The sequence below is a fragment of the Ensifer canadensis genome, assembly GCF_017488845.2.
GTDB lineage: Bacteria > Pseudomonadota > Alphaproteobacteria > Rhizobiales > Rhizobiaceae > Ensifer > Ensifer canadensis.
The window spans coordinates 114,119-170,046 of sequence record NZ_CP083370.1 but is presented as its reverse complement, the minus strand read 5'-3'; the positions used below and the strand labels follow the sequence as shown (position 1 = coordinate 170,046).

Genomic DNA, 55,928 nt, shown 5'->3' with positions numbered 1-55,928 from the left:
CTACATCGCGACATAAGGTGCCGCAGAAGCGACCCTCGCCAATTTGTCACCACAATTCCTCATAGAGATCGCGCCAGTCCGGATTCATGCGCTCGATCAGGTCGAGTTTCCATTGGCGATACCAGCGCTTCAGAGATTTCTCACGCTGGATTGCAGAGCCGATCTGAAGGTGCTCTTCGTACCAAACCAACCGGGCGCACCCGTATTTTGAAGTGAACCCGGGCATCAAGCCTTCGCGATGCTCATAGATCCGGCGCGCAAGATCGGATGTTACGCCGATGTAGAGCGTCCCTTTCTTCTGATTGGTCACGATGTAGACATAGCCCGCCATGCGCGCGAATAGTGATGGCCGCTGCTCGTTCTGGTCAAGTCCAGATCGGAGTGGCGAGATGCATTGGTGATGCGGGAAAACAACCGGGATAAGAGAGGACCAATGATCCTCGCAATACACCCTTGCGTTATTGCTCGGGCGCATGGATCCTCGGGTCAAGCCCGAGGATGACTGTCGGAGGACGAGCCGATTTCCTTTTGATCCGAGAATAGGTGCGTCTTCTACTCTGGCAGGCTTCCCTTGGTGCCTGTCCGCGTCGCGAACGCTGGCGCAGAGAAACGTCTTCCCGTCGGGGAAAATGAAGCGTTCCGGCACCGCGACATGGGGCACTGAACGCACTTTGAGCATCACTTCGGTAGCATTTGTCTTCAGCCGGCCCTCCACCCGTCATCCTCGGGCTTGACCCGAGGATCCAGACCCGTTCGCGGCGCTAACCGATCGGTCCTTGCGTCAAGCCCGAGGAGCGCGGAGGAGAGAACGTTGCCGCGCGCCGGCAATCTTCTGCGCAGTCACTGCTGCCGTCGGGCGCTACCAAAGCACCGGCGCATCGGCGCGATTGGCCGGATCGGCCCAGTAAAGCGACGTCAGGACTTTGGCGAGGTGGCCGAATTCGGTGTAGCAATGCTGGAGCAGACCGGGCCGATGGCATCATGCCAGCTGGACAATCGAGCTACCGCTGCTTGAGGCGGGCTAAACCTCGGCAACCACCCGCCGATGGGCCAAGCGCTCGCCGACAATGATCGTCAGTCCGGCGACGAAGATAAGGCCGGCGCCGGCAAAGACGTTGCTCGCCGGAATATCGCCCCAGATCAGGAAGCCGAGGCCGAAGGCCCAGACGAGTGAGGTATATTCGAACGGTGCGATCACCGAGATCGGCGCCCGGCGCATGCCCTCGAACAGCGCATATTGCGCGATGCCGGCGATCACCCCCGTGCCCGCCATCAGCGCGAGATCGAACAGCGCCGGCGGCGTCCAGTAGAAGCCGACGGCAAGCCCGGTCATTGCGATGAAGAAGACGTTGGAGATCGTCATCTGCGTCAGTGTCGTCTCCTGGAGCGCGGTCTTGCGCAGCATCACCGTACCGATCGCCCAGAACACGGCGGCCATCAGCGCCAGGAAAACCGGCAGCGAGAGCCTCATGCCCGTTCCAAGCGGATCGCAGGCGATCAGCACGCCGATGAAGCCGAGCAGCACCGCGAACCAGCGGATTGGTGGCACGTCTTCCTTGAGGATCGGGACGGCCAGCAGCGTCACCACGATCGGCGCGGCGTAATAAAGCGTGGTCATTTCGGCAAGGGCGAGATCGCGGGCCGCATTGAAATAGGAAAGCCAGGCGGCCAGCAGCAACAGGTTGCGCACGAACAGCGGCTTGACGACGGGCGACGAGATCGCGCGGCGCACGAGCCTGCCCCGGCCGATCACCAGACACAGGAGGAGAATGGTGATGCTGCGGGTAAACAGGATCTGCCAGACCGAATAGCCGACCACCAGCCATTTGACCGACGCATCCTGCAGCGAGAACAGCAAATAGGAAAACGTCGTCATCACGATGCCGGAAAGCACTGTCTTGTTCATGGAAAGCCCCGATGGCAGCCGGGAGAAAAGGCGGCAGCGCCCGTCTGATAGCGCGCCGCCGCTCAAGGCGGAAGAGGTGGCGGCAGCCTGCGCTGTGGCGAAATCTTGGAGTGTGTTCGTACTTTCGCTTGATGGAGATCAAGGCCCCGGACCGGCCTCTTCGCTACGCATGAAGCAACCAGGTCGGGGTCGGTCCCGGGAGTTATGCAGAAAGTCTCAGTGCGGCGGCAACAGGAGCGTATCCAGATTGATGCGCGATGCTGTACATGACCGCAATATCGCCGCGAAACCGGATCCTCGATGATGCAACCGCTCGCCTTCACCCTTTCCGCCCTCGTCCTCTTGGCGACGCCGGGCCCGACGAACACCTTGCTCTGGCTCTCCGGCGCCGCGGTCGGTTTTCGGCGCTCGGCGCAGCTGCTCCTAGGCGAACTCGGCGGTTATCTCGCGGTGATCATTCCAGCCGTGGCGCTGCTTGCGCCATTTCTCGCGGCGCATCCGCAGATCGGGCTCGCGCTCCGGATCGTGGCTGCCTTCTGGGTCCTTTTCCTCGCCTATGCACTGTGGACCACCGGTGACGACAACCGGGCTTCGCCCGAGATCACCACCCAACGGGTGTTCGTTACGACGCTTCTCAATCCCAAGGCCCTGATCGTAGCCCTGGTGCTTTTGCCGCAGACCGGACTGGTGGCGACGATACCGTGGATCACAGGGTTTTCGCTGCTCGTCGTTGTCGCCGGCTCGTTCTGGATCGGCGCCGGCGCCATGCTCATCCGGCTGTCGCGCGGCGCGCACATGTCCAATCTGCCGCGCCGCATTGCCGCCGTCTGTCTCGCGGTGTTCTCCTTCGGCATCGCCGGCAGCGCGCTGGCAACGATGCTTTAATGCCGCAGATCCGCAGCGATGGCAGATCAGGCGGCTTCCGCCGTCTCGCCGAGTTCGGTGCCAAGCGCGGCGATCAACTCTTCCCAGCCCTCACGCCGATAGGCGACCTGGTCGAGCCCATCAAGAAAGGCCGCCTGCTCGGTGAAGACGATACGCGTGCCGGCGCCGTGCGGCTGGATATCGACGGTTGCCACCGAAGCGGAAATCCGCCGCTCGTTCTCAGCCATCGTATAGGCCGAGATGATGCGCCGGTTCTCGACGATATCGAGGTAAACAGTGTCGTTGTGATAGAAGGTCTTGCCGTCCTTGCTGAAGCGGCCGCTCTCGCGCCCGCCGACGCGGAAGTCGTGGCTATATTCGGCGACCGGCCACCCGTCCGCCTTGACGAACCAACGGTCGTGCGCCGCCGGATCGGCGAAGGCGCGAAAGACCTGTTCGGGCGTCGCCTTGAAAACCCGTTCGATGGTGAAGCTCGCATGTTCCACGGAATTGGCACTCATGATCTTCTCCTCTTCGATCCATTTGCGCAGACGCACCAGCGCTTCCGCGCGCAGCCAGATAACTGATTTCATTTTGAAAGCAGTTGCAAGATAATTCCACTGATGCAATAATGCAAGCAGTTTTGAAAGGACCCCAATGAAAGACGATCATCGCTCCGGCTGCCCGATCAATCTCTCGCTCGAGGTCTTTGGCGACAAATGGAGCCTGCTGATCGTCCGCGACATGATCTTCGGGGGCAAAAGGCACTTCCGCGAACTGCTGCGATCGCAGGAGGGCATCTCGTCGAACATTCTTGCTGATCGGCTGAAGATGCTTGTCGAGCAGGGAATGCTGACCAAGACGGATGACCCGACGCACAAGCAGAAGGCCATCTACAGCCTCACAGAAATGACCATCGCGCTGGTGCCGATCATGGCGCATCTCGGCGCCTGGGGGCGGCGCTACCTGCCCGTCAGCGAAGAGCTCAGCATCCGGGCCGAACTGATGGAAACCGGCGGGTCTGAGCTCTGGAACCGCTTCATGGACGAGCTTCGCTACGAGCATCTCGGACTGGCCCTCGATGGTCCGCCGCGCGTGCGCGCGACATTGCAGGCAGCCTTTGAGGATGTCGTCGCCCGCAAGACCAGGGAAAACGCGGTCGCTTGAGGACTACAAACCGATAGCCGAAAGCATGACGAAGGTGGAAAACAGCACGAAATGCGTCATGCCCTCGATGGCATTGGTTTGACCGTCGTTGAGATTGATCGCTGCAACGATCAGCGTGATCGCCACCATCACCGTCTGCACCGGCGACATCGCCATGATGAAAGGCTGGCCGGTGTAAAGCGCAATCGCCTCCATCACCGGCACGGTCAGGATCACGGTCGACAGCGATGCTCCGAGCGCGATGTTGACGACCGCCTGCATGCGATTGGCAAGTGCTGCACGCATCGCCGTCATGATCTCGGGCGACGCCGAGATTGCGGCGACGACGATGGCGGCGACGGCCGGCGGCGCGCCGCTCCCCTTGAGGCCTGAGGTCAGCAGCCCCGACATGATTTCGGCAAGCGCGCCGATCAGCACCACGCCAATGAGCAGGATCACGATCGACGGCAGCACCGGCTCGTCGGGTTCACCGGCATCATCAATCCCGTCGCTCCTCGCCCGGGGGTAGCTGTAGCTGAAGAAGTAGCTGTGCACCCCCACCTGCATGCGCAGGAACAGCGTGTAGAGCATGATCATCGCGCCGATGGTGAAGGCGGAATAGAAGTGCCACCTCGCGGCCGGCACGAATTCGGGCACGACCATCGAAATGCCCATCGCCGTCAGGATCATGACGCTGTAGGTGCGCGCGGAATTGTCGTTGTAGGGTTGCTCTCCGTGTTTCAGCCCGCCAAGCAGCGCGGCAAGACCGAGAATGCCGTTGATATCGAGCATCACGGCGGAATAGATCGTGTCGCGCACCAGCGTCGGCGAACTCTCGCCGGTCATCATGATCGCCAGAATGATCACTTCCACCAGCACGGCGGACAGCGTCAGGATCATCGTGCCATAGGGGTCGCCGACCTTGGCCGCGAGGACTTCGGCGTGATGGGCGACCCGCATCGACGCCAGCACGATCGCACCCACCAATGCGGCCGCCCCAACGAGCGAAGCTACCTGCCCCATTTCGAGCAAGGGGTGCTCCAGCACAAAACCGGCAATCGCGGCAACCAAGGCGGCGAACAGCAGACGTTCGGATTTCAGCACCGCCAACAAATGAGCCCCCTCGCCGGCTAAACTCAAGCAACGACAAGGACTATAGAAGCGGGCCACTCTATTTCAATCGGAACGACCAAGGATTATTTTCCTCCCTGTTCTTTACCACCCTGGCCGGCTTGGTTAATCTACTGTCGAATAAGGACGTGCGGCCGTCGCCGCCCTGCCGCGGAACAGACATTCATGCTGTCACACGACACCATCTGGCACGCCATCGATGCGTTGGCCGAGCGCCACCAGCTCTCGCCGTCCGGGCTTGCGCGCCGCGCCGGGCTCGACCCGACGTCCTTCAACAAATCCAAGCGCCAGTCCGCCGATGGCCGCGAGCGCTGGCCGTCGACGGAATCGATCGCCAAGGTGCTGGATGCGACCGGTGCGACCATCGACCAGTTCATGGCGCTGATGCGCCCTGACGCCGCCCGAACCGAGCCGTATAAACCCGCCATACCGCTGATCGGTTTTGCCCAGGCTGGCGCTGGCGGCTTCTTCGACGATGGCGGGTTTCCGGCCGGCCAGGGCTGGGACGTCGTCGATTTCCCGGCGGCGGCCGAGCGACGCGCCGGCATCTATGCGCTCGAGATCCAGGGCGAAAGCATGCTGCCGCTCTATCGCGACGGCGACGTTCTGATCGTCGACCCGGGCGCGCAGGTCCGGCGCGGCGACCGTGTCGTGGTCAAGACCCGCGAAGGCGAGGTTATGGCGAAAATCCTGGTGCGGCATACTCCACGCAATATCGAACTGCTATCGCTCAATCCGGAACATCCCAACCGGAGTTTCGAGATGAGCGAAGTCGAATGGATTGCCCGGATCATCTGGGCCAGCCAATAGGACATCTTTCCTGATGCGGCAGCAACTGGTCACCCTGGCAGGCGGGATTGCCGCCATAGCGCTCTATACCGGCATCCTCTATGCCGGCGCCACGACGATCCGCGACCGGGAAAGTGGCGCCACGCCGGACTTCGTGCTCGAAACGCCCGACATGGGGGAAACGCAGCCTGAGGTCGGCGCCGAAGACGTGCCGTTCGACATGACGGCCCCTGAACAGAACGACACGGTGCCTGATGGTGGCCAGAGCGAAAGCAGCTCCCACTCGACCGAGACCACTGCCCGCGCCATCGAACCGCAACAGTTTGGTCTGCCCGACGAAGTCACGACGAAGCCACTCGAACGCATAGAACCGCGAACGCCGCTGTCGGATACCGACAGGGACAAGCCGAAGGCGCCGACGGTCCTCCAACAGCCGATGGCGCTCGCCGCCGGGCTCATCCGCTTCGGCAAGATAACACTGCAACTCGACGGCATCGAGCCGGAAGCGGCGGAACGGACCTGCGAAAGCGCCGGCAAAAGCTGGCCCTGCGGCATGGTCGCCCGGACCGCCTTCCGCAACTTCCTGCGTGCCCGTGCGGTCAACTGCGACATCCCCGGAGACGGAACGGGCGAGACCGTCACCGCCCGGTGCACCGTCGGCGGCCAGGATCCTGCCGCCTGGCTGGTTGCCAATGGCTGGGCGACACCGTTGCCGGGCTCGGTGCTTGAAGAGCAGGCCGAAGCGGCACGCAAGTCAAGGCTTGGCTTCTACGGCGATGACCCGCGCGATTTTCGCCAAACGCCGATGCCGTTCGACGATCCGAGCGCCGCTGCAACGATGGACGAAGCGGCACCGGACTTGTAAGGAACGGCGGAACACACCAGTTCTTCCTACAGCGCCGCGCGTCTTATTAGACGCGCAGACGTCGCTGCAGCAGACACTTTGCGGAAAGCCTCCATGCCACCCAACCTCAGCCAGCACGAAGCCCTTGTCTATGTCATGGTGATGATGTCGGCGGTCGACCGGGAGATGAGCGACGACGAGTTCGCGCGCATCGGCAGGCTCGTGCAGTTTCTTCCCGCCTTCGAAGGCTTCGACGAGGACCAGCTTGTGCTCGTCGGCCACGAATGCTCAGCCCAGCTTGCCGCCCCTGAAGGCCTCGACATCGTGCTTGAGATCGTTCGCGAGGCGCTGCCGGAGAGGCTTTACGAGACGGCTTATGCGCTCGCCGTCGAGATTGCGGCCGCCGACCAGCGCATCCGCAACGAGGAGATCCGCCTTTTGCAGTTGCTGCGTGATCGCCTCGGCCTCGACAAGCTTACCTGCGCTGCAATCGAACGCGGCGCGCTCGCCCGCTTCCGCAGGTAACGGCGGGCCGATCCGGCCGGTTCACGTCAACGTGTCTTGGCGCTCTCCTGCCGAAGCGTGATATCGCTTCACCGAAAAACGGCAGCGAGGCCTGAGGGATGCAGCTTTTCGGCGTGACCGAACCCATGTGGCGCCTTTTGGCCTTTCTCTCGGTCTTTGCCGCCATGGCGGCGCTCGAGCTTCTGCACCCGAGGCTGGAGCGGCCGGAACTGCAAAAGGCGCTGAAGGCGCGCCGCTGGTTTACCAACCTCTCTATCCTGGTTCTGTCCTCGCTTTCGCTGCGGCTGATCTTCCCGGCCGCTGCCACGGGCGCGGCACTCTGGGCTGAAGCGCGGGGATACGGCCTGCTGCCGGCATTGGGCGTTCCTCCGCTCGTGGCCGGCGCAATCGCCTTCGTCTTGCTCGACTTCGCCGTCTGGCTGGAACATGTCGCCTTTCACAAGGTCCCCGCCCTATGGCGAATGCACCGGGTTCATCACGCCGACCCGGGCGTCGACCTGACCACGGCGCTGCGCTTTCATCCGCTGGAGATCGTCGTCTCGATGATCTGGAAGATTGCCGTCGTCGTCGCGCTCGGCGCACCTGCCGTCGCCGTGCTGATGTTCGAGATCGTGCTGAATGCCGCTGCCATGTTCAACCATGCCAATCTGCGGCTGCCACCCCGCCTCGACCGGGCGCTGCGGCCGCTGATCGTCACGCCCGACATGCACCGCATCCACCACTCGACCGAGCGCTCGGAAACGGATTCGAACTACGGCTTCAACCTGGCGATCTGGGACCGGCTGTTCTCGACCTATACGGATCGGCCGCGACGGGGCGACGATGCGATCGAAACGGGGTTGACCGCCTATGGCCGCAGCGAGCCGACCAAGCTTTTGTGGTCGTTACTCCTGCCCTTCCGTCGCAGTTGATTTGGAGCATGTCCGCGCAAAGTGTGCGGCGGTTTGGCGACATAAACTGCAGAGCGTTTCTGTCTCAGAGGAGCCGCTGAAACGCTCCTAGTAAATTCCGTTCGGGAAATAGCGCAGGTAGATCTCGTCGAGCCGCCCACTGCGCGAAAGCGCCAGCAAGGCGTGATCGATCGCCTGCGTCAGCGCCGGCTCGGCCTTGCGGTTCATGATCGTCAGGCCCTCGCCAAGAAAGCGTTGCGAGAAATAGGCGCCGTCGACAAGCGCGCAGCATCCGGCGGCAGCGCTGCCGGACACCCAGAAGGAAAGCTGCATGCCGTCGGAAAAGACGGCTGCGACCTCGCCCTTCTGCAGAGCGGCGAGCATGGCATCGCGATCGGGAAAGATCCTGGCTTCAAGCTTGGGGAAAAAGGCCCTGAACATCACCTCATGCGTGGTGCCGGAAACGACGCCCACCGCCTTGCCCTTCAGGCCCGACGGATCGGAGACGGCGCCGGCTGCCTTGGTGTTGACGGCGAAGCGCGCAGGAAGCCGTATGAACGGCCTGGAGAAGCCGAAGCGCTGACGCAGTTCCGGACTGACGGAGATGCCGGCGGCGACCGCCTCGCCCTGTCCCTCTTCCAGCGCCGGGAGCAGCTCGGCATAGGTGACCGCCTGGATCTGGCATTTGGCTTCGATATCGAGTTCGCGGCAGATCTCGCGCACCAGGTCGACATGGAAGCCCGAAAGCTTGCCCGATTGGTCGATGAAGTTGAACGGCGGGAAATCCACCGTGGTCAGGAACCGTAGGCGCGCAAGGCCGGTCAGATCCGGCTTGGCAATGCGCTCGCGCGCATCGAACAGATTGGGCAGATCCCTGGGCTGGGCGGCAAGCGAACCGGCCATCAGATACACGCACAGAGCCAGCAGTCGGTGGATTTTCATGGGCAATGGCCAGCGCGTCTCTTGGTGGTACCGCACGGCCAGCGCGGCCGCAGATGATTCATGGGTGATGACAAGATTAGCCGGATGGAACCGGGCTGGCTACTGGCTTCGGCGTCCGACGGTTCGGGCCGTCGCACGCAGGAGTGCCGGCTCAAAGCGCGATGGGCTGACATTGAAGAAAAAAGTGGAGCGGGTGATCGGGATCGAACCGACGACATCAAGCTTGGGAAGCTGGCGTTCTACCACTGAACTACACCCGCAGCGCTTCGGAAACTTCCTCAACCGCATGCATCTGTCAAGGACCGTTGCGCCGCGTTGCCGCGCAACGGCACTTTTTCTGTTACTCCGCGTGGAAATGCTTGGAGAGCTTGAGACCCTGAGCCTGATAGTTGGAGCCAAGACCGAGGCCGTAAAGTCCCTCCGGGCGTTCCAGCATATGTTCATAGACCAGCCGGCCGACGATCTGGCCATGCTCGAGGATGAAGGGAACCTCGTGGCTGCGGACTTCGAGCACCGCTCGGCTGCCGCTGCCGCCGGCAGAGGCATGGCCGAAGCCCGGATCGAAGAAGCCGGCATAATGCACGCGGAATTCACCGACCAATGGATCGAACGGCGTCATCTCGGCAGCGTAGAGCGGCGGAACATGCACAGCTTCGCGCGAAACGAGGATGTAGAATTCGTCGGGATCGAGGATCAGCTCGTCGCGGCCACGGCTATAGAGCGGCTCCCAGAAGTCGAACACGGCATGCTGCGCCTTCTTGTCGACATCGACGACCGCGGTGTGATGCTTGCCGCGGTAGCCGATCAGTCCGTCCGGGCCCGTACCCTTGAGATCGATCGAGAGCGCGATCCCGCCGCCGCTGACATTGGGCTTGTCGCTCGCAACCAGCATATCGCTTTCATGCAGCGCCAGCAGTTCCTGCTCGGAGAGCAGCGACTGGCCGGTGCGGAAGCGGATCTGCGACAGGCGCGAACCGCGCCGCACGACGATCGGGAAGGTGCGCGGGCTGATTTCGAGGTAAAGCGGTCCGCGATATCCAGCCGGGATCTTGTCGAACTCCTGGGCGCGATCGGTGATGACGCGGGTGAAGATGTCGAGGCGACCGGTCGAGCTCTTCGGATTTGCCGAAGCCGACATGGTCTCCGGCAGATCGAGGCTTTCCATCAGCGGCACGATATAAACGCAGCCGGTTTCCAGCACGGCGCCGTCGGAGAGATCGACGACATGCAGTTTCAGCCGGTCGAGCTTGTCGGCAACGAGATGCGCCGGCCCCGGCATGAAGCTCGCGCGCACGCGAAATGCCTTGGCGCCGAGGCGCAGGTCGAGGCTTGCCGGCTGGATCTGATCGGTATCCAGCGCCTTTTCGCTTTTCAAGCGTCCGGTCGCAAACAGCGCGGCGATCGCGCGGTCGGCCAAAATCCCAGTCTCGCGGCCCATTTCGATCCTCTTTTCAGTTGCGAGACAAAACCAAACTCCAGGAATTGACGCAAGCGCACCCAAGCAGTATTGGAGCTTTATCCCGTGGTGATTTGGCCGGTCGGCTTGCAGCCACGTTAAACAAGTAGCTAAAAAGGCCGGGTTTCAAACCGGCCCTTCACGCGGCCGGTTTTTTTGTTTTTGAAGGTGATCGTCACATGAGCAAAAACTGGCGCCCGGCAACCCAACTCGTCCACGGCGGAACGACCCGCTCCCAGCACGGCGAGACGTCCGAGGCGATCTTCCTCACCCAGGGCTTCGTCTACGAGACATCCGAGGCGGCGGAAGCACGCTTCAAGGGCGAGACCGAAGGCTTCATCTATGCCCGTTACGGCAGCCCTACCAACGACATGTTTGAAAAGCGCATGTGCATGCTGGAAGGCGCCGAAGACGCGCGCGCCACGGCATCAGGCATGGCTGCCGTCACTGCCGCCATTTTATGCCAGCTGAAGGCCGGCGACCACATCGTTGCCGCCCGCGCCCTCTTCGGCTCCTGCCGCTGGGTGGTCGAGACGCTGGCCCCGAAATACGGCATCGAATGCACGCTGGTCGACGGACGCGATCTCGCGAACTGGGAAAAGGCGATCCAGAAGAACACCAAGGTCTTCTTCCTGGAAAGCCCGACCAACCCGACGCTGGAAGTGATCGACATTTCAGGCGTTTCTCGGCTCGCCAACCAGATCGGCGCCAAGGTCGTGGTCGACAACGTCTTCGCCACGCCGCTGTTCCAGAAGCCGCTGGAACTCGGCGCGCATATCGTCGTCTATTCCGCCACCAAGCATATCGACGGCCAGGGCCGGTGCCTCGGTGGCGTGGTTCTGTCCGACAAGGACTGGATCAACGAGCATCTGCATGACTACTTCCGCCACACCGGCCCGGCGATGTCGCCGTTCAACGCCTGGACGTTGCTGAAGGGCATCGAGACGCTGCCGCTGCGCGTCAAGCAGCAGACCGAAAACGCCCGTCGCGTCGCCGACTTCCTCGCCGAGCAGCCGCAGATCGCCAAGGTGATCTACCCCGGCCGCGCGGACCATCCGCAGGCCGACATCATCGCCAAGCAGATGACCGGCGGTTCGACCCTTGTCGCCTTCGAACTCAAGGGCGGCAAGGATGCGGCCTTCGCACTGCAGAACGCACTGCAGATCGCCCGCATCTCCAATAATCTTGGCGATTCCAAAAGCCTGATCACCCATCCGGCGACGACGACGCACAAGAACCTGACGGACGAAGCTCGCGACGAGCTCGGCATTTCCGCCGGCACCGTTCGTTTCTCCGCCGGTATCGAGGACAGCGACGACATCGTCGAGGACTTCGCCCGCGCGCTGAAGACCGTCAAGGCCTGATACCCACGAACAAGACGGCCGCCCCGAGATCGGCGGCGGCCGCTACTCGACGTCGCGAAAACGCGTTCGCGCGAGCACAATGCGCGATAGCGCGGTGTAGAGGCAGACGACCGCAAACAGCGCCGCCAGCAGCGGAAACCACGTCGGGAACAGGCAGAAGGCCAGGAAGGCGGCGATCGTCTCCGTCGCCTCGGCAAGCCCGGTGGTGAAGTAGAGCGATTTTGCCCCCCGCACATCCGTCGTCATCGCTCGCTTTTCGGCCATAATGGCATAGGCGAGAAAACTCGATCCGTTGACGTAGAACGAGAAGAGCAGCAGACCGCCGACAAGACCGTTGGCCTGCGGATCGGCGCCGATGAAGCCGAGCGGGATGGCACCGTAGAAGGCGAAGTCGAGCACGATGTCGAGGAAACCACCGAAATCGGTTTTGCGCGTGGCGCGTGCCACCGCACCATCAAGTCCATCGCAAAGCCGGCTAACGACGATAACAATGGCGGCGGCAAGGTAGTATTGTCCGGCAATGAGGACAGCGGCAACGAGGCCGAGCGCGAGGCCGGTGATCGTGACCGCATTGGCACCGACACCCCCGCGGGCAAGTGCTGCACCGAGCCGATCCAGTATCGGATCCAGATGTTTTCTCACCGCGCCATCAAGCATCGGCCTCGCCTTTCCGCAGACTTGCCGCCGACGCATGCAATCCTGCCGTTATTCTTGACGAAACCATCTTGCTGTAGAATACCCTGAAAGACTTGAAACAAGGTGTTGCTCATGTATCGCGCGCTCACTCGCGACATAGAAGTTACGGTGGAGCCTTATTATCTGGAAGAGCAATCTGATCCGGATGACAGCCGCTATGTCTGGGGCTACCGCATCGTCATCGCCAACCATTCGGCCGAGTCGGTTCGGCTGATGACACGCTACTGGCATATTACCGACGAGAACGGCCAGGTGGACGAAGTCAGCGGGCCCGGTGTCATCGGAGAGCAACCGTTGCTGAACCCCGGCGATACCTACGAATATTCCTCCGGATGCCCGCTCGATACGCCGTCCGGCGTCATGTTCGGCCACTACAGCATGGAATCGGAAGGCGGAGAACACTTCAACGTGGCAATCCCCGCCTTCTCGCTTGATTCACCAGGGCTCGTTCGAACCCTGAATTGAGGCATCCTACTGCTGGCGGACCTCGCTTGCCTCGAAGCGATAGGTGGTCGAGCAGAACTCGCACGTCACCTTGATCAAGCCGTCCTCGATGGTGCTCTCGATATCGTCGGCGTGCAGTCCGGTGAGCACCGAGCGGATCTTTTCGCGCGAACAGCTGCAGCGATCATAGACCGCCTGCGGCTCGTAGACGCGAACGCCGCGCTCGTGGAACAGCCGATAGAGCAGACGTTCCGTGCCGACCATCGGGTCGGTCAGTTCGTCGGCATCGATCGTCTCGACCATGACCTTGGCTTCCGCCCAGAGATCGTCCTCGTCGAAGAGATCCTCGTTGTCGTCGCCGTCACCCCCCGAAAGATCCGGTTGGCGCATGCGCTCCGGCGCATCCGGCAGGAACTGCGCGACCATGCCGCCGGCGCGCCAGCGATGGCGCGGCTTGCCGTTCTCGTCGCGGTCGAGCAGTTCGGCAACGCCGAGGCGCACCTTGGTCGGGATCTGCTCCGACTGGCGGAAGTAGACGCCGGCAATCTCCTCGAGCGTGGCGCCATCGAGCGCAACGATGCCCTGATAGCGCTGGGTATGGGCACCCTGATCGATGGTGAAGGCGAGAACGCCCTTGCCCAGCAGCTCATGCGACTGGGTGCGTCCGTCCTTCAGAGCTTCCTCCAGCGCTTCCTCGTTGAAACGGGCATAGGCGCGCACCCGATCGGGCGTGGCAAAATCGGCGACGACAAGATCGACCGGGCCGTCGCTCTTCGTCTGGACGATAAGCTTGCCGTCGAACTTCAGCGACGTTCCGAGCAGCACGGTCAGCACCACGGTCTCGGCAACCAGCCGCGCGACCGGAAGCGGATAGTTGTGGCGCTCGAGGATCGCATCGAGCATCGGGCCGAGCTGAACGGCGCGGCCACGCACATCGAGGCCCTCCACCTGGAAGGGCACGACATGATCGTCACCGGCAAAGTCGAATTCGCCAAGTCCTGGTGCCATCTCAGTCATCTGCTGCTCCTTACGTCACTAAAGCGCGTCGCGATCGCCAGGATTCGCTGACTGCGCTTCAAGTTTTTGTTCTTGTGCATATCGTTATCGCAAAACCGCTGCGCACTTTTCCGCGACATGCTTGGGAGAGGGCCGCGCAGAGAACATAAACATCCTCCGGTGCAGCCTGCCCGTTATCCTATTCGATCCCGCCATAAACGGATTTGTCTAGCAGGCATGTGCCGTTTTGCCGGCCGATCATGCGCTGCCTGTCGTCAGGTAACGTCCGTTGTTTCCACCCCGGAACGTCCCGCATTCGGCCTAAATCGTGTCGCATGCGGGAAATTTCAATAGGCAGACGCGCCGATCAGACGAGCCCCATGCACCAGGCGATGATCGACTTCTGTGCGTGCAGCCTGTTTTCCGCCTCGTCGAATACCACCGACTGCGGCCCGTCGATGACCTCGTCGGTCACTTCCTCGCCGCGATGCGCCGGCAGGCAGTGCATGAACAGTGCGTCCGGCGAGGCGTGCCTCATCAGCGCGTCGTTGACCTGGAAGGGCTGGAAGACGTTGTGGCCGCGAGCGCGATGCTCCTGGTTCATGGAAATCCAGGTGTCGGTAACGACGCAATGCGCGCCGGCAACGGCCTGCTCGGCCTCATGGCAAAGCAGGATCTCGCCGCCATTGTTGCGCGCCCAGTTGAGGATCTTGTCGTGCGGCTCGGAACCGAGCGGCACCGCCATGTTCATGCGGTAGCCGAAACGGGCCGAGCCCTCGATCAGCGAGTGAAGCACGTTGTTTCCGTCGCCGGTCCAGGCGATGGTCTTGCCCTTCACCGGGCCGCGATGCTCCTCGAAGGTCATGATATCGGCCATGATCTGGCAGGGATGGGTGTCGTCGGTCAGGCCGTTGATGACGGGCACCGTGGCGTGCTCGGCAAGCTCGAGAAGACGGCGATGATCGGTGGTGCGGATCATGATCGCATCGACGTAGCGTGACAGCACCTTGGCAGTGTCGCCGATGGTCTCGGCGCGGCCGAGCTGCATTTCGGTGCCCGAGAGAAACAGGGTTTCGCCGCCGAGCTGGCGCATGCCGACGTCAAAGGAGACGCGCGTGCGGGTCGAAGGCTTTTCGAAGATCATCGCCAACATCTTGCCGGCGAGCGGCTTTTCGGCGGTTCCGGCCTTCGTCGCCGTCTTTCGCACGCGTGCGTCATCGATGATCGTGCGCAGATCGGCTGCCGTCATGGCCGAAAGATCGATGAAATGTCTTGTGCCTGCCATCGTAGTCAATTCCTGTCTCAGAATGGCCCGTGGAGCGCGACCGGTGTCGAAGAGCCAAAAGAACGCTCGACACCTTGGGCTCGCGCATGGACCCTTGGGAAAATCGCTGCCGATCTCCGGGTTCACAAATTAGGCTGCGGCGGTACCGCTGCTGCTTCTCACGGCTTCGGCCGCGCGCTCGATCCGCGCCAGGCCTTCGCGCGCTTCCGCGGCGGTCACCGTCAGCGGCGGCAACAGGCGCAGGACGTTTTCGCCGGCCGGAACAGCCAGCAGCTTCTCCGCGCGGATCGCCTTCAGGAGATCGGCCGAAGGGCCTTTCGCCTTGATGCCGAGCATCAGGCCGTCGCCGCGGATATCCTCGATCACATCGGGGAAACGGTCCTTCAACGACGCGAGGCCCTGGCGGAAGACCAGGGCCACGTCGCGGACATGCTCCAGGAAACCGTCGGCCAGGATGACGTCGAGCACGGCGTTGCCGACAGCCATGGCAAGCGGGTTGCCGCCATAGGTCGAACCGTGCGTACCGGCGACCATGCCGGCAGCCGCCTCTTCGGTCGCAAGGCAGGCACCGAGCGGGAAGCCGCCGCCGATGCCCTTGGCGACAGCCATGATATCCGGACGGATGCCAGCCCATTCATAGGCGAAAAGCTTGCCGGTGCGGCCGACGCCGGACTGGACCTCGTCGAGGATCAGCAGCAGACCGAACTCGTCGCAAAGCGCGCGCAGCTCCTGCATGAATTCCTTGGTGACCGGGCGGATGCCGCCCTCGCCCTGGATCGGCTCGATCAGGATCGCCGCCGTCTCGTCGGTGATCGCATCCTTGAGCGCCGTGATATCGCCGAAGGGAACCTGATAGAAACCCGGGGCCTTCGGGCCAAAGCCCTCGATGTACTTCTGCTGACCACCCGCCGCGATGGTCGCGATCGTGCGTCCGTGGAAGGCACCCTCGAAGGTGATGATGTGGAACTTCTCCGGATTGCCCTTGGCATAGTGGTAGCGACGCGCAGTCTTGATCGCGCATTCGAGCGCCTCGGCACCCGAGTTGGTGAAGAAGACACGATCGGCGAAGGTGACGGCCGTCAGCCGGCGTGCAAGGCTCTCCTGGCCGGGGACCTCATAAAGGTTGGACAGGTGCCAGACCTTCTCGGCCTGCGCCTTCAACGCCTCGACCAGATGCGGATGCGCATGGCCAAGCGAGTTGACGGCGACGCCGGCGGCGAAGTCGAGATAGCGCGAGCCGTCTTCGGCGATCAACCAGACGCCCTCTCCTCGCTCGAAACGCAACGGCGCACGCATGTAGGTGTCGTAAAGCGGCGTGGTTGCAGTCATGGCGAGCCTCTCCTTCATTGCTATCGGCATCGATCCGAGCCCCTGTTGAGCGCGGCAAAAAATTAAAAATGCCGCCTTGCGGCGGCGCAGGCACTATTCCTATTTCGCAGCGCAATGTCAACAAAACCAAGCTTTGCAGTGCGGTCGGACAGGTCTGATCCATGCGACGAAAAAATCACGCGACGGGGCTTGCAAAAATGCAACGCCCACCGAGCAAGTTGGGGAAAACCAAGAAATCGATTCGGCGCGATTCGCGGGACTCTTGCCACGGAGTCCGCCGGTCAGTAGGTTAATGTTCAATTACTAGACGCATGCGGCGGGCCTAGTCACCAAAAGTGTTATCGCGTTGCAGCTCCGGAGCCTGTCCGGAGCGTGGTGAGAGATTCTGTCATCGCCAACGCTGAGAACGGAGAGTGCAGAAATGAACTGGACTGACGAGCGGGTGGAAAAACTGAAGAAGCTTTGGTCCGAGGGCCTGAGCGCGAGCCAGATCGCGGCACAGCTCGGCGGCGTCAGCCGCAATGCGGTCATCGGCAAGGTTCACCGGCTGAGCCTGCCCGGCAGGGCCAAGGCTGGCGGAACCACCGCCGCGACCCGGCCGAAGCAGCGCCCGACTTCGGCGCCGCGCGCTCCGAACTACGCTTCGCGCGTCACGACACGGACGGTTACCCGTGCGGCCGGCGCGACCGTGCTCAAGGAAGAGGTCGAAGTCGATCTCGTCGCCGAACAGGATTTCCGCATCCAGACGGATGTGGTCGTGCCAATGTCGCGCCGCCTGGAGCTGACGCAGTTGACCGAGCGCACCTGCAAATGGCCGATCGGCGACCCGCTCAAGGAAGAATTCCACTTCTGCGGCAACGATTCCCCGGAAGCTTCGCCCTATTGCACATTCCATGCGCGGCTTGCCTATCAGCCGACCTCCGAGCGCCGTCGCGCTCGCTGAGACGACCGAAAACCACATGCAGAAAAGGGGCCGCACGGCCCCTTTTTTATTGGCTGCTGCATGTTTCCCTGGTTCGTATTCGCTTCAAGGAAACATGCCGCAATTCAAGATGCAACAGCGACCTTTGCGCGTCCATTAAGATGCGCGGCGCTGCAGTGGCCGGCTGGCTCAGCTTTCGAGCGAGTAGCCGGCACCGCGAACGGTGCGGATGACATCAGGCATGCTCGAGAAATTCAGTGCCTTGCGCAAGCGACCGACATGCACGTCGACGGTGCGCTCGTCGACATAGATATCGTGGCCCCAGACGCCATCAAGGAGTTGCGAGCGCGAGAACACCCGGCCCGGCGACGACATCAGGAATTCGAGCAGGCGGAATTCCGTCGGACCAAGGCGGACCTCGCGGGTGCGGCGATGCACGCGATGGGTCTCGCGATCGAGCTCGATGTCGCCGCAGCGAAGCAGCGTCGAGAGGACCTCGGGCTTGGCGCGCCGCAGCATCGCCTTGACACGGGCCATCAGCTCCGGGGTCGAGAACGGCTTGACGACATAATCGTCGGCGCCGGTGGCAAGGCCACGAACCCGCTCGCTCTCCTCGCCGCGCGCCGTCAGCATGATGATCGGCAGGCGCTCGGTTTCCGGACGTTGGCGCAGCCGGCGGCAAAGCTCGATGCCGGAAACGCCCGGCAGCATCCAGTCGAGGATCAGGAGATCCGGGAGGCGCTCCTGTAGGCGGATCTCCGCCTCGTCTCCGCGCAGGATCGTATCAACATCGAACCCTTCGGCTTCGAGGTTATAACGCAGCAGGACACTCAGCGCCTCTTCGTCTTCGACAACGGCGATTTTCGGCAACATCAGGCAACGTCTCCTTACCCAGAGCGTCTCGCGTTCGATCGAACGCAAAGAGATGCTCGAACATATAGAATCTGGAGCACTCCGCGCGTTTTCATAGGCACGCGCGAAAACGTATAGCTTCAGACGCAGTAGAGCAGGGCCGCAACCAGGGCTGCGACCGGAGCAGGTTCATAAGCAGGCACTCGAACGTATCCGGGTCTTAAAGCGCGTCGCGATCTCTAAGATGCGCTTGTTGTGCTTTAAGTTCTTGTTTTTGCACATGTCGTTATCGCAAAACCGCTGCGCACTTTTGCGCGACATGCGTTAGTCCTTCACGGCACCCAGCGTCGACGTATTGTCGTCCTTCGGACGCTCGCCTTCCGGCTGCGCGCCCGTCGCCATGTAGTAGATCGTCTCGGCGATATTGGTGGCGTGGTCGCCGATACGCTCGATGTTCTTGGCACAGAAGAGAAGATGCGTGCAGGGCGTGATGTTGCGCGGATCTTCCATCATGTAGGTGAGCAGCTCGCGGAACAGCGAGGTGTAGATCGCGTCGATCTCCTCGTCGCGCTCGCGGATGCTGTTGGCCTTCTCCGGCGAGCGGGAAGCGTAGACGTCGAGGACTTCCTTGAGCTGCACCAGCGCAAGCTCTGCCAGGTGTTCGAGACCGCGCGCCAGCTTGCGCGGGATGCCGGAGCCGGCAACCGCGATGACACGCTTGGCGTTGTTCTTGCCGAGGTCGCCGACGCGCTCCAGATCGGACGCGATGCGGATCGATCCCATGATCTCGCGCAGGTCGGCAGCAACGGGCTGGCGCTTGGCGATGGTGACGATTGCCTTTTCGCCGATCTGGCGTTCGGCTTCATCGAGGATGGTGTCGTCGGAGATCACCTTCTGCGCCAAGGCGAGGTCAGAATTGACAAGCGCACGAACGGATTCGCCCACCATCTGCTCGGCAAGCCCGCCCATCTCGGAGATGCGGCGCGTGAGATATTTCAGTTCTTCGTCGTAGGCGGACATTATGTGCATGGACATAGTCTTCGATCCTTGCGGGCGCGTTCAGGAAACGGGGTGAAGAGGAGCTTCGGCCATCAACCGAACCGGCCCATGATGTAGTCCTGGGTACGCTGGTCATCCGGATTGGTGAACATCTTGTCGGTGTCGTTCTCCTCGACAAGATTGCCGAGGTGGAACATGGCAGTGCGCTGCGAAACACGCGCCGCCTGCTGCATCGAGTGGGTGACGATGACGATCGTGAAGTTGGTACGCAGCTCGTGGATCAGTTCCTCGACCTTGGCCGTCGCGATCGGATCGAGCGCCGAACAGGGCTCGTCCATCAGGATCACTTCAGGGCTGACGGCAACGGCGCGCGCGATGCACAGACGCTGCTGCTGGCCGCCCGAAAGACCGGTGCCCGGCTCCTGCAGGCGATCCTTCACCTCGTTCCACAAACCAGCCTTCTGCAGGCTGGTCTCGACGACTTCGTCGAACTCAGACTTGGTGCGGGCAAGCCCGTGGATGCGCGGGCCGTAGGCGACGTTGTCGTAGATCGACTTCGGGAACGGGTTCGGCTTCTGGAACACCATGCCGACGCGGGCTCGCAGTTCCACGACGTCGATCGTCGGGTCGTAGATGTCGTCTTCATCGAGCGTGATCTTGCCGGTGACGCGGCAGTTCTCGATGGTGTCGTTCATGCGGTTCAGCGTGCGCAGGAAGGTCGACTTGCCGCAGCCCGAAGGGCCGATCAGCGCTGTCACCGTGTTCTCGCGGATATTGAGATTGACGTCGAAAAGCGCACGCTTCTCGCCGTAGTAGACCGACACATCCTTGCCGATCATCTTGTAGGGCACGGTGTTCATTTTCTGATCCAAGGCTTTTTCGACTGCTGCTTCTGACATGATGTTCATAGTAATTACCTCACTACCAACGGCGCTCAAAGCGACGTCGCAACAGAATGGCGCCAAGGTTCATGACGACGAGGAAGATGAGAAGAATGATGATCGCGCCGGATGTGCGCTCGACGAAGGCGCGTTCCGCCTCGTTGGCCCACATGTAGATCTGCACCGGCAGCGCGGTCGACGGCTCCATCGGCGAGCCGGGATAATCGACGACGAAGGCGACCATGCCGATCAACAGCAGCGGCGCGGTTTCGCCAAGTGCATGGGCGAGACCGATGATCGTGCCGGTCAGGATGCCCGGCATCGCCAGCGGCAGGACGTGGTGGAAGATGGTCTGCATCTTCGACGCACCGAGACCGAGCGCTGCCGAGCGGATCGACGGCGGGACCGCCTTCAACGCTGCACGGGTGGCGATGATGATCGTCGGCAGGGTCATCAGCGTCAGCACCAGGCCGCCGACGAGGGCGGCCGAGCGCGGCATGCCGGCGAAGTTGATGAATACGGCCAACCCCAAGAGACCGTAGACGATCGACGGAACGGCGGCGAGATTGTTGATGTTGACCTCGATGAGATCGGTCAGCCGGTTCTTCGGCGCAAACTCTTCGAGATAGATCGAGGCGGCAACGCCGATCGGCAGCGACAGCACGAGCACGATCAGCATCATGAACAGCGAACCGAGGGCGGCAACGCCGACGCCTGCCGCTTCCGGACGGCTCGAGGCACCGAAGGTGAAGATGCCGGTGTTGAAGCTCTTCTTCAGGACGCCGGCGCTTGCAAGCTCGTTCATCCAGGTGACCTGCTGGTCCTTGACCTTGCGCTTGCTCTCATCGACCTTCAGGTCGATCTGCCCCTTGAAGGCGGAGTCGACATTGGCTTCGGCGAGCAGTGTCACCGGTATGGTCTTGCCGATAACCGACGGGTCGGCGACGACGATGTCGCGCAACAGCGTGCGGGAGCTTGCAGACACCATGTCGGTGGCCCGCTTGACCAGCGGACGATTGCTCGGATCGATGCCGAGCTGCTTGATCAGCGCATCGCGGACCAGCAGCGGATAGTTGGCCGCCACCAGCACCTTGCCGTCGGTCGCGCGCTCACCCTTGGGATCGATGACCTTTTCGGTGAATTCGATCGGCAGCGTGATCGTCGTCTGCTGGAACGCGGTGTAGCCGTTGGAGATCACCGTCCACAGCAGCAGAGCGAGGAAGAACAGGCCAAGACTGATGGCGCTGATGCCATAGGCACGGAACCGACGCTCGGCCGCGTAGCGACGCTTGATGCCGATATCACGCTTGGCGGATGCGGGGCGGACGGAGATCCGGACGGCCGGGGAAGCGATGTCGGTCATTCGTACTGTTCCCGATATTTGCGCACGATGTAGAGCGCGTAAATGTTGAGGCCGAGCGTGATAACGAAGAGCGTGATGCCGAGTGCGAAGGCAACCAGCGTCTGCGGCGAGGTGAACTCAAGGTCACCCGTCAGCTGGTTGACGATCTTCACCGTCACCGTGGTCATCGGCTCGAAAGGATTGATTTGCATGCGGGCCGCGACACCGGCGGCAAGCACCACGATCATCGTCTCGCCGACGGCACGCGAGGCGGTCAAAAGCAGAGCGCCGACAATGCCCGGAAGTGCTGCGGGAAGGATGACCTTCTTGACTGTCTCGGAGCGGGTGGCACCAAGGCCGAGCGAACCGTCGCGCAGGGCCCGCGGTACCTGGGTAATGATGTCATCGGAAAGCGAGGACACGAACGGGATCAGCATGATGCCCATGACGATGCCGGCGGTCACGACGCTCTGTGCCTGGATGAAGTTCTGATAATTGCCGGTGACGAGACCGTTCAGTTGGGCAGAGATATCGCGCAGGAATGGGCCGACGGTCACAAGTGCGAAGAAACCGTAGACGATGGTCGGGATGCCGGCGAGCACTTCGAGCAGGGGCTTTGCCGTCGAACGCAGTCGTGGGCTGGCATATTCCGCCATGTAGATGGCGGCAAACAGGCCGATCGGCACCGCAAACAGCATGGCGACGAAGGCGATGTAGAGCGTACCGGCGAGAAGCGGGATCAGGCCGAACTGGCCGGAGGAGCCACCGCTTCCGGCGGCAGCAAACCGGGGGTCCCAGACCGTGCCGAAGAAGAACTCGAAGGGTGAAACCATCGTGAAGAAGCGGCCGGCTTCCGACAGCATAGAGGCGATGATGCCGACCGTCGTCAGGATGGCGATCGAGGACGCTACGATCAGCGCGCCGAGCATGACGCGCTCGACCTGGTTGCGGGCGCGGAAGCGGGTGGCGATGTTGCGGATGGCATAAAAGCCGCCGGCAATCGCGATCAGCAGGACGACGGCGCTCATCAGCCAGCGATTGGTGGCGCTCATCGCGTTGAAATGCTGGGCGGCGGTGATCATGTAGGGTTCGCCCTCGCCGGCAAGAGCCACGCCCTTGGCCGCAAGCGTCGAGCGAAGATTGGCCGAACCGCTTTCAAGCGCCGAAACTTCTTCGGCCGTCAACCGCTTCAGGCCGCCGGCGACCGACTTGACCTGGCCAAGCGCCAGCTCGACCGTGGCGCCGCCCTGCGTCTGCACCGTCTCGGGCAAGGTCGCCCGGGTGCTGGAGTCGATATACATGGGCGCGGCGACGAGCCAGGCGCCGAGTACGAGCGCCGCTGGAAGGATCGCCCAGATGGCGACATAGCTGCCGTGATAGCCGGGTAAGGAATGCAGATTGGAGAGCTTGCCGCCAGCCTGTGCGAAGGAGCGCGCACGACCCCCAAAATAAGAAATAAAACCAATTACAACAATGAGCAAAAGAAGAAATGAAGTACTCATCGGCACGTCTCCGCGGCGTGACGCTCAATGCGCTGCCGGCAGTTCGGATGGAGGCATGCCCCGGCGCGAGACCATCGCGCCGGGGCTTGTCAGTATCAGAGCATGTTGCCGGCTGCGAAAGCCTTGCGAACTTCTTCGCGCTCGGCGTCCGGAGCAGCGACGAGGCCGTATTCTGCAAGCGGGCTTTCCGGGCCGATCATCTGATCGTCGAGGAAGAACTCAACATATTCCTTGAGGCCCGCGATAACGCCGAGATGTGCCTTCTTGACGTAGAAGTACAGCGGGCGGGAAACCGGGTATTCGCCGGAAGCGATCGTTTCGGTCGACGGAACGATGCCGTTGACGGTGGCGACCTTCAGCTTGTCGGCGTTGTTTTCGTAGAAGGACAGGCCGAATACGCCGATGCCGTTCTTGTTGGCAGCGATACGGGCCAGCGTTTCGGTGTAGTCGCCGTCGATGTCGACAGCCATGCCGTCCTTGCGGACTGCGACGCACTTGCTGTGCTGCTGCTTCTCATCGGCAACGGCGGCCTTGATGACGTCAATGGCGCCAGCTTCCTTGCAACCTGCGGCCAGGATCTTCTCTTCGAAGACTTCGCGCGTGCCGTGCTTTTCGCCCGGGATGAAGGCGGCGATGTCGGCGTCCGGCAGAGCGGAGTTGACTTCAGACCACTTCTTGTAAGGGTTGGCAACGAGCTTGCCGTCGACGACGATTTCGGCAGCCAGACCCTTGTAGAGATCAACGGGCTTCAGGGCGAGGTCGGCGTTGCCGGCGTCGGTTGCGAAGACGATGCCGTCATAACCGATCTGGATTTCCTGGATCTCGGTGACGCCGGCGGCCTTGCAGGCCTCGACTTCGCTGTCCTTGATCTTGCGGGAGGAGTTGGCGATGTCGATGGTATCAGGGCCAACGCCCTTGCAGAATTCCTTCAGGCCGGCCGAGGAGCCGCCGGATTCGACAACCGGGGTCTTGAAGTCCGGGAACGTTTCGCCGAACGTCTCGGCGACGATCTTTGCGTAGGGAAGAACGGTCGAGGAGCCGGCGACCTGAACCTGATCGCGCGCGGCAGCCACGCCGGCGAATGCGGCGGATGCGACAAGCGCCGCTACGGTGAGTTTAAGAGCTTTCATAAAAGTTCTCCCGGAATGGGCTGGTGTTGAGTGCGCCAAGCGTTGCAGCGCTCTTCGCCGTTTGATCGGCTGCCCCTAACTAGCCGCCGATAGCCACACCTTTTATGTCAGTTTCGCGAAACATTTATGACAGCTCATGTCATTGAAAATAATAATGAAAAATGAACACAGCGGCATTATCCCGCGCCAATATGTCAAAAGCGCACGGTAAACACCGTGCCCTTGCCCAACTCCGAGTGGATCAGGAGCCGCGCGCGGTGGCGGGTCAGGATGTGCTTGACGATCGCAAGGCCGAGACCGGTGCCCTTTTTCGAGCGGCTGGCCTCCACATTGACGCGATAGAACCGCTCGGTGATGCGCGGCACATGCTCGGCCGGAATGCCGGGGCCGTAGTCTCTGACCACGACCTCCGCCTGCCCGCCGTCGTCGCCGGAAAGCTCGACATCGACCCTCTTGCCTTCCTGGCCGTATTTGCAGGCATTCTCGATCAGGTTCTCGAAAACCTCGATCAGTTCGTCGCGATCCCCCTGAACGACCACAGGCGTCTCGGGCATTGTCAGCGTGATCGTCACGTCAAGATCGCCCGCAAGCGGAGCAAGACTGTCGCGGACATGGCCGAGCAGCGGCCGCAGATCGATCGTATCGTCTGGCGCGATGTGCGATTTCAGCTCCAGCCGCGACAGCGACAGGAGGTCGTCGACGAGGCGGCTCATGCGCGTCGCCTGCTCGTGCATGATGCCGAAGAACTTCTCCTGCGCCTTCGCGTCGTTGCGCGCCGGGCCTTGCATGGTTTCGATGAAGCCGCGCAGCGACGCCAGCGGCGTGCGCAACTCGTGGCTGGCGTTGGCGACGAAGTCAGAGCGCATGCGATCGATGCGGCGGGCCTGCGAAATATCGCGGTAGGTCAAGAGAAAGATCCGGCGCCATGGGCCATCGCCACCGATTTCGGCTGGCGCCACCCGGACCACATAGACGGCATCGGACGGCAGCCGCTCGGTGTGCTCGATCTGGTTGATCTTGCCGGTCGCGATCGTCTCGCGGACCATATCGAGAATGCCGGGCGAGCGAACGCGGGCGGCAAGATAGCTGTTGGGCGGGATGGTGCCGAAAGCCTTTTCGGCAGCGATGTTCTGGAAGACGACCGTTTCATCGACAGCCACCACCAGCACCGGCATATCGAGCGCGTTCAGGGCTGGGATCAGGGCGTCGCTGGCCGCGCCCGCAACCGCGGCCACCTTTGCCGCTTTTGCGGCCTTCGGTAGCACCGAAGGCGCGCTGCGGTTGAGCAGGGCTGCGGCAAGCACGATCCAGAACGGCAGCACGACGAGGAAATGAATGCCGGCGACGGTCGCAAGCGCGGCGAGCAGCGCCGTCAGGCCGAGGAGCCAACGTTCTGCCTTCAGTCGCGGCACGAGCATCCGCCAGAACGCCTTGGAACCGTCCAGCACGATATCCTCATGAATCACTTTGTCTTCCTCCCGACCCTAAATGGTCGAGAGATAGCGACCGTTCATGACATGATTTTCACGACGCGCTTGAATCCGCAATGCAATTGTGGCCTCCTCACAGGAAATCGCTCGGGCTGGAGGAAGACCAAATGGCGTCAACGCAGGCAGCAACGAAGACCGAAAGCCGGGCGGTAGAACTCGATATCGGCGGCAAGAAGCGGCTCTTCGACATCGACAATCCCGAATTGCCGAAGTGGATCGACGAGGCCGCGTTCTCCTCCGACGACTACCCCTACAAGAAGAAGCTCGACGACGATGAATACCTGAAGACGCTGGAAAAGCTGCAGATCGAACTGGTCAAGCTGCAACTCTGGCAGCAGGCAACCGGCAAGCGCATCATCGCCCTGTTCGAGGGCCGCGACGCGGCCGGCAAGGGCGGCGCGATCCATGCGACCAGCGGCAACCTGAACCCCCGCTGGGCGCGCGTCGTCGCGCTGACGAAGCCGACAGAAACCGAGCGTGGGCAATGGTACTTCCAGCGCTACATCGCGACGATGCCGACATCAGGCGAACTCGTTCTCTACGACCGCTCTTGGTACAACCGCGCCGGCGTCGAGCCGGTCATGGGCTTCTGCACGCCCGAGCAGCACGAGCAATTCCTGAAGCAGGTGCCGCGCTTTGAAAAGATGATCGTGCACGAAGACATTCAGTTCTTCAAATTCTGGATCAACATCGGCCGCGAGATGCAGCTCAAGCGCTTTCACGACCGCTGCCATGATCCTCTGAAAATCTGGAAGCTGTCGCCGATGGATATCGCCGCACTCAACAAATGGGACGATTATACCGATAAGCGCAACCAGATGCTGAAAGAGACCCATACGGACCAGGCGCCATGGACCGTGGTGCGTGGCAACGACAAGCGGCGCGCCCGTCTCAACCTCATTCGGCACATGCTTTCCAAGCTCGATTATGAGGGCAAGGACAAGGACGCCATCGGCGAGGTCGATGACAAGATCATCGGCTCGGGCCCCGGCTTCCTGAAATAGGCCCGCGGCCTGTCGCGCAAAAGTGCGCAGCGATTTTGCGACAACGACATGCGCAAGAAAAGACGCGCGGCGCTGTAAAGCGCAACAAGAGAACACTTGAGATCGGGACGCGCTTTAGCGTCAGCCGGCCGCCCGTCGGTCTATACCCACCTGCGTTGGGATTATTGACCCGGCAGGACGCGGATGGCGTAAAGGTTCATGCCCTTGCCGCCGCCGCTGATGTCGCTGTTGATGACGATCTGCCCGGCAGCACTCGGCGCAAGGCTGCGATCGAAGGTGACCTTGAACAGCATGTCGACCCGTTCGTCATGCAGGGTGAAACGGTGGCGACCGCACTCGCCCAGCGAAGAGAAGTTGCACTCCACCGCAAACTCGGTCGACTTGCCAGGTGCGGCCTGGACGGTCAACGCCAGTGTCGACGTCTTGCCTGAAAGCTCGGCCAGGATCGCGGCCGGGATCTCGATGGTCACGTCACCGTCGGCATCGGCATTCCCAGATGTCAGCAGGGCGCGCGGTCCGCCATCGTCGTTGACCTGTTCGGCGGTCGCCTGCGGGCCGGGCGTGATCGCGCCTGTCTTGCCGGGCGCATACACCTCGACCCAGTCGCCGGTGAAGCCTTCCTGGGCACCGAGGGTCTGCAGACCGGCGGCACCGTCGAAATCCTGCGATGCCACTGTTGCCGGCGGGTTGGCGACATTGGTATCGCGCGCGGCCGGCGACTGCAGCAGATTGTTGGTCTCGACCCACCAGACGGCAGCCACGACCGCGGCGGCAAGCGTCGCAACGACCATGGCGAGCGAAAGCAGACGCCCCCGCTTGCGTCGACGCTTGCGACCGTCCGTCGCGCGCGCTTCCGGCGCAACTGCGCCTCGGCCTTCATGCGACTGCCTGGCCGCGACCTCGCCGGCCGCTGCCGTCGAGACAACGGGGCCATCGCGGTCGGCGCGAAGGCTGCCAAGCCCACCGTCATTCGGCGCATCGCGCGGTGCCTGGCCGGCGAAAGCCGGCTCGCGGCGGCCGCTAGCGGGCGCGGACGGCTGCAGCTCGGGCCTGCTCGTTGCTGTATCGCGTGGCGTGACCGCGTCGTCGAGGCTGACCGAAGGGGTCGGCGCCGGGCGTGCCTTCAACGCCGCGCGCTCCTCGGTTTCGATCGCATGGATGACCGCTTCCAGCCGATGGCGCTGCTGGGCGACGACGTTCTGATCCTCGATTCCCTGCTTCTGCAGCCCGGTTTCCAGCGCCTGTCGCGCAGATTGATAGATGCGCGCCCGCGTTTCGGCGTTGGTTCTGTCGGAGCGCTCCAGCGCATTTCGGATTGCAGTTTCGAGTCCGCTCACGTCAAATCCTTCTGTGCACACCGGGCCTTACAGCGCCGCGCGTCAAATATGACGCGTAAAGGACGCTGTAACGCCTTAAATCTGCTGCATAATCCTATCCCTGAATCGGATCCGATTTAAAGGATTATGCAGTAGCCCCCGCCGGCGCTCGGCATTCGATCGGTGCCTTTTTCATCATCCGCAAGCTCTTATCGGTTAATTCCGGATGCACGCCGTTGGTTTTGTTAACAATTGCGTAACCGCTGCTTTCAAAATCCGCAAGTCCGACGCGCCGGCAGCCCCGGCAACGGCGGGGAAAACTGCTTCCGAACCGTCGCTTCGCTTCGAAAATCCGCATCTTTGCAAGCGCGCAACTTGCTGCTATCTATTTTGACGTTTACGCAAACGTCAAAAATTTCATGGGATGGAGAACTCGATGTCGCTGCCGCCAATTCTTTCCGGAACGACGAGACTGCCTGTTGTCGGCGCACCCTTGTTCATCGTCTCGCATCCCAAACTGACGATCGCGCAGTGCAAGGCAGGAGTGGTCGGGTCCTTCCCGGCATTGAACGCCCGCCCGCAATCGCAGCTCGACGAGTGGCTTGCCGAAATCACCGAAACGCTGGCCGACCACGACGCCAAGAACCCCGGCCGTCCGGCTGCCCCCTTTGCCGTCAACCAGATCGTCCACAAGTCCAACACCCGCCTCGAACAGGACCTGATGCTCTGCATCAAGTATAAGGTGCCGGTGGTGATATCATCGCTCGGTGCCGTGCCCGAGGTCAACGCCGCCATTCATTCCTACGGCGGCATCGTGCTGCACGACGTGATCAACAACCGCCACGCCAATTCGGCGATCCGCAAGGGCGCCGACGGCCTGATCGCCGTTGCAGCGGGCGCGGGCGGCCATGCGGGCACGCTCTCGCCTTTCGCCCTCGTCCAGGAAATCCGTTCCTGGTTCGACGGCCCCTTGCTTCTCTCCGGCGCGATCGCCAATGGCGGCGCCATCCTGGCAGCCCAGGCGATGGGCGCCGACATGGCCTATATCGGCTCGCCCTTCATCGCCACGCAAGAAGCGCGCGCCAGCGACGCCTACAAGCAGATGATCGTCGACAGCAATGCCGCCGACATCGTCTATTCCAACTACTTCACCGGCATTCACGGCAACTACCTGAAGCCATCGATCTTGGCGGCTGGCATGGACCCGGAAAGCCTGCCGGAAGCCGACCCGTCGAAGATGGACTTCGCCCAGGCCACCGAGGGCGCCAAGGCCTGGAAGGACATCTGGGGCTGCGGCCAGGGCATCGGCGCGGTCCGCGAGGTCACTTCGGTCGCGCATCTGGTCGATCGGTGGGAGCGCGAATACGACGCCGCGCGCGCCCGCCTCGGGCTCCGCCCCGCCCCCACGATCGCCGCCAACAAGGAATTTTCAAGTTCTCGAAACTGATGGCTTGAAATCTTGGCGCTTTGCGTTTATCAGCGCCTCACACTTCGTTCCGCGGACTTTTCGCGGAACCGCCTCAGGGCCGCTTTAGCTCAGTTGGTAGAGCACATCATTCGTAATGATGGGGTCAGCAGTTCGAGTCTGCTAAGCGGCACCATTTTCCTTCAAAGAAATGAGCACTGTAGCGGGATGAAAGTCTGAAGCTGGCCGAAGGTCAGCTCGTCTTGCCACGCATGAGCGGCCGGCAAGAGGTCCATTTCGAGGAAGCCGATCGATGTCGCTTAAAGTCAGCCGTTTTCAAGTTCACGAGGATGCCGTCCAGGCCAATGTCTCCGGCCGGACCTGTTCCTTGTCGGCGCTGGAGATCGGCGGCGAGGTGTTTGTCGTGCTCACCTGGCTCGGAAACAAGGACGCGGGCCTGCGCCGTCCGGAATACGTGCTGCCGTTGGCGTCGATACCGCATCAATCGCGCGAACCGGATGCCGGCTCGCCCTATCGCTGGATCCTGACAGGGACGTTGCCAATGTCGCTGTTCGACGGCAGCGCATCGCGGCAGGTCCGCCGACAGCACGGCGTCAGCCCCGGCCCGGCGCTCAACCTGCCGCTACCCGGCGCCACATCCTGATCTGCAGTCAAACGACAGCCTACTGCATGTTTCCTTAAATCCTATTCGATTTAAGGACAAAAGACATGCAGCCATTCAAAGTGCTACAGCGACCTTTGCGCGTCTAATAAGACGCGCGGCGCTGTCGACCGCTCGCTCACGCCGCCGGCTGGCGATCGGCCCCTTCCGGCGCTGGCACACGCCATGTCGCGCGAATGCCGCGACCACGGCAAGGCCCGCCAGAATCGCGGCTGCGGCCGGAAGCACAGATGGCGAGGCCGCTTCGACAAGCAGACCGCCGATGCCCGTGCCCAGCCCGACGCCGACATGCATCGCCGACAGGTTGAGACCGATGCCGGCTTCCGCCGTCTCGGGGCTCTGGCTGATCAGAAAGCTCTGCACCACGGGCGAAATCATCCAGCTGATGCAGCCCCACAGCATCATCACCACTAGGAACAGCAGGCGCATCTCGGACATGAAGGGTACGGCGATCAGCGCAAGCAGGTAGGCGAGCGGCGTCAACCGGATCGCCAGCCGCGGCGGAACGGCATCGCTGAACCGGCCGCCGAGATATCCACCGCAGACGCCGGCCACGCCGAAGGCGAAAAAGGCTGTGACGACCTCATCGCCCCGCATCCCGACGATCTCGGCCAGATAGGGTGCGAGATAGGCGAACAGGATGAAGTGACCGCCGATCATCAGCACCGACACGAGCTGCGCGCAGACGCAGGGTAGCGAGCGCAGATGGCCGGCATAGGAGCCACCGTGCGCCGGCTTCGACCGACCGCCCCCCGGTACGAACCAGCCACATGCCAACATCACGCAGGCCGCAAACAGCTCAAGGCCGATAAAGACGCTGCGCTCGCGGCCGCCATGCCGATGCGGGCGGCAACCAGGACGCCGTAATTCGGGCTGGCAGCGGCCACGACGTTGCTTGTGATGAAGAGCCCCAGCGTCACTAAAAGCAGGGTCCTGCGCTCCAGGCGCGCCGTCAGCATGAGGGCTGCCGGCGCCGCCAACGCGAATGTCACGGAGAAGACCGACGTCAGCTGCCCGGCGAGGCCGATCGAGACGCCGAGCCCTGACGCCACATCGGGCAGGATGCCGATGACGAGATTTTCCGCCGTGCCGGTGGCGAAGGTCGCCAATGCGAGGAGAAGAAGGGGGATGTTCATGTTGCCTTTCCCGATCGGTGGACGCCACGATCGGAAAAGGTCTTCCCGGTGTGGCGACTGGTTGCACACCGGGTTTCGAGGCAGAGCTTCGGTTATCCCTTTGACCGCGCTCCTAGCACGGATCGGCGCCTGCGAGAAGCGCCAAGGTCCGCCGGCTGGGCCGCCGCCTAAGCAGCCGCTATCTGCACAGCGCCACCATAACGCGAGAACCCGGGAAGTACCCGCTTGCATCCGCCGGCCCGGAATGCTGTCATCGCGCCGTCGCGAAAGCACAGTCTGATGCGGCTCGTTTTGTTTCTGCGTGGGGCGCCGATGATTGAGAATGCGCGTATTAAGATCTCGACGGCGCGGATGCCGGCAATGATGACGATCATCCTCCCCGTTGTCCTCTCGCTGGGGCTTGCCGGGTGCGGTGGCAAGCCCAAGGGCGTGATGACGCCGGTCGCCCTGACGGCACAAACACCGAAAACCTCACAGGTGGACATGCTGGTCGCAACGACCCGGCAGCCTTCCGGCGATCCTGCGACTCTGTTTTCAGGCGAAAGAGACGTCAACACCTTCATGACCGATGTTTCGGTATCGATCCCTCCGGATTCGGTGCGCAAGCCCGGCACCGTGCAATGGCCGCGCAAGCTGCCGCCCAATCCGGCGACCGACTTTGCGGTAACGCGGGTGCGGGAACTCGACACACTTGCCGACGGCAAGGCCTGGTTCAGGCAGCACAGTGTCGGCGGCCACACCTTCGTTTTCGTTCACGGCTTCAACAACCGCTACGAGGATTCCGTCTTCCGGCTTGCGCAGATCATCCATGATTCCGGCGCCCAGACAACGCCGATCCTGTTCACCTGGCCGTCGCGCGCCAATGTGTTCGAATACAATTACGACAAGGAAAGCACGAACTACTCGCGCACCGCACTCGAGGATACGCTGCGCATCCTCGCCGACGCGCCTGATGTCAAGGACATCACCATCCTGGCCCATTCCGTGGGCACGTGGCTGACGATGGAATCGCTCAGGCAGATGGGTATTCGCGACGGCAACGTCCCCTCGAAGATCCAGAACGTGATCCTAGCCTCTCCCGATATCGACCTCGACGTCTTTGCCAAGCAATGGGTGGAGATGGGCAAGAAGAAACCGAAGTTCACGATCTTCGTCTCGCAGGACGACCGTGCGCTCGCGCTTTCGAGTTTCATTTCCGGTGACGTTTCTAGGCTCGGCGCCATCGACCCATCGAAGGAACCCTATCGCACGGACCTGGAGAAATCCGGCATCACCGCCATCGACCTGACCAAGGTTGAGACCGATGACGGGCTGCATCACGGCAAGTTCGCCGAAAGCCCGGAGATCGTGCAATTGATCGGCCAGCGGCTGATCAAGGGCCAGACTCTGACCGATTCCAACATTTCGGTCGGCACGGGCATTGCGGCCGTCGTCGCCGGCACAGCCAGAGGCGTCGGCAACGTCGCTGCGACAACGCTGTCCGCGCCGGTCAGCATCATCGAGAATCCACGCCCGACGAAAAAGCGGCAGGTGGTCGGCGACACGCTGTCCGAAGACCAACCGAAGCCGCTGGTGATCAACTGAGTGGACGTTTCGAGGGCCGACCGGAAAAACCGGTCGGCCTCAGTCGTCGTCGCCGACGAAGCGGTAACCGACACCAGGCTCGGTGCGGATAATCTTCGGGTCGGCCGGATCGCGCTCGATCTTGCCGCGCAACTGGCCGATGAAGACGCGCAGATAATGCAGGTCCTCTCCATGCGCCGCGCCCCAGACCGAGGTCAGCAGCGTCTTGTGGGTGACGACGCGTCCGGCATGGTGCGCCAGCATGACGAGCAGATCATACTCCTTCGGCGTCAGACGCACCGGCTCGCCGTCGCGCGTCACCAGCCGCTTGATCGTATCGATCGCCACGCCATCGGCCGAGAGCTGGGTGTGGCCGCCCTCCATCTGGATGCGGTGGCGAAGCGCTGCCCGGATGCGCGCCGTCAGCTCGCCGATGCCGAAAGGTTTTTCGATATAGTCGTCGGCGCCGAGATCGAGGGCAGCGATCTTTTCGCTCTCGCGGTCGCGAGCCGACAGGATGATGATCGGCACCTGCGACCAGGCGCGGATGTTGGCGATCACATCCTTGCCGTCCATGTCGGGCAGGCCGAGATCGAGAATCACCACATCGGGCGCGGTGGTCGCCGCCGCCTTCAGCGCCTCGGTGCCCGTCAGCGCCTCAAGCACGTCATAGCCAGCGGCACTCAACGCCGGTCGCAGAAAACGCTGGATCTGGGGTTCGTCGTCGACAACGAGGATGCGCTCCACGCTCATGCACGGTCCTTTTCAGAAATTTCTGCTTCGGCGGCGGGAAAACGCATGGAAATGCGCGTTCCGCGACGCCTCAAAGCCGGGCTCTCAGCCTTGATGCGGCCGCCCATGGCCTCGACGAAGCCTTTGGCGATCGACAGTCCGAGGCCGGTGCCCGGCGTGCGGCCATCCACCTTGCCCCGCCGGAAGAATTTTTCGAATACGTGTTCGAGATCACCGTGAGCAATCCCCTTGCCGAGATCGGTGACCGACAGCACAATCTCGTTGCCGTCCCGCCTGGCATAGATGCTGACCGGCTCCTCGCCGCCGTATTTGTTGGCGTTGTCGAGCAGGTTGAAGAGCACCTGGCCGAGAAGCACGCTGTCGCCGCGCATCAACGGTAGTTCGGGCGCGATGCTGGTTTCGATCTCACGGTCCGGAAAATACTTACGCGCCCGATCGACGGCTGCCCGCACGGCGTCGGCGACATCCACCCAGTCGCGCTTGGCATTGACTGTCCCCGCTTCGATGCGGGTCATGTCCAAGAGGTTGGCGACGAAACGCGTCAACCGTGCGCCCTCCTCCTCGATCGATTGCAGCAGGTCGTCGCGGCTTTCCGGCGGCATGCGGTCGCCCAGCTGGCGCAGGCTGGTGACGGCGCCGGTGATGGTGGCAAGCGGCGTGCGCAGATCGTGCGAGATCGATGACAGCAAGGCAGCGCGAAACCGCTCGCCCTCCAGCTTGGCGGCGTGATCGAGGCTCTCGCGCGAAAGGCGCGCCCGGTCGATGGCGATCGCCGTCTGGTCGAGGATGGCGGCGAGCGCCCGCTCTTCGTTGATCTCCAGCGGCTTGCCGGCCTGGGCGAAACCGCAGACGCCGACGACGCCATGCGGGCTGGTCAACGGTCGGAAATGGAAGGGGCTGTTCGGCAGCGTACCGGTGCCGTTGCCGGCCGCCTCCTGCTTGTCCATCGCCCAGCGCGCTGCCATGGTATCGGTGACATCGAGCTCGGTGTCCGGAGGCCACGCGGCCTTGAGCTGCAGATCGCCCTCCTCCGGCAACAGCAGCGCGACATTGCGCTTCAGCGTCGTCTGCATCTGGGTCACCGCCGCCCAGAGCACATCGTCGACATTGGCGGTACCCGAGAGCTTGCGGGAGAAATCGTAGAGCGCCTGCGTCGCCGCGGCACGGCGTCGCGCTGATTTCGCCTGTTCGCGCACCCGGGAGGCCAGACTACCGGCAAGGGCAGCCGCGACCAGGAAAATGAACAGCGCGAAGACTTCGTGCGGTTCGGCGACCGTGAAGGTGCCGACCGGATCGATGAAGAAGAAGTTGTAGGCAAGAACCGAAAACAGGGCAGCCGCGATCGCCGCGACGTGGCCGGCATAGGTCGCCGACGCCAGCACCGCCAGCAGGAACAGCAGCGATATATTCGGCAGGATGATGAAGCGCTCGATCAGGACGCCAAGTGCAGTCGCCGCCGCCACGGTGACGGCCGCGATCGCGAGCGCCCGCCCGAAGCCCTCCGGCATTTGCCGCTTGACGCTCAGGCGACTTTTCGGACGCGGCTGCTCCTTGTCGGTAACCAGATGAATGCCGACGCCGGTGATGCGTTCGGCCAGCGCGTCGGGAAGCGATTGCCGGAACAGCCGTAGCGGGAACCGCTGGCGCCTGATGCCGATGACTATCTGCGTCGCATGCTCGCGACGGGCGAGCTTGAGGATCTCCTCGACGAAATCGTTGCCGACGATGCGGCGGGTTTCGGCGCCGAGCTGTTCGGCCAGGCGAAAAGTCTCGTCAAGCCGTCGCGCCGCTTCGCCATCGCCGCTTTCGCGGTCGGCCCGCTCGATGAAGACGACGATCCATGGCGCATTCAGCCCCGAGGCCAGGCGGCTGGCGGTGCGCACGACCTTTTCCGACAGCGGGTCGGACCCGATGCACACCAGCAGACGTTCGCCGCTCGCCCAGGGGCCTTCGATGGCGTTCTGCTTGAGATAGTCGACCATCTGGTCGTCGACGCGGTCGGCCGTCCGCCGCAGCGCCAGCTCGCGTAGCGCCGTCAGATTGCCGAGGCGGAAGAAGCGCTCGATCGCGCGCTTGGCGCTGTCAGGCAGATAGACCTTGCCTTGGTTCAGCCGCTCGATCAGTTCGGCCGGCGGCAGGTCGACGAGCAGCACGTCATCGGCACGGCTGAGAACCGTGTCGGGCACCCGCTCGCGCACCGGAACGCCGGTGATCTGGGCAACGACATCGGACAGGCTTTCCAGATGCTGGATGTTGAGTGCCGTCCAGACGTCGATGCCGGCGGCAATCAACTCTTCGACATCCTGGTAGCGCTTCGGATGGCGGCTGTCCTCGGGGTTGCTGTGCGCCAGTTCGTCGACGACGATGATCCGCGGACGGCGGGCGAGCGCCGCGTCGAGATCGAATTCGGAAAGCACACGGCCGCGATGGTTGACATCGCGGCGCGGCAGTATCTCCAGCCCTTCGACGAGCGCGGCGGTCTCGCCGCGCCCGTGGGTTTCCACCAGACCGATGACGATGTCGACGCCATCGGCCTTCAACCGACGCGCCCGCGTCAGCATCGTGTAGGTCTTGCCGACGCCGGGGGCTGCGCCGAGAAAAACCGTGAGCTTCCCCTTTCGCCCCTGCCCGGCCAGCGCGAGCAGTGCGTCCGGGTCCGGACGGCTTTTCGATTCGCGGTCGGTTTCAGGCATTCAGGGTCTCTGGCAGCGTCTCTGGCCGCATCTCAGGCTTCACACTCAGCTTCTCCGGGCATCCAGAGCGAGGTTGAGTTCTAGCACATTGACGCGCGGCTCGCCTATGATCCCGAGCAGACGACCTTCCGTCGCCTGTTCGACCAGGCTCGCCACGTCGGCTTCCGCAAACCCGCGGGCCTTGGCAACACGGGACACCTGCTCGCGGGCGAAAGCCGGCGAAATATGCGGATCGAGGCCGGAGCCGGACGCGGTGCCGCCATCGGCGGCGATCTCGCCTGTTATACCGCTGGCGCGCAGCTTCTCGACGTCGGCGGCAACCCGGTCCTTCAGTTTGACCGAGGTCGGGCCGAGGTTGGATCCGGTCGAGCCGCCGGCGTTGTAGGCTTCGGGCCCGGTCGCGGAGGGGCGCGGCCAGAAATATTTGTCGGCGGTGAAGTTCTGCCCGATCAGATCGGAGCCGACGATCGCGCCATCGATGCGGATCAGGCTGCCATTGGCCTGCGCCGGCATCAATGCCTGGGCAACGCCGGTGATCGCGAAGGGATATGCAAGGCCGGTGATCGCAGTCAGCAACAAGGCCATGACGATTGCGGGACGAAGTTGGTTCAACATGATTACACCAGATTGAGAGCAGAGACGACGACGTCGACGAGCTTGATGCCGGCAAAGGGCAGCAGGAGGCCGCCGAGGCCATAGACCAGCAGGTTGCGGCGCAGGAGTGCTGCGGCGCCGACCGGGCGATACTTGACGCCCTTCAGCGCCAGCGGGATGAGCGCGACGATGATCAAGGCATTGAAGATGACCGCTGACAGGATTGCCGATTGCGGTGACGACAGCCCCATGATGTTGAGCGCGGCCAGCGCCGGATAGGTGGTGATGAACAGCGCCGGGATGATGGCGAAGTATTTTGCCACGTCGTTGGCGACCGAGAAGGTCGTCAGCGAGCCGCGCGTCATCAACAGTTGCTTGCCGATCTCGACGATCTCGATGAGCTTTGTCGGGCTGGAATCGAGATCGACCATGTTGGCCGCCTCGCGCGCCGCCTGCGTGCCGGTCTGCATCGCCACGCCGACATCGGCCTGGGCCAGCGCCGGCGCGTCGTTGGTGCCGTCGCCGCACATGGCAATCAATCGGCCGCCCTGCTGTTCCTTGCGGATATAGCCGAGCTTGTCTTCCGGTGTCGCTTCGGCGAGGAAATCGTCGACGCCGGCTTCCGAGGCGATTGCCGCTGCCGTTACCGGGTTATCGCCGGTCACCATCACGGTGCGTATCCCCATGGCACGCAGTGCCGCGAAGCGCTCCTTGATGCCAGGCTTGACCACGTCCTTGAGGTGGATGACGCCGAGCAGGCGATTGCCGTCCGCAACGGCAAGCGGCGTGCCGCCGGTGCGCGCGACCTGGTCGACGGCACGGCGGAATTCGGCCGGCACGTTCTCGTCGCGAACGCCTGCAAACTTCAGGATCGAATCCACGGCGCCCTTGCGCAGCCGGCGTCCGCCGAAATCGACGCCCGACAGTCTCGTTTCGGCGGCAAAGGGCACGACGGCATCAATTGCCAAGGCACCTGTTTGAACCGAGCCGCCACCGACAGCCAGAGCCACAACCTCGCGGCTCGTCTGCTTGTCGGAAGCTGGCAGCGATACGGCTGGCGTCTGACGACCGAATTCGCCGGTCGCAAGGGCGGCAATCGAGCGGCCCTCGGGGGTCTCATCGGCAAGGCTTGCCAGCAGCGCGGCATCGGCAAGCTCGGCATCCGTCACGCCGGGGACCGGCATGAAGTTGGCGGCCATGCGGTTGCCGAAGGTGATCGTGCCTGTCTTGTCGAGCAGCAGCGTATCGACGTCGCCAGCCGCCTCGACGGCGCGGCCGGATGTGGCGATGACGTTGAACCGCACCAGCCGGTCCATACCGGCGATGCCGATGGCCGACAGCAGGCCGCCGATGGTGGTCGGGATCAGCGTGACGAGCAGGGCTGCAAGAACCGTGACCGACAGAACCGTGCCGGAGTAGCCGGCAAGACCCCAGAGTGTCACGACGGCGACCAGGAAGACCAGCGTCAGGCCCGAGAGCAGGATAGAGAGCGCGATCTCGTTCGGGGTCTTCTGGCGCTGCGCGCCTTCGATGAGCGCGATCATGCGGTCGACGAAGGTGTCGCCGGGCGCCGTGCCGATGCGCATCTTGATCCAGTCGGACAGCACCTGCGTGCCGCCGGTGACGGCGGAGCGGTCGCCGCCGGACTCACGGATGACGGGTGCGGATTCGCCGGTGATGGCGCTTTCGTTGACCGAGGCGACACCCTCGACGACGTCGCCGTCGCCGGGGATCAGTTCCCCGGCTTCGACCAGCACGAGATCGCCGACCTTCAGCGATGTCGCCGGAATGGTCTGCGTTTCCCTGCCTTCGGCCGAGACAAGCTTGCGGGCCGTCAGTTCGGACTTGGTGCGGCGCAGGCTGTCGGCCTGCGCCTTGCCGCGTCCTTCGGCGACCGCTTCGGCGAAGGTGGCAAACAGCACCGTGAACCACAGCCAGGCGGCAATCTGGCCCGAAAACAGCGGCGTGCCGGTTCCAGTCGCAAGATCGCGAATGAAGAAGACCGTGACCATGGCTGCCACCACCTCGGTGACGAAGATCACCGGGTTGCGGACAAGCTGGCGCGGGTCGAGCTTGGTGAATGCGGCCTTGAAGGCCGGTAGCAGGATCGCCGGGTCGAGAAGGCTTGGGGCGACGGGTTTCGAAGACATTGTCTGTTCCTTCAGAAGGTCTGGCCCGAGAGCATGGCGAACTGCTCGACGATGGGACCAAGCGCGAGGGCCGGGAAATATTGCAGCCCGCCGAGGATGAGGATGACGCCGATGAGCAGGCCGACGAAGAGCGGCGTGTGCGTCGGGAAGGTTCCCTGGGAAGCCGGAACGCGGGTCTTGGCGGCGATTGAGCCGGCTATCGCCAGCACCGGTATCGCGTAGGCGAAACGGCCGAGCAGCATCGCGAAGCCGAGCGTCGTGTTGTACCAGGGCGTGTTGGCCGAGAGGCCGCCAAACGCGGAGCCGTTGTTGCCGGTAGCAGAGGTATAGGCGTAGAGGATTTCCGACAGGCCATGCGGACCTGACGTGCCGATGCTGGCGACAGCCGAGGGCATGACGGCAGAAATCGCGGTGAAGCCGAGGATCGAGGCGGGCAGGATGAGGATCGCCAGCATCGCGTATTTCATCTCGCGGCCTTCGATCTTCTTACCGAGCAGTTCGGGCGTGCGCCCGACCATCAGGCCGGCGACGAAGACGGCGAGGATCGCGAAGACGACCATACCGTAAAGGCCGGAGCCGACGCCGCCCGGCAGCACTTCGCCAAGCTGGATCAGCAGCATGGGGACAAGGCCGCCAATGCCGGTGAAGGAGCCGTGCATGCCGTTGACCGCACCGGTCGAAATGCCTGTGGTCACGCCGGCATAAGCCGCCGACATCGCTTGGCCGAAGCGGACTTCCTTGCCTTCCATATTGCCGAGAGACGCCTCGAGGCCGAGGCTGTGCAGGATCGGGTTGCCGTAGCTTTCGGCCCAGTAGATGACGCCGATACCGGCGATCAGCAACGTTGCCATGGCAGCGATGAAGGCCCAGCCCTGGCGGCGGTCACCGACTATCTGGCCGAAGGTGTAGACCAGCGCCGAGGTGATCGACAGCATCGCGAAGATCGACAGGTAGTTGCTGAGCGCGCTCGGGTTTTCGAACGGGTGCGCCGCATTGGCGTTGAAGAAGCCGCCGCCATTGGTGCCGAGCTGCTTGATCGCCTCCTGGCTTGCGACCGGACCAAGCGCGATCGTCTGCTGCACGCCCTCGAGCGTGGTGGCGCTGACGGAAGCGTGGAACGTCTGCGGCATACCCATCGCGACGAAAGCGAGTGCAACGAGAACTGCCAGCGGCAGCAGCACATAGAGGGTCGAGTGGGTCAGATCGACCCAGAAATTGCCGAGTGTCGCGGCGCCGGAGCGGGCAAAGGCGCGGGTGACGGCAAGCGCGATGGCGATGCCCGTTGCAGCCGACACGAAGTTCTGCACCGTCAGGCCGGCCATCTGGCTGAAATGGCTCATGGTGGTCTCGCCGCCATAGGACTGCCAGTTGGTGTTGGTGAGGAAGCTGACCGCCGTGTTGAAGGCGAGGTCTGGCGGGACGTTGGCAAACCCCTGCGGGTTCAGCGGCATCGACCCCTGGAAGCGCAGGATGACGTAGAGAAGCGCGAAGCCGGCCGCGCTGAAGGCGAGCATCGACAGTGTATAGGCGAGCCAGCCCTGCTCCTTCCTAGCATCGACGCCAGCCGCGAGATAGAGCCCACGCTCGACGGGTCCGAGAACCGGAGAGAGGAAGTTGCGCTCGCCAGCGAAAACCCGGGCCATGTAAAGGCCCAATGGCTTGATCGCGAGGAAGACGGCGAGAAAGAGGAGGCCGATCTGCAGCCACCCGATAATAGACATGAGGAATTCTCCGCAAAATACGGCTGAACGATCAGAACCGTTCCGGTCGAACGAGGGTCACGATGAGATAGGCCGCGAGCGCAAAGGCGACGGCGAGGCCAATGAAGGCTTCGAACATCGACGCCTCCTAGAGCCGGCTGAGCGTGCGCGCGTAGAGCGCAAACACGACAAGGCCGCCGAGACCGGCGGCAAGAAAAAGGAAATCGGACATGTGCATTCTCCGGAACTGTTTATGGCCGGATGATGCACCCTCAGCGGGTCAATTATCGATTGCGATGGTTTCGCGCGCGCATAAGGAAAAGATAAGGATACTGCCACCGTCCGAAGGCGGCTGGCGGATTGGTGGCGTCAGAGCGTTTCCAACTTAAACTGAGTAACAGAAACGCTTTAGCTCTTTGTTTTTACGCATTTCCTGGCGAAAAACCGCTTCGCATCTTTGCTGGAAAAACCCTAGCCCTTGATGATCGGGCTTACGGTGGGTGCCGCTTCGGTGGTCACTTCGCGCATCCACTCGCGCCAGATGGCGACGAGCAGTGCCATCAGCACCGGACCGACGAACAGACCGAGAAAGCCCATGGTCTTCACGCCGCCGACGAGGCCGAAGAAGGTCGGCAGGAACGGCAGCTTGATCGGGCCGCCGACAAGGCGCGGACGCAACGTCTTGTCGACGATGAAGAGTTCGGTCGTGCCCCAGGCAAACAGCGCAATGCCCTGGACCGGCGAGCCGCTGGCGACGAGATAGACGGAAACCAGCGTGAAGCAGAGCGGCGCACCGCCGGGGATCAGCGCCATCAGGCCGGTGATGATGCCGAGCGTGACCGGCGAGGGAACGCCGGCCAGCCAATAGGCGACGCCGAGCACGATGCCCTCGCCGATGGCGATGATGCCCATGCCCGTCACCGTCGAGCTGATCGTCAGCGGCACCACGCGCGACAGCCGTTCCCAGCGCATCGGGAAGATGCGTTCGCCGAGATGATCGAGCTGCTTGGAGAAGGAGTGTCCGTCGCGATAGACGAAGAACAGCGTGATCAGCATGAAGAGCAGCGTCAGGAAGGCGTGAAACGCCGACGCGCCGATGACCAGCACGCCGCGATAGATATTGCCGATGTTGGAGCCGCTGACGAGCTGCACCAGTTCGCCGAGCGCTCCGGGATGGCCGACATATTTGACCCACTGCTCGCCGAGCCAGGCACCGGCGACGGGGATCGAGGTCAGCCAGACGGGCACGCCGGCGCCGTTGGCATTGGTTTCAACCGCCCAGACCAGCCAGTCGCGCACTTCGTCGACCGCGTAGACGGCAGCGACCGAGATCGGCACGACGATGAAGGCGACGACGCAGATAATGGCAATGGTCGCCGCCAGTGTGCGGTTGCCGCCGACGGCCGCCAGCAGGCGGCGATAAATCGGCCAGCTGGCAAAACCGATGACGACAGCAGCCAGAACCGGGACGAGGAAGCCGTGGAAGAAATAGACGCCGGCCAGAAGCACGAAGACGAGCATCCAGCGCGCAGCGGTGATCGGACCAACCAGAGCCGAGCGCGACGCCGCCGCATGCCCGAAGAGTCGCGGCTCTACGGGAAGGTTTTCTCGTTCGCGATTGCCCAACTGCACCAACATTCCTCCGTCTCCAGACGACCTTACAACAAACCCGAGGCCTTGCCAGCCTGTACAGTGCCGCGCGTCTCCCACAAAGACGTGCAAAGGTCGCTGTACCAGGATCTGATGCATAATTTTGCGCTTAAATCGATCCGATTTAAGCGCAAAATTATGCAGTGCCGCCCCCATGCCCCCGGTTTACGGTAGTTTCGGGGCCACAGCCGACGCTAGCGGCGGGACATGACAGAAAAATTTAGCGGCGCGCAAGCTCTCAGGCTTCATTTGATGGCAGAAGTCATTCTGCCGCACGTATCGCCGCCCGCTTGGTCGTCTCGGCGCGATCGACGAAAACCGATGCGAGGAAGATACCGAAACCGGCAACCCCCATGACGGCACCGACCAGACCAGTCGAAGTCCAACCATAGCCAGCGGCAATGGACCAGCCGCCAAGCCAGGCGCCGAGCGCATTGGCGAGGTTGAAGGCGGAATGGCTGAGTGCTGCGGCAAGTGTCTGCGCCTCGCCCGACACGTCCATAAGTCGGGTCTGCACACCCGGTACGACGGCAAAGCCGCCGCCGATGAACAAGACGTTGACGATGGCGATCCACGGATTGCCCATGGTGAAATAGAACAGCACATAAGCGAAGATATTGAAGGCAAGCGCGATGCCGATCGCCGGCAGCAGCGCCCAATCGGCGAGCCTGGAGCCGACGATGTTGCCGAGGATCATCCCGGCGCCAAACACCGACAGCATGATCGGCACGTTCGCCACGGAAACGCCTGCGACGTCCGTCAATGCCGGAGCGATGTAGCTGAAGACGGCGAACATGCCGCCGCAGCCGATGGCGCAGATGCCGAGCATCAGCCACACCTGCAGCTTGCCCAGGGCGCCAAGCTCGCGCAGCGGCGTCGCCTGCGGATTGCCCTTGTCGCGCGGCACGTAGGACCAGGTGAGCGCAATGGTCAGAAGGCTGATGCCGCCGACAATGGCGAAGGCCGACCGCCATCCGAGCGCCTGACCGAACCAGGCAACGAGCGGCGTTCCGAACAGGGTCGCGATCGTCAGGCCCATCATCACGCGCCCGACGGCACGCGCCCGCTGGTTGGGTGCAGCCAGCCCTGCAGCCACGAGCGCCGCCACACCGAAATAGGCACCGTGCGGAAGACCGGCAAAGAAGCGCGCGGCAACCAGCGTGTAGAAATCCGGTGCGATGGCGCTTGCGAAATTGCCGATCGCAAACAGCAGCATCAGCACCAAGAGCACCCGAAAGCGGGAAAACCGCGCCGCAAGCACCGCGATCAACGGTGCGCCGACGACGACGCCGAGTGCATAGGCGCTGATGACGGCGCCGGCGCGCGGCACCGAAACGCCGACGTCATCGGCCACTTGCGGCAGCAGGCCCATGATGGCGAATTCGCCCGTACCGATGCCGAACCCGCCAACGGCGAGCGCAACCTCGGCAACAGAGATGCGGCTTCGGCGCGAATCGACGGCAGAAGAATAGGCTTCGTCACACATGAGCAATGACCTGTGTCGTTCGGCCTCGAACAGCGGAACAAATCTGTGGGGTGCTGGCGGCGTGGTATCGGACGGTTTCCGACGGGGATATGCTGCAATGCAATACAGGCTTTAAACCCGGCTGGCAAAGGCTTTGCGGCACTCATCATACTTTTTCACACGCTGGTGAAGCAGACCGGCTAACTGTTCGCTGAGTTGACGTTTACGTCAAAGTTATATAATCCCGAATCTCGGCTTGAAGAGGTGTCGTAAAAGCATCATCTTCATCGGCAAGAGAAGACCGGGAGGGTTACTTCTTTGGCCGCAAGCAAGGCTAGCCTGTGGCGACCAGAGGGAGAGAGGTCATGGCGGAACTCAACACGCAACCAACAGGCATCAGCCCGGAGAAGATCTGGCTGAAGTCCTATCCGCCGGGCATTGCCGCCGAAATCGGCCCTCTGCCCTACAAATCGATCGGCGACTTCTTCGACCATGCCGTCGCGCGCTACTCGCGCCGCTTCGCCTTTACCTGCATGGGCAAATCGCTGACCTTCTCCGAGCTCAATGCCGAATCCGCCAAGATCGGCGCCTGGCTGCAGGCGCGCGGGCTGTCGAAGGGCGACCGCGTCGCGGTGATGATGCCGAACATCCTGCAGAACCCTGTTATCGTTTTCGGCATTCTGAGGGCAGGATTCACGGTCGTGAACGTCAACCCGCTCTACACGCCGCGCGAACTGGAACATCAGCTCGTCGATTCCGGCGCCAAGGCGATCTTCGTGCTTGAGAACTTCGCTCATACGGTCCAGCAGGTTGCGGCCAAGACCAGCATCAAGCATGTGGTGGTCGCCACGATGGGCGACATGCTCGGCTTCAAGGGCACGATCGTCAATCTGATCGTGCGCCGGGTGAAGAAGCTCGTGCCCGCCTGGTCGATCCCCGGCCATCATTCCTTCAAGTCCGTGCTCGCCGAAGGTGGCCGCCTGAAGCTGACCAAACCCAATGTGGCGCCGAGCGATGTCGCTTTCCTGCAATATACCGGCGGCACCACGGGTATTTCCAAAGGGGCGACGCTCACCCATTCCAACCTTTTGTCGAACATGGCGCAGATGGAAATCTGGTTCGACACGGCGTTCCGCTCGCGTCCGCGGCCGGACAGTCTCGTCTTCATGTGCGCTCTGCCGCTCTACCATATCTTCGCGCTGACGGTGAACTCGCTGATGGGCCTTGCCACCGGCGGCAACAACATCCTGATCCCCAACCCACGCGACATTCCCGGCTTCGTCAAGGAGCTCGGCAAGTACAAGACCAACATCTTCCCGGGTCTCAACACGCTGTTCAATGCGCTGATGAACAACCCCGAATTCCAGAAGCTCGACTTCTCGTCGCTGATGCTCACCTTCGGCGGCGGCATGGCCATCCAAAGACCGGTGGCAGAGCGCTGGCAGAAGATGACGGGGTGCCCGATCGCCGAAGGCTACGGGCTTTCCGAGACGTCGCCGGTCGCCACCGCCAACCTTCTCGACTCGACCGAGTTCACCGGCACGATCGGCTTTCCGATCCCTTCGACCGAGGTTGAGATCCGCGACGACCAGGGCAACACCCTGGCGATCGGCGACGTCGGCGAAATCTGCATTCGCGGGCCGCAGGTCATGGCCGGTTACTGGCAGCGTCCGGACGAAACCGCCAAGGCGATTTCGCCCGACGGTTTCTTCCGCTCCGGCGATATCGGCTTCATAAACCCCGCCGGCCTCGTCAAGATCGTCGATCGCAAGAAGGACATGATCCTGGTTTCGGGCTTCAACGTCTTCCCTAACGAGATCGAGGAAGTGGCGATGACCCATCCCGGCATTCTCGAATGCGCGGCGATCGGCGTTCCGGACGAACATTCGGGCGAAGCCGTCAAGCTGTTCGTCGTGCGCAAGGATCCTGACCTGACCGAAGAGGACGTCAAGCGGCATTGCGCGGCCAATCTCACCAACTACAAGCGGCCGCGCTTCGTCGAGTTCCGCACCGAGTTGCCGAAAACCAATGTCGGCAAGATCCTGCGCAAGGACCTCCGGGGCTAGGGCCAGCCTCGACTTAAAACGATTTAAAAAATCCTGAAAACCGCCATCCCGGCGGTTTTGCGGGCTTGATTTGGACAATGCAAAGCGAATAGCTACGCAGGCGAATGTCCGACACAAGGAGCCCCGCGATGAAAGCGCTTGTCGATCAACTCAAAGCAACCGCCGCGCAGACCAATGCGACCGATATCCGCGCCGCCTTCGCGAGCGATGCCCAGCGCTTCTCGCGCTTCAGCACCTCGCTCGACGATCTGCTGCTCGATTATTCGAAATGCGCAGTGAACGAACAGGTGCTCGACGGTCTTGAGGCGCTGGCGAAAGCGGCCAAGGTCGAAGAGAAGCGCGACGCGATGTTCCGCGGCGACATCATCAACATTACCGAAGAACGGGCCGTGCTGCACACGGCGCTGCGCAACCGCGGCAATCGTCCTGTCATGGTCGACGGCAAGGACGTGATGCCCGACGTCAACGGCGTGCTTGAAACCATGGGCGCCTTTGCCGATGGCATCCGCTCGGGCGCGCTCAAAGGTGCGACCGGCAAGAAGATCACCGATGTGGTCAATATCGGCATCGGCGGCTCGGATCTCGGCCCAGTGATGGCGACGCTGGCGCTCGCGCCGTTCCATGACGGCCCGCGCCTGCATTTCGTCTCCAACATCGATGGCGCGCATATCGCCGATACGCTGAAGCCCGTCGATCCGGAAACGACGCTCTTCATCGTCGCCTCCAAGACCTTCACGACCATCGAGACGATGACCAATGCGGCGACTGCCCGCGCCTTCATCGCCGGCAAGCTCGGCGAAGCCGCAGTCGGCCACCACTTTGCCGCCGTCTCGACGGCACTCGACAAGGTCGCAGCTTTCGGCATCGACCAGGCGCGCGTGTTCGGCTTCTGGGATTGGGTCGGTGGGCGCTATTCGATCTGGTCGGCCATTGGCCTGCCGCTGATGATCGCCATCGGCAAGGAGAATTTCGGCCGCTTCCTCGATGGCGGCCATGCCATCGACGAGCACTTCCGCACTGCGCCGATCCGCCAGAACCTGCCGATGCTGCTGGGCCTCCTCGGCTTCTATCACCGCAATGTTCTCGGCTATCCCTCGCGGGCGATCCTCCCCTATGACCAGCGCCTGTCGCGCTTTCCGGCTTACCTGCAGCAGCTCGACATGGAATCGAACGGCAAGGCGGTCACGCTCGACAGCAAACCGGTCGAATATTCGACGGGTCCGGTCGTCTGGGGCGAGCCGGGCACCAATGGCCAGCACGCCTTCTACCAGCTGATCCACCAGGGCACGGACGTCATCCCGGCCGAGTTCATGATCGCCGCCAACGGCCACGAGAAGAACCTGCGCCACCAGCACGAACTGCTGATTGCCAATTGCCTCGCCCAGTCTGAAGCCCTGATGAAGGGGCGCACGCTTGCCGAGGCGAAGGCACAGCTGACCTCCAAGGGCATGGCGGATGCCAAGGCAGACAAGATCGCGCCGCACCGCGTCTTTGCCGGCAACCGCCCGTCGCTGACGCTGGTCTACGACCAGCTCGATCCTTTCGCCTTCGGCCGGCTGATCGCGCTCTACGAGCACCGCGTCTTCGTCGAAGGCGCGCTCTTCAACATCAATTCGTTCGATCAGTGGGGCGTCGAGCTCGGCAAGGAGCTGGCAACGGGCCTGCTGCCCGTGGTCGAAGGCAAGGAAAGTGCTGCCGGTCACGATTCGTCGACGGCGGGCCTTGTGGCCGTGCTGCTCAAGGCTTCTCGCTAAGAATGCGAGGCCAGGGCGCGCCCGGCGTGCCCTGGCCGTTCAGGCCGCGCAGGCCGGCAGCGCCTTGACGCCGGACTGGCGGAGCATATCCATCAGATCCAGTCCCGAAAGGAGCTGGAAGTAGTTTTCGTCGGAACGCGTACGGATCCAGGCATCGACCGTGACTTTCTGGTCAGCAGGAAACGCACCGCTCCAGCAGCCACCGGAAAAACCGACCGTAAGGCTTCCGCGACCCTTGGCCTCCGTGCCTTTGGTCGCCGCGATCTTCTCCTGCATATCGCGCAGGCGCTCCGCATCGGCGGGCGTCAGCGTCAGGACATAGAGCGTCTGCCCCTCCCGCATCCCCTCGGTCAGCCCCGGCGCCCCGACATTTCCGGATTGGATCTGAAGGGCAAAACGGTGGGTGTCGAGGGGCGCACCATCCGCCTTCCACGAAATGCCGAGTGTTGCGTCGCCGCGCCTGAGCGACAGCGCTTCGGGCACCAAAAGGGCAACACGCAGTTCTGCCGGATCGGACGTGAGCGGATCGACGCCAGACAGTTTTTCAAACGAGCCGACATTGAGCGCTGCACAGGCGGCCAGCACGTTGAGGGACAGGAAAAGGCATGGGTTCATCAAAATACGGAAAGTCATGAAACGCACCAAAATCATAATTGACGCGAAATAATTATCGTTTTACAATAAAAAAACAAGTGAGCCGATAAGGAACTTTTTAATGAACGGATCTCCCGAGCGGCTGCGCAAGCTGAGCCGCATCATGAAACTGATGGTCGTATTGTGCGGCGCAGTGTTCTGCTCGGCCGTCGTCTACGGGCACTGGCAGATTTTCTTCGACCGGGCCGGCTTCGAGCAGGGTATTCGCGACGTGGTCTTCCCGAAGGTCTCCGCCATCACGCTCTCCTATCGCGCGATAATAACCGTCATGTTTCTCACTGCGATGAACAATGCGCTTGTTATTGCCGGCCTCGCCTTTGCCTGGCAACTTTTCGACGGTTTCGAACGCGGTGAGATCCTTTCCAGCCGCAATGGTGTCCTGCTGAAGCGGATCGGCATCATCGCCATCGTCGGTTCCTTGTGCATGACTGTCAGCAACGCAATCGGCATCATGGCTGTCACCTACGACAATCCCAGTACGACCGGGCACTCCGTCTTCATCGACATCAATGGGGGAACGATTATCGTTATGCTGATGGCCGGGCTGCTTCTGGTGCTCGGCCATGTCATGGTCATCGCATCGGGGATCGAAGCCGAGAACAGGAGCTTCGTTTAACGGATGCCGATTGTCGTAAACCTCGACGTCATGCTGGCGAAACGCAAGGTGCGCTCGCGCGATCTTGCGGAACAGGTCGGCATTACCGAGCAGAACATATCGCTGTTAAAATCGGGCAAGGTCAAAGGCGTGCGCTTCGACACGTTGGAGAAGATCTGCGCCGTTCTCGATTGCCAGCCGGGTGACATTCTCGAATATCGCCCGGAGGAAAAGGATTGAGTTTCGTGCGGGCTCTTCTCAGAGCCCGATTTCATGCTTCCAGGGCGGGTTGGCGCCGGCACGCGAAACGGTGACGGCGGCGGCCCTGGCGCCGAGGGCCAGGGCGTCGCGAACAGCGCTTTCCGAGAGGTTTGCGACGGCGTCCTTGGTCAGGAGACCGCTCAGCTTCAGCGATGCGAGCACGCCGGCATCGAAGGTATCGCCGGCACCGACCGTGTCGACGACCGTGACGCGCTCACCGGCAACGTCGACCTTGTGACGCCCGGTGTAGCCGACGGCCCCATCGGCGCCCTTGGTGATCAGAACCAGCTTCGGACCGCGCTTCAGCCATTCGGCCGCCAGATCGTCGTGGCTGCCGGTCATGCCGAACCAGTCGAGATCTTCATCCGAGAACTTGATGATGTCAGACATCGCCGCCATGCGGTTCATCCGGGCGAGATGGGCTTCCCGATCCTTGATGAAGCCGGGCCGGATGTTCGGGTCGAAGGAGATGATCCGCTTTTCGTGTTCGCGGGTCATCAGCGCCTCATATGTCGAGCCGCAGGGCTCGGGGATGAGGCTGATCGCGCCGAAATGCAGCGCCTCGCAGAAGTCGCCGAGCGCCGGCAGATGATCTTTCGTAATCATCCGCCCCGCCGTGTTCTCGTCGAAGAAGGCGTAGGTGGCATGGCCGTTGACGAGCTTGACGAAGGCAAGCGTTGTATGCAGCGACAGGGTCGCGCAGGGAGCGAAGTCGACATTCGCCGCCTTCAGCGTTTCGCGGAGGACATCGCCGAACATGTCATCGGAAAGGCCGGTGAAGAAGCCGGTGGGAATGCCGAGCCGACCGAGCGCGATCGCCGTATTGAAGATCGCCCCGCCGGCATAGGGCGCAAATGCACTTTCGCCCGCGGTCGTGTCCCGCGGCAGCATGTCGATCAGCGCTTCACCACAACATACGATCATCGGCATTTCTCCCCTGAAGACATTTCAACTGATTTCAATGACTTTCGACGAAATCCCAGGGTGTCGCCGACTATTGGGCGGCAAGCGCGCTGACGCCGCCATTGCGGCCAGACCAGGCCAGCGGGTCGTTGAGGAAGGCCTCGACTTCGCCAAGCGTCTCGTCGTCGAACAGCGCCTGCTCGCGGGCAACGGCAAGCACGTTGCGCCATGTGGCGATCCAGTGCAGGTCGACACCCTTGCCCTTCATCTCGCCGACGGCCTCCGGGAAGATATCGTAATAGAAGAGCGCGATGCCGTGGTCGACGATGCCGCCGGCTGCGCGGATCGCATCGATGAACTTGAACATCGAGCCGCCGGCGGTCGTCAGGTCCTCGATAACAAGAACACGGGCGCCCTCCGGCATGTGGCCCTCGATCTGGGCGTTGCGGCCATGACCCTTCGGCGCCTTGCGCACGTAGATCATCGGCAGGCCCAGGCGCTCGGCCAGCATCGCCGCGAAGGGAATACCCGCCGTCTCGCCACCGGCGACGACGTCGAACTGCTCGAAGCCCGCCTCGCGCAGGATTGATGCCGCGGCAAAATCCATAACGGCCGAACGGATGCGCGGATAGGAGATCAGCTTGCGGCAGTCGATATAAACCGGGCTCGCCATTCCGGACGAGAGCTTATAGGGCTTGTCGGCGCTGAAATGCACCGCCTTGATCTCCCAGAGCATCTTGGCGACCAGCTCGGCCATCACGGCCTTGTCGGTGAACGCATTGGAAAACATCAAACTCTCCTTCAAAATTCCAAACGATCAGGCGACGGCCCAGTGCAGCGGGAACATCGGATCGAAAACGGTGACCGGACCGGCACCGGTCTCGATCTTCTTGGGATAGGTCACGGCTTCTGCCTGCTTCCTGAGCGTGATCGTCTCCTCGTTGACCGGCAGGCCATACCAGGTGGGACCGTTCAGCGAGGCGAAGGCTTCGAGCTTGTCGAGCGCGCCCTCCTCTTCGAACACATGCGCCAGGCAACTCATGGTGTTGATCGAGGTGTAGATGCCGGCGCAGCCGCAGGCGCATTCCTTCAGCGGATCGACATGCGGTGCTGAGTCGGTGCCGAGGAAGAAGCGCTTGTCGCCCGAGACGGCGGCAGCGCGCAGCGCCAGACGGTGGTTTTCGCGCTTGGCAACCGGCAGGCAGTAGTAGTGCGGCTTGATGCCGCCGACGAGAATGGCGTTGCGGTTGATGATCAGGTGATGGGTGGTGATCGAGCCGGCGAGATTGGCCTTCGACGCCTTGATGTAGTCGATGCCGTCCTTGGTGGTGACGTGCTCCATCGTGACCTTCAGTTCCGGCAGGCGCTGGCGCAAGGGATCAAGCACGGTGTCGATGAACACGGCCTCGCGGTCGAAGATGTCGACGTCCGATGTCGTGACCTCGCCATGCAAGCAGAGCGGCAGGCCGATCTTCGCCATGCGCTCGAGCACCGGCATCGCCTCATCGATGTTGCGCACGCCGCTGTGCGAATTCGTCGTCGCGCCAGCCGGATAGAGCTTGACTGCCTTGACGAGGCCGCTCCTGTGGCCGGCCTCGACGTCGTCGGGGTTCGTGCCCTCGGTGAGATAAAGCGTCATCAGCGGCTCGAACCGGTCGCCTGCCGGGATGGCCGCGAGGATGCGCTCGCGATAGGCAGCAGCGTCGGCCGCGGTGACGACCGGCGGCACGAGGTTGGGCATGATGATCGCGCGGGCGAAATGGCGGCTGGTGTCGGCGATGACGCCCTTCAGCATGTCGCCGTCGCGCAGGTGAAGGTGCCAATCATCCGGCCGGCGGATAACGAGGTCTTGCATGGTCAGCGTTCTCCTAAGTCAGGGCGGGATGCAGGCGGAAAACCGCGTACACTTTTCCTGATCCCCCTCCCGGTGCTCGCGCCCGATCCGCGCGCGCAGCTTTGCAGCCGGCAGGTGCGGGTGTTGGGCGGTTACTCATGTGGTGAAACCGCGTCTCGATATCACCAATGCGCCCGCAAACACAATCCGCAATCCGACCATCGCTCAGAAATCCGCAAGCACGACATCTGCGCGTCGCTGATGCTCGACCACACGATGCGCGTTGGGGATGTCGTTGCCATGGGCTTTTCGCTTCGCCGCCTCCTCGTCGTAGCCGTGGTCGAACCAGCGCTTCAAAAGCCGCCGCTCCAGTTCCTCGATGCCGGGATTGATGAAGATGGAGAAATCGAAGGCACCGGCAAGCTTGTTCCAGGGCGCCTCGTCGAGCAGCAGATAGTTGCCCTCGGCGAGAATAATGCGGGTATCGGCCGCTACAACACGCGCCGAGGCGATCGCCAGTTCGCGCGAGCGATCGAAGACCGGCACCAGCACCTCGCCGTCATTGGCCCTGACCGCAGCGATCGTCGCCAGGAACGACCTGACATCAAAGGTTTCCGGCGCACCTTTGCGGGCAAGCAGGCCCTTCTCTTCGAGCACGGCATTGTCCATGTGAAAGCCGTCCATCGGCAGCACCGCCGCCATTTCTCCTGCAGCTACCAGCGCTTCGGCAAGCGCGTCGGACAGGGTGGATTTTCCGGCACCCGGCGGGCCGGCAATCGCCACGACGAAACGGGCGGCTCCAGCCGCCCGTTCGAGGATCTGATCAACCACCGGCCCGACATTCATGCGGCGAGCGCCTCGCGCGGCGGCTCCTTCGCGCCGGTCATGAAGGCGACGGCATCAGACATCGTGTGTTCCTTCGGATTGATGACGCAGAGGCGTTTGCCAAGCCTGTGGATGTGGATGCGATCGGCCACCTCGAACACATGCGGCATGTTGTGCGAGATGAGCACGATCGGCAGGCCGCGCGAACGCACGTCGAGGATCAACTCCAGCACCCGCCGGCTTTCCTTGACGCCGAGGGCTGCCGTCGGCTCGTCCATGATCACCACCTTGGAACCGAAGGCTGCGGCTCGCGCCACCGCCACGCCCTGGCGCTGGCCGCCCGAAAGCGTTTCCACCGCCTGGTTGATGTTCTGGATGGTCATCAGGCCGAGCTCGGACAGCTTTGCCCGCGCCCGCTTCTCCATCTCCGCACGGTCGAGCGTGCGGAAAAGCTTGCCCATGATGCCGGGTTTACGGATTTCGCGGCCGAGAAACATGTTGTCGGCGATCGAGAGCGCCGGTGACAGCGCCAGGTTCTGATAGACGGTCTCGATGCCGGCCGTGCGCGCCTCCATCGGCGAGCGGAAGTTGATCTGCTGGCCCTCGAGCCGGATTTCCCCCTCATCCGGCGTGATGGCGCCGGAGATCGCCTTGATCATCGAGGACTTTCCGGCGCCGTTGTCGCCGATGACGGCCAGGATCTCGCCCGGGTAGAGGTCGAAATCGGCATAGTCGAGAGCCGTAACTCGGCCATAACGCTTGACCAGGCCGCGCGCGGTGAGAATGGGTTCCTGAGCCATCAGCCTGCTACCTTTCTGATCCATTGGTCGATTGCGACGGCGGTGATGATCAGCACGCCGGTGAGGAAGACTTTCCATTGCGGATCGGCGCCCAACATGTTGAGCCCCATGGAGACCACGCCGACGATCATCGCGCCGATCAGCGTTCCAAGGATCGATCCACGCCCGCCGAAGAGTGAGATGCCGCCGATTACGGCCGCGGTGATGGCCTGAAGATTGTAGTCGGTGACCGCTGCCGAAGGCGAGATCGAGCCGTTGCGGCCGATCGAGACCCAGGCGGCGAGTGCCGCAATCAGGCCGGCGAGCGTATAGGCGCTGAGCAGCACGCGGCTGGTGCGGATACCGGAAAGCTTCGCTGCCTCAGGATCGTCGCCGACGGCATAAAGGTGGCGTCCCCAGGCCGTATGGTTGAGCGCGTACCAGAGGCCAAGGACCAGCACGACCATCATCACCACACCGAGCGTGAAGACGGCGGATCCCACCTTGAAGCTGACGCCAAAGAGGTGAAGCATCTTGGTGACGGCCGCTACATCGGCCTCGCGGATCGTCGCATTTGCCGAGTAGATGAAGTTCGTCGACATGATGACGTACCAGGTGCCGAGCGTGACGATGAACGGCGGAAGCTTGACCCTGGAGACGAGGAAGCCGTTGAGGAAGCCGCAGGCACCGCCGACGACGAAGCCGATGAAGATCGCGATCGGCGCCGGAAGGCCGTAAGTCACGGCGCAATTGCCCATGATGACAGCCGAAAGCACCATGATCACACCGATCGAAAGGTCGATGCCGGCCGTCAGGATGACCAGGGTCTGCGCGGCCCCCAGGATGCCGACGATGGCGATCTGCTGCAGGATCAGCGTCAGCGTATAGGACGAGAAGAACTTTCCACCGATCGTCAGACCGAAGATCAGGATCGCTGCAACGAGCACGATGAACGGCACAGCCGCCGGCGTCGAATGCAGGAAATGCTGGATCTTCTGGATCAGCGTCTTGTCATGTGTGTCGAACGACGCGACCTGCGTCGAACTGTTGACCAGGACCTTTTCGAATTCCTGGGATGGCTGTGCGGCTGCGTTGGGCTCGCCCATGGACCTTCCTCCGGTGAACCCCACTCCCAAGGGGTTGCGATGCAATCTGGTGCACAGCCCGCCCACCATGTGGCGGGCATCAGCACTCATTCAAGAAGCTGCGCGGTTTTCGTCGCCTTGTCAAAGACATCGACGCTTACGCGAAGGGCGGCCCGGGCCGCCCTTCCGTTGCTGCTCATGCGTTCGAAGAACGGGAGCGATCAGCCCCAGCACTTCTCCGTGCCGACCTTGACGTCGATCGATTCGACGCCGGCAGCCGGCTTGTCGGTGACGAGCGAAACGCCGGTGTCGAAGAAGTCCTTGCCTTCGGTCGGCTTCGGCTTTTCGCCGCTGTCGGCGAACTTCTTGATCGCCTCGATGCCGAGCGCCGCCATCATCAGCGGATACTGCTGCGAGGTCGCGCCGATGACGCCTTCGGCCACCGACTTGACGCCGGGGCAACCGCCGTCAACCGATACGATCAGCACGTCCTTTTCCTTGCCAACGGCTTTCAGCGCCTGGTAGGCGCCGACGGCGGCCGGCTCATTGATGGTGTGGATCACGTTGATATCAGGATCCTTCTGCAGAAGGTTTTCCATCGCCTTGCGGCCACCTTCTTCGTTGCCGTTGGTGACGTCGTGGCCGACGATGCGGGCATCATCCTCGTCGCCGATCTTGTTAGGATCTTTCGGGTCGATGCCGAAGCCGATCATGAAGCCCTGGTCGCGCAGGACGTCAACGGTCGGCTGCGACGGTATCAGATCGAGGAAGCCGACCTTGGCGGTCTTGGCGCCCTCGCCCATCGTGGCGGCGGCCCATTGGCCGATCAGCTTGCCGGCGAGCAGGTTGTCTGTAGCGAACGTCGCGTCGGCGGCGGTGGCCGGATCAAGCGGCGTATCGAGCGCGATCACCAGAAGACCGGCCTCCTGCGCCTTCTTCACCTGGTCGACGATTGCCTTCGTGTCGGAAGCGGCGATCAGGATGCCCTTGGCGCCATCGGCGATGCAGGATTCGATCGCAGCCACCTGGCTGTCATGGTCGCCGTCGATCTTGCCGGCATAGGACTTCAGCGTGACGCCGAGTTCCTGGGCCTTGGCGGTAGCGCCTTCCTTCATCTTGACGAAGAAGGGGTTGGTATCGGTCTTTGTAATCAGGCAGGCGCCGATATCGGCGGCCTGTGCCGGAGCGGCAAAAACGACGCCGAGCGACAGCACGCCGAACGCGGCGGAGAGAACAGTCTTCTTCATGTAATCCTCCCAAGGATGAAAAACGTGCCGGTGGACCGGCCCAGGCCTCGCCGCCACAGCATTCTCCTCTGCTGCAGCAGGCGCTTCCG

The 55,928-nt window shown here is 62.5% G+C and carries 53 protein-coding genes, 2 tRNA genes and 1 riboswitch; of the genes, 18 read left to right on the top strand and 37 right to left on the bottom strand.

What is annotated here, in order from left to right:
* Positions 1-46: 46 nt before the first annotated feature.
* Positions 47-331, bottom strand: coding sequence for a GIY-YIG nuclease family protein (locus J3R84_RS00810; RefSeq protein WP_025425819.1), 285 nt, complete (start codon positions 329-331; stop codon positions 47-49).
* A gap of 690 nt (positions 332-1,021) precedes the next feature.
* Positions 1,022-1,906, bottom strand: a complete 885-nt coding sequence (locus J3R84_RS00805) for a DMT family transporter (RefSeq protein WP_025425818.1) — start codon at positions 1,904-1,906, stop codon at positions 1,022-1,024.
* A gap of 300 nt (positions 1,907-2,206) precedes the next feature.
* Between J3R84_RS00805 and J3R84_RS00800 the strand changes: the two genes are divergently transcribed.
* Positions 2,207-2,791, top strand: coding sequence for a LysE family translocator (locus J3R84_RS00800; protein WP_225906201.1), 585 nt, complete (start codon positions 2,207-2,209; stop codon positions 2,789-2,791).
* 26 nt (positions 2,792-2,817) lie between these two features.
* On the opposite strand, the gene J3R84_RS00795 is transcribed toward J3R84_RS00800, so the two are convergent.
* The gene (locus J3R84_RS00795) at positions 2,818-3,291 is read right to left on the bottom strand and encodes an SRPBCC family protein (protein WP_025425816.1); all 474 of its coding nucleotides are present in this window, start codon (positions 3,289-3,291) and stop codon (positions 2,818-2,820) included.
* Between the two features lie 136 nt (positions 3,292-3,427).
* Here J3R84_RS00795 and J3R84_RS00790 point away from each other — a divergent pair, with 136 nt between their 5' ends.
* Complete coding sequence (locus J3R84_RS00790) at positions 3,428-3,937, top strand: winged helix-turn-helix transcriptional regulator (protein ID WP_203527355.1); 510 nt, start codon at positions 3,428-3,430, stop codon at positions 3,935-3,937.
* A gap of 3 nt (positions 3,938-3,940) precedes the next feature.
* On the opposite strand, the gene J3R84_RS00785 is transcribed toward J3R84_RS00790, so the two are convergent.
* Positions 3,941-5,029, bottom strand: a complete 1,089-nt coding sequence (locus J3R84_RS00785; RefSeq protein WP_025425814.1) for a calcium:cation antiporter — start codon at positions 5,027-5,029, stop codon at positions 3,941-3,943.
* A 183-nt stretch (positions 5,030-5,212) separates the two neighbouring features.
* Between J3R84_RS00785 and J3R84_RS00780 the strand changes: the two genes are divergently transcribed.
* From J3R84_RS00780 to J3R84_RS00765, 4 genes are all read left to right on the top strand, one after another.
* Entirely contained in the window at positions 5,213-5,857 is a 645-nt protein-coding gene (locus tag J3R84_RS00780) for a S24 family peptidase (RefSeq protein ID WP_025425813.1), read from the top strand.
* A 13-nt stretch (positions 5,858-5,870) separates the two neighbouring features.
* Positions 5,871-6,701, top strand: coding sequence for a thermonuclease family protein (locus tag J3R84_RS00775; protein ID WP_025425812.1), 831 nt, complete (start codon positions 5,871-5,873; stop codon positions 6,699-6,701).
* 93 nt (positions 6,702-6,794) lie between these two features.
* Entirely contained in the window at positions 6,795-7,205 is a 411-nt protein-coding gene (locus tag J3R84_RS00770) for a tellurite resistance TerB family protein (RefSeq protein WP_025425811.1), read from the top strand.
* 98 nt (positions 7,206-7,303) lie between these two features.
* The gene (locus J3R84_RS00765) at positions 7,304-8,116 is read left to right on the top strand and encodes a sterol desaturase family protein (RefSeq protein WP_025425810.1); all 813 of its coding nucleotides are present in this window, start codon (positions 7,304-7,306) and stop codon (positions 8,114-8,116) included.
* Positions 8,117-8,203: 87 nt separating this feature from the next.
* On the opposite strand, the gene J3R84_RS00760 is transcribed toward J3R84_RS00765, so the two are convergent.
* From J3R84_RS00760 to J3R84_RS00750, 3 genes are all read right to left on the bottom strand, one after another.
* On the bottom strand, positions 8,204-9,037 hold the full coding sequence (locus tag J3R84_RS00760) for a transporter substrate-binding domain-containing protein (protein WP_038575856.1): 834 nt from the start codon (positions 9,035-9,037) through the stop codon (positions 8,204-8,206).
* 185 nt (positions 9,038-9,222) lie between these two features.
* Positions 9,223-9,297 (bottom strand) — tRNA-Gly (locus J3R84_RS00755).
* An 80-nt stretch (positions 9,298-9,377) separates the two neighbouring features.
* Positions 9,378-10,475 (bottom strand): 2'-deoxycytidine 5'-triphosphate deaminase, encoded by a 1,098-nt coding sequence (locus J3R84_RS00750; RefSeq protein ID WP_025425808.1) that lies wholly within the window; start codon positions 10,473-10,475, stop codon positions 9,378-9,380.
* A 74-nt stretch (positions 10,476-10,549) separates the two neighbouring features.
* Positions 10,550-10,628: riboswitch (SAM riboswitch) on the top strand.
* Between the two features lie 44 nt (positions 10,629-10,672).
* Here J3R84_RS00750 and J3R84_RS00745 point away from each other — a divergent pair.
* On the top strand, positions 10,673-11,857 hold the full coding sequence (locus tag J3R84_RS00745; protein WP_025425807.1) for an O-succinylhomoserine sulfhydrylase: 1,185 nt from the start codon (positions 10,673-10,675) through the stop codon (positions 11,855-11,857).
* 42 nt (positions 11,858-11,899) lie between these two features.
* On the opposite strand, the gene J3R84_RS00740 is transcribed toward J3R84_RS00745, so the two are convergent.
* Positions 11,900-12,514, bottom strand: a complete 615-nt coding sequence (locus J3R84_RS00740; RefSeq protein ID WP_025425806.1) for a CDP-alcohol phosphatidyltransferase family protein — start codon at positions 12,512-12,514, stop codon at positions 11,900-11,902.
* Positions 12,515-12,625: 111 nt separating this feature from the next.
* On the opposite strand from J3R84_RS00740, the gene apaG reads away from it, so the two are divergent.
* Positions 12,626-13,018, top strand: a complete 393-nt coding sequence (apaG, locus tag J3R84_RS00735) for a Co2+/Mg2+ efflux facilitator ApaG/CorD (protein WP_025425805.1) — start codon at positions 12,626-12,628, stop codon at positions 13,016-13,018.
* A 6-nt stretch (positions 13,019-13,024) separates the two neighbouring features.
* Here apaG and J3R84_RS00730 read toward each other — a convergent pair whose 3' ends face one another.
* The 3 genes from J3R84_RS00730 to J3R84_RS00720 all read right to left on the bottom strand — a co-directional run bounded on the left by J3R84_RS00730 (position 13,025) and on the right by J3R84_RS00720 (position 16,607).
* A complete protein-coding gene (locus J3R84_RS00730; RefSeq protein WP_025425804.1) occupies positions 13,025-14,014 on the bottom strand; it encodes an Hsp33 family molecular chaperone in 990 nt (329 codons plus the stop codon).
* Positions 14,015-14,360: 346 nt separating this feature from the next.
* Positions 14,361-15,278, bottom strand: coding sequence for an ornithine carbamoyltransferase (gene argF / locus J3R84_RS00725; protein WP_025425803.1), 918 nt, complete (start codon positions 15,276-15,278; stop codon positions 14,361-14,363).
* A 129-nt stretch (positions 15,279-15,407) separates the two neighbouring features.
* Positions 15,408-16,607, bottom strand: coding sequence for an aspartate aminotransferase family protein (locus J3R84_RS00720; protein ID WP_025425802.1), 1,200 nt, complete (start codon positions 16,605-16,607; stop codon positions 15,408-15,410).
* Positions 16,608-17,028: 421 nt separating this feature from the next.
* On the opposite strand from J3R84_RS00720, the gene J3R84_RS00715 reads away from it, so the two are divergent.
* Positions 17,029-17,550: a GcrA family cell cycle regulator gene (locus J3R84_RS00715; RefSeq protein WP_025425801.1), complete on the top strand. Its 522-nt coding sequence runs from the start codon at positions 17,029-17,031 to the stop codon at positions 17,548-17,550.
* Between the two features lie 168 nt (positions 17,551-17,718).
* Here J3R84_RS00715 and phoB read toward each other — a convergent pair whose 3' ends face one another.
* The 7 genes from phoB to phoR form a co-directional block, all read right to left on the bottom strand.
* Positions 17,719-18,402 (bottom strand): phosphate regulon transcriptional regulator PhoB, encoded by a 684-nt coding sequence (phoB, locus tag J3R84_RS00710; RefSeq protein WP_025425800.1) that lies wholly within the window; start codon positions 18,400-18,402, stop codon positions 17,719-17,721.
* Between the two features lie 303 nt (positions 18,403-18,705).
* A complete protein-coding gene (phoU, locus tag J3R84_RS00705) occupies positions 18,706-19,416 on the bottom strand; it encodes a phosphate signaling complex protein PhoU (RefSeq protein WP_025425799.1) in 711 nt (236 codons plus the stop codon).
* A 56-nt stretch (positions 19,417-19,472) separates the two neighbouring features.
* The gene (pstB, locus tag J3R84_RS00700) at positions 19,473-20,288 is read right to left on the bottom strand and encodes a phosphate ABC transporter ATP-binding protein PstB (protein ID WP_025425798.1); all 816 of its coding nucleotides are present in this window, start codon (positions 20,286-20,288) and stop codon (positions 19,473-19,475) included.
* Between the two features lie 13 nt (positions 20,289-20,301).
* Positions 20,302-21,624 carry a phosphate ABC transporter permease PstA gene (gene pstA / locus J3R84_RS00695; protein ID WP_025425797.1) on the bottom strand — a complete coding sequence of 441 codons (1,323 nt, stop codon included), beginning with the start codon at positions 21,622-21,624 and terminating at the stop codon, positions 20,302-20,304.
* The gene (gene pstC / locus J3R84_RS00690; RefSeq protein ID WP_025425796.1) at positions 21,621-23,105 is read right to left on the bottom strand and encodes a phosphate ABC transporter permease subunit PstC; all 1,485 of its coding nucleotides are present in this window, start codon (positions 23,103-23,105) and stop codon (positions 21,621-21,623) included. Before pstC ends, pstA begins: the two co-directional genes overlap by 4 nt.
* A gap of 95 nt (positions 23,106-23,200) precedes the next feature.
* Positions 23,201-24,235 carry a substrate-binding domain-containing protein gene (locus J3R84_RS00685; RefSeq protein WP_025425795.1) on the bottom strand — a complete coding sequence of 345 codons (1,035 nt, stop codon included), beginning with the start codon at positions 24,233-24,235 and terminating at the stop codon, positions 23,201-23,203.
* A gap of 194 nt (positions 24,236-24,429) precedes the next feature.
* Positions 24,430-25,701, bottom strand: coding sequence for a phosphate regulon sensor histidine kinase PhoR (gene phoR / locus J3R84_RS00680; protein ID WP_025425794.1), 1,272 nt, complete (start codon positions 25,699-25,701; stop codon positions 24,430-24,432).
* A 131-nt stretch (positions 25,702-25,832) separates the two neighbouring features.
* Here phoR and ppk2 point away from each other — a divergent pair, with 131 nt between their 5' ends.
* Positions 25,833-26,729, top strand: coding sequence for a polyphosphate kinase 2 (gene ppk2 / locus J3R84_RS00675; protein ID WP_025425793.1), 897 nt, complete (start codon positions 25,833-25,835; stop codon positions 26,727-26,729).
* Positions 26,730-26,890: 161 nt separating this feature from the next.
* Here ppk2 and J3R84_RS00670 read toward each other — a convergent pair whose 3' ends face one another.
* Positions 26,891-28,066: a hypothetical protein gene (locus J3R84_RS00670; RefSeq protein ID WP_025425792.1), complete on the bottom strand. Its 1,176-nt coding sequence runs from the start codon at positions 28,064-28,066 to the stop codon at positions 26,891-26,893.
* A gap of 415 nt (positions 28,067-28,481) precedes the next feature.
* Between J3R84_RS00670 and J3R84_RS00665 the strand changes: the two genes are divergently transcribed.
* From J3R84_RS00665 to J3R84_RS00655, 3 genes are all read left to right on the top strand, one after another.
* Entirely contained in the window at positions 28,482-29,492 is a 1,011-nt protein-coding gene (locus J3R84_RS00665; protein ID WP_203527354.1) for an NAD(P)H-dependent flavin oxidoreductase, read from the top strand.
* Positions 29,493-29,570: 78 nt separating this feature from the next.
* Positions 29,571-29,646, top strand: a tRNA-Thr gene (locus J3R84_RS00660).
* 117 nt (positions 29,647-29,763) lie between these two features.
* The gene (locus J3R84_RS00655; protein WP_025425790.1) at positions 29,764-30,114 is read left to right on the top strand and encodes a hypothetical protein; all 351 of its coding nucleotides are present in this window, start codon (positions 29,764-29,766) and stop codon (positions 30,112-30,114) included.
* 75 nt (positions 30,115-30,189) lie between these two features.
* Here J3R84_RS00655 and J3R84_RS00650 read toward each other — a convergent pair whose 3' ends face one another.
* Together J3R84_RS00650 and J3R84_RS00645 are read right to left on the bottom strand one after the other, a co-directional pair.
* Entirely contained in the window at positions 30,190-30,912 is a 723-nt protein-coding gene (locus J3R84_RS00650) for an MFS transporter (RefSeq protein WP_051509152.1), read from the bottom strand.
* On the bottom strand, positions 30,912-31,268 hold the full coding sequence (locus J3R84_RS00645) for an MFS transporter (RefSeq protein WP_051509151.1): 357 nt from the start codon (positions 31,266-31,268) through the stop codon (positions 30,912-30,914). The genes J3R84_RS00650 and J3R84_RS00645 overlap by 1 nt, the downstream gene beginning before the upstream one ends.
* 360 nt (positions 31,269-31,628) lie before the next feature.
* Here J3R84_RS00645 and J3R84_RS00640 point away from each other — a divergent pair, with 360 nt between their 5' ends.
* The gene (locus J3R84_RS00640) at positions 31,629-32,852 is read left to right on the top strand and encodes an alpha/beta hydrolase (RefSeq protein WP_225906200.1); all 1,224 of its coding nucleotides are present in this window, start codon (positions 31,629-31,631) and stop codon (positions 32,850-32,852) included.
* Between the two features lie 39 nt (positions 32,853-32,891).
* On the opposite strand, the gene J3R84_RS00635 is transcribed toward J3R84_RS00640, so the two are convergent.
* The 8 genes from J3R84_RS00635 to J3R84_RS00605 form a co-directional block, all read right to left on the bottom strand.
* Positions 32,892-33,584 carry a response regulator gene (locus J3R84_RS00635; RefSeq protein ID WP_025425788.1) on the bottom strand — a complete coding sequence of 231 codons (693 nt, stop codon included), beginning with the start codon at positions 33,582-33,584 and terminating at the stop codon, positions 32,892-32,894.
* Positions 33,581-36,277, bottom strand: coding sequence for a DUF4118 domain-containing protein (locus J3R84_RS00630; protein WP_203527353.1), 2,697 nt, complete (start codon positions 36,275-36,277; stop codon positions 33,581-33,583). The genes J3R84_RS00635 and J3R84_RS00630 overlap by 4 nt, the downstream gene beginning before the upstream one ends.
* A gap of 45 nt (positions 36,278-36,322) precedes the next feature.
* Positions 36,323-36,892 carry a potassium-transporting ATPase subunit KdpC gene (gene kdpC, locus J3R84_RS00625; protein ID WP_025425786.1) on the bottom strand — a complete coding sequence of 190 codons (570 nt, stop codon included), beginning with the start codon at positions 36,890-36,892 and terminating at the stop codon, positions 36,323-36,325.
* 2 nt (positions 36,893-36,894) lie between these two features.
* Complete coding sequence (gene kdpB, locus J3R84_RS00620; protein ID WP_025425785.1) at positions 36,895-39,021, bottom strand: potassium-transporting ATPase subunit KdpB; 2,127 nt, start codon at positions 39,019-39,021, stop codon at positions 36,895-36,897.
* An 11-nt stretch (positions 39,022-39,032) separates the two neighbouring features.
* Positions 39,033-40,742 (bottom strand): potassium-transporting ATPase subunit KdpA, encoded by a 1,710-nt coding sequence (gene kdpA, locus J3R84_RS00615; protein ID WP_025425784.1) that lies wholly within the window; start codon positions 40,740-40,742, stop codon positions 39,033-39,035.
* Positions 40,743-40,773: 31 nt separating this feature from the next.
* Positions 40,774-40,860, bottom strand: coding sequence for a K(+)-transporting ATPase subunit F (gene kdpF, locus J3R84_RS38670; protein WP_063963209.1), 87 nt, complete (start codon positions 40,858-40,860; stop codon positions 40,774-40,776).
* Between the two features lie 332 nt (positions 40,861-41,192).
* Positions 41,193-42,353, bottom strand: a complete 1,161-nt coding sequence (locus J3R84_RS00610; RefSeq protein ID WP_025425783.1) for an AI-2E family transporter — start codon at positions 42,351-42,353, stop codon at positions 41,193-41,195.
* Positions 42,354-42,633: 280 nt separating this feature from the next.
* Positions 42,634-43,857, bottom strand: a complete 1,224-nt coding sequence (locus tag J3R84_RS00605; RefSeq protein WP_025425782.1) for an MFS transporter — start codon at positions 43,855-43,857, stop codon at positions 42,634-42,636.
* 344 nt (positions 43,858-44,201) lie between these two features.
* Here J3R84_RS00605 and J3R84_RS00600 point away from each other — a divergent pair, with 344 nt between their 5' ends.
* Both J3R84_RS00600 and pgi read left to right on the top strand, forming a co-directional pair.
* On the top strand, positions 44,202-45,902 hold the full coding sequence (locus J3R84_RS00600; protein ID WP_025425781.1) for a long-chain fatty acid--CoA ligase: 1,701 nt from the start codon (positions 44,202-44,204) through the stop codon (positions 45,900-45,902).
* Between the two features lie 128 nt (positions 45,903-46,030).
* Positions 46,031-47,656: a glucose-6-phosphate isomerase gene (gene pgi / locus J3R84_RS00595; RefSeq protein ID WP_057212500.1), complete on the top strand. Its 1,626-nt coding sequence runs from the start codon at positions 46,031-46,033 to the stop codon at positions 47,654-47,656.
* A gap of 39 nt (positions 47,657-47,695) precedes the next feature.
* On the opposite strand, the gene J3R84_RS00590 is transcribed toward pgi, so the two are convergent.
* Complete coding sequence (locus J3R84_RS00590; protein ID WP_128090391.1) at positions 47,696-48,289, bottom strand: hypothetical protein; 594 nt, start codon at positions 48,287-48,289, stop codon at positions 47,696-47,698.
* Positions 48,290-48,371: 82 nt separating this feature from the next.
* On the opposite strand from J3R84_RS00590, the gene J3R84_RS00585 reads away from it, so the two are divergent.
* Both J3R84_RS00585 and J3R84_RS00580 read left to right on the top strand, forming a co-directional pair.
* Positions 48,372-48,926: a DUF2975 domain-containing protein gene (locus J3R84_RS00585; RefSeq protein ID WP_025425778.1), complete on the top strand. Its 555-nt coding sequence runs from the start codon at positions 48,372-48,374 to the stop codon at positions 48,924-48,926.
* Positions 48,927-48,929: 3 nt separating this feature from the next.
* Positions 48,930-49,145 (top strand): helix-turn-helix domain-containing protein, encoded by a 216-nt coding sequence (locus J3R84_RS00580; RefSeq protein ID WP_025425777.1) that lies wholly within the window; start codon positions 48,930-48,932, stop codon positions 49,143-49,145.
* An 18-nt stretch (positions 49,146-49,163) separates the two neighbouring features.
* Here J3R84_RS00580 and J3R84_RS00575 read toward each other — a convergent pair whose 3' ends face one another.
* The 7 genes from J3R84_RS00575 to J3R84_RS00545 form a co-directional block, all read right to left on the bottom strand.
* A complete protein-coding gene (locus J3R84_RS00575) occupies positions 49,164-50,090 on the bottom strand; it encodes a carbohydrate kinase family protein (RefSeq protein ID WP_025425776.1) in 927 nt (308 codons plus the stop codon).
* A gap of 70 nt (positions 50,091-50,160) precedes the next feature.
* Positions 50,161-50,859: an orotate phosphoribosyltransferase gene (locus tag J3R84_RS00570; protein ID WP_025425775.1), complete on the bottom strand. Its 699-nt coding sequence runs from the start codon at positions 50,857-50,859 to the stop codon at positions 50,161-50,163.
* Positions 50,860-50,886: 27 nt separating this feature from the next.
* Positions 50,887-51,924: a dihydroorotase gene (pyrC, locus tag J3R84_RS00565; protein ID WP_203527351.1), complete on the bottom strand. Its 1,038-nt coding sequence runs from the start codon at positions 51,922-51,924 to the stop codon at positions 50,887-50,889.
* Positions 51,925-52,128: 204 nt separating this feature from the next.
* On the bottom strand, positions 52,129-52,749 hold the full coding sequence (locus J3R84_RS00560; RefSeq protein WP_025425773.1) for a nucleoside triphosphate hydrolase: 621 nt from the start codon (positions 52,747-52,749) through the stop codon (positions 52,129-52,131).
* Positions 52,746-53,528 (bottom strand): ATP-binding cassette domain-containing protein, encoded by a 783-nt coding sequence (locus J3R84_RS00555; protein ID WP_025425772.1) that lies wholly within the window; start codon positions 53,526-53,528, stop codon positions 52,746-52,748. Before J3R84_RS00555 ends, J3R84_RS00560 begins: the two co-directional genes overlap by 4 nt.
* Complete coding sequence (locus J3R84_RS00550; RefSeq protein WP_025425771.1) at positions 53,528-54,613, bottom strand: ABC transporter permease; 1,086 nt, start codon at positions 54,611-54,613, stop codon at positions 53,528-53,530. Before J3R84_RS00550 ends, J3R84_RS00555 begins: the two co-directional genes overlap by 1 nt.
* A 200-nt stretch (positions 54,614-54,813) precedes the next feature.
* On the bottom strand, positions 54,814-55,839 hold the full coding sequence (locus tag J3R84_RS00545; RefSeq protein WP_025425770.1) for a sugar ABC transporter substrate-binding protein: 1,026 nt from the start codon (positions 55,837-55,839) through the stop codon (positions 54,814-54,816).
* Positions 55,840-55,928: the final 89 nt, after the last annotated feature.

Bases quoted from the DNA above. Each gene is read 5' to 3' on its own strand.
- J3R84_RS00810 (WP_025425819.1), bottom strand. From the start codon at position 331: ATGGCGGGCTATGTCTACATCGTGACCAATCAGAAGAAAGGGACGCTC.
- J3R84_RS00805 (WP_025425818.1), bottom strand. From the start codon at position 1,906: ATGAACAAGACAGTGCTTTCCGGCATCGTGATGACGACGTTTTCCTAT.
- J3R84_RS00800 (WP_225906201.1), top strand. From the start codon at position 2,207: ATGATGCAACCGCTCGCCTTCACCCTTTCCGCCCTCGTCCTCTTGGCG.
- J3R84_RS00795 (WP_025425816.1), bottom strand. From the start codon at position 3,291: ATGAGTGCCAATTCCGTGGAACATGCGAGCTTCACCATCGAACGGGTT.
- J3R84_RS00790 (WP_203527355.1), top strand. From the start codon at position 3,428: ATGAAAGACGATCATCGCTCCGGCTGCCCGATCAATCTCTCGCTCGAG.
- J3R84_RS00780 (WP_025425813.1), top strand. From the start codon at position 5,213: ATGCTGTCACACGACACCATCTGGCACGCCATCGATGCGTTGGCCGAG.
- J3R84_RS00775 (WP_025425812.1), top strand. From the start codon at position 5,871: ATGCGGCAGCAACTGGTCACCCTGGCAGGCGGGATTGCCGCCATAGCG.
- J3R84_RS00770 (WP_025425811.1), top strand. From the start codon at position 6,795: ATGCCACCCAACCTCAGCCAGCACGAAGCCCTTGTCTATGTCATGGTG.
- J3R84_RS00765 (WP_025425810.1), top strand. From the start codon at position 7,304: ATGCAGCTTTTCGGCGTGACCGAACCCATGTGGCGCCTTTTGGCCTTT.
- J3R84_RS00760 (WP_038575856.1), bottom strand. From the start codon at position 9,037: ATGAAAATCCACCGACTGCTGGCTCTGTGCGTGTATCTGATGGCCGGT.
- J3R84_RS00750 (WP_025425808.1), bottom strand. From the start codon at position 10,475: ATGGGCCGCGAGACTGGGATTTTGGCCGACCGCGCGATCGCCGCGCTG.
- J3R84_RS00745 (WP_025425807.1), top strand. From the start codon at position 10,673: ATGAGCAAAAACTGGCGCCCGGCAACCCAACTCGTCCACGGCGGAACG.
- J3R84_RS00740 (WP_025425806.1), bottom strand. From the start codon at position 12,514: ATGCTTGATGGCGCGGTGAGAAAACATCTGGATCCGATACTGGATCGG.
- apaG (WP_025425805.1), top strand. From the start codon at position 12,626: ATGTATCGCGCGCTCACTCGCGACATAGAAGTTACGGTGGAGCCTTAT.
- J3R84_RS00730 (WP_025425804.1), bottom strand. From the start codon at position 14,014: ATGACTGAGATGGCACCAGGACTTGGCGAATTCGACTTTGCCGGTGAC.
- argF (WP_025425803.1), bottom strand. From the start codon at position 15,278: ATGGCAGGCACAAGACATTTCATCGATCTTTCGGCCATGACGGCAGCC.
- J3R84_RS00720 (WP_025425802.1), bottom strand. From the start codon at position 16,607: ATGACTGCAACCACGCCGCTTTACGACACCTACATGCGTGCGCCGTTG.
- J3R84_RS00715 (WP_025425801.1), top strand. From the start codon at position 17,029: ATGAACTGGACTGACGAGCGGGTGGAAAAACTGAAGAAGCTTTGGTCC.
- phoB (WP_025425800.1), bottom strand. From the start codon at position 18,402: ATGTTGCCGAAAATCGCCGTTGTCGAAGACGAAGAGGCGCTGAGTGTC.
- phoU (WP_025425799.1), bottom strand. From the start codon at position 19,416: ATGTCCATGCACATAATGTCCGCCTACGACGAAGAACTGAAATATCTC.
- pstB (WP_025425798.1), bottom strand. From the start codon at position 20,288: ATGAACATCATGTCAGAAGCAGCAGTCGAAAAAGCCTTGGATCAGAAA.
- pstA (WP_025425797.1), bottom strand. From the start codon at position 21,624: ATGACCGACATCGCTTCCCCGGCCGTCCGGATCTCCGTCCGCCCCGCA.
- pstC (WP_025425796.1), bottom strand. From the start codon at position 23,105: ATGAGTACTTCATTTCTTCTTTTGCTCATTGTTGTAATTGGTTTTATT.
- J3R84_RS00685 (WP_025425795.1), bottom strand. From the start codon at position 24,235: ATGAAAGCTCTTAAACTCACCGTAGCGGCGCTTGTCGCATCCGCCGCA.
- ppk2 (WP_025425793.1), top strand. From the start codon at position 25,833: ATGGCGTCAACGCAGGCAGCAACGAAGACCGAAAGCCGGGCGGTAGAA.
- J3R84_RS00665 (WP_203527354.1), top strand. From the start codon at position 28,482: ATGTCGCTGCCGCCAATTCTTTCCGGAACGACGAGACTGCCTGTTGTC.
- J3R84_RS00655 (WP_025425790.1), top strand. From the start codon at position 29,764: ATGTCGCTTAAAGTCAGCCGTTTTCAAGTTCACGAGGATGCCGTCCAG.
- J3R84_RS00650 (WP_051509152.1), bottom strand. From the start codon at position 30,912: ATGTTGGCATGTGGCTGGTTCGTACCGGGGGGCGGTCGGTCGAAGCCG.
- J3R84_RS00645 (WP_051509151.1), bottom strand. From the start codon at position 31,268: ATGAACATCCCCCTTCTTCTCCTCGCATTGGCGACCTTCGCCACCGGC.
- J3R84_RS00640 (WP_225906200.1), top strand. From the start codon at position 31,629: ATGATGACGATCATCCTCCCCGTTGTCCTCTCGCTGGGGCTTGCCGGG.
- J3R84_RS00635 (WP_025425788.1), bottom strand. From the start codon at position 33,584: ATGAGCGTGGAGCGCATCCTCGTTGTCGACGACGAACCCCAGATCCAG.
- J3R84_RS00630 (WP_203527353.1), bottom strand. From the start codon at position 36,277: ATGCCTGAAACCGACCGCGAATCGAAAAGCCGTCCGGACCCGGACGCA.
- kdpC (WP_025425786.1), bottom strand. From the start codon at position 36,892: ATGTTGAACCAACTTCGTCCCGCAATCGTCATGGCCTTGTTGCTGACT.
- kdpB (WP_025425785.1), bottom strand. From the start codon at position 39,021: ATGTCTTCGAAACCCGTCGCCCCAAGCCTTCTCGACCCGGCGATCCTG.
- kdpA (WP_025425784.1), bottom strand. From the start codon at position 40,742: ATGTCTATTATCGGGTGGCTGCAGATCGGCCTCCTCTTTCTCGCCGTC.
- kdpF (WP_063963209.1), bottom strand. From the start codon at position 40,860: ATGTTCGAAGCCTTCATTGGCCTCGCCGTCGCCTTTGCGCTCGCGGCC.
- J3R84_RS00605 (WP_025425782.1), bottom strand. From the start codon at position 43,857: ATGTGTGACGAAGCCTATTCTTCTGCCGTCGATTCGCGCCGAAGCCGC.
- J3R84_RS00600 (WP_025425781.1), top strand. From the start codon at position 44,202: ATGGCGGAACTCAACACGCAACCAACAGGCATCAGCCCGGAGAAGATC.
- pgi (WP_057212500.1), top strand. From the start codon at position 46,031: ATGAAAGCGCTTGTCGATCAACTCAAAGCAACCGCCGCGCAGACCAAT.
- J3R84_RS00590 (WP_128090391.1), bottom strand. From the start codon at position 48,289: ATGACTTTCCGTATTTTGATGAACCCATGCCTTTTCCTGTCCCTCAAC.
- J3R84_RS00585 (WP_025425778.1), top strand. From the start codon at position 48,372: ATGAACGGATCTCCCGAGCGGCTGCGCAAGCTGAGCCGCATCATGAAA.
- J3R84_RS00580 (WP_025425777.1), top strand. From the start codon at position 48,930: ATGCCGATTGTCGTAAACCTCGACGTCATGCTGGCGAAACGCAAGGTG.
- J3R84_RS00575 (WP_025425776.1), bottom strand. From the start codon at position 50,090: ATGATCGTATGTTGTGGTGAAGCGCTGATCGACATGCTGCCGCGGGAC.
- J3R84_RS00570 (WP_025425775.1), bottom strand. From the start codon at position 50,859: ATGTTTTCCAATGCGTTCACCGACAAGGCCGTGATGGCCGAGCTGGTC.
- pyrC (WP_203527351.1), bottom strand. From the start codon at position 51,924: ATGCAAGACCTCGTTATCCGCCGGCCGGATGATTGGCACCTTCACCTG.
- J3R84_RS00560 (WP_025425773.1), bottom strand. From the start codon at position 52,749: ATGAATGTCGGGCCGGTGGTTGATCAGATCCTCGAACGGGCGGCTGGA.
- J3R84_RS00555 (WP_025425772.1), bottom strand. From the start codon at position 53,528: ATGGCTCAGGAACCCATTCTCACCGCGCGCGGCCTGGTCAAGCGTTAT.
- J3R84_RS00550 (WP_025425771.1), bottom strand. From the start codon at position 54,613: ATGGGCGAGCCCAACGCAGCCGCACAGCCATCCCAGGAATTCGAAAAG.
- J3R84_RS00545 (WP_025425770.1), bottom strand. From the start codon at position 55,839: ATGAAGAAGACTGTTCTCTCCGCCGCGTTCGGCGTGCTGTCGCTCGGC.